The sequence below is a fragment of the Microcoleus sp. B3-D7 genome (assembly GCF_036705305.1).
Classification (GTDB): domain Bacteria; phylum Cyanobacteriota; class Cyanobacteriia; order Cyanobacteriales; family Microcoleaceae; genus Microcoleus.
In genome coordinates this window covers 1-57,671 of record NZ_JAUBUE010000010.1, presented here as the reverse complement: position 1 = coordinate 57,671, position 57,671 = coordinate 1, and the positions used below count along the sequence as shown (strand labels likewise).

Below are 57,671 nucleotides of genomic sequence, written 5' to 3'. Positions count from 1 at the left end.
GTGCACTGCACACCGACTGACTAATTGTTTATTATTAAAAAAAGCCAAACTTTAAATCCGCATCTATCCCTGTACAGATATTTTATTTAAATTTTTGAAAAGTAAATCTATCTTGAGATAGATGATAAAAAACTATCATATTACTAATACTTATTGTTGAGCGATCCCCAGTTAGATAAATTTCGCTCGCACTGCCAATATTGCGCGAGATCAATTCAGAAAAGGCGCAGGCAGAGGCAAGAATAACATACTTTTAGGAATACTTAAGCCTTAAAAAAATTATATCCGCAGAGCGATGCTGAGTTCGCTTAAAGTTGCGAAATTAAAAGTATCAACTGCTACTGAAATATTTTAGAAAGAGGTATTATGGCCGCCCCAATTGAATTCAAGTTATTTGCTCCCTATAACAAAGGAGCTGCCTTGATTGGCTCTTTTTCTAATTGGGAAGAGATTCCGATGGAAAAGGACGAAGAGGGTTATTTCCGCACGCGAGTTGAGTTGGAGGATGGCGTTTATCAATACAAATTTCGCGTTCAGTCGAAAAGCTGGTTTCTGGAAGCGGATCAGTGGGTAGATATAGTCGATCCCTACGCGACTGATATCGACGATCCTACTCAAAACGGCCTTGTTCGGATCAAAGATGGCGATCGGATTGTCGATACCTATGTTTGGAAACACGACGATAAACCGCTACCGGCCGATCGGGAATTAGTGATTTATGAAATGCACGTTGCTGACTTTTCCGGTGGCGAAGCCGATCCCCTCGCCCGCGGCAAGTACAAGCACGTCGTCGAAAAACTCGATTACCTAGTCGAACTCGGCATCAACGCGATCGAACTCATGCCCCTCAAAGAATACCCAGGCGACTACAGTTGGGGCTACAACCCCCGCTACTTCTTCGCTGCCGAGTCCAGCTACGGAACCACAGAAGAACTCAAAAACCTGATAGACGAGTGTCACGGGCGCGGTATTCGCATCATCATGGACGGGATTTACAACCACTCGGAATCATCGAGCCCCCTCACTCAAATCGATCACGATTATTGGTACCACCACGAACCCCGCGATCCCGACAACAATTGGGGCCCAGAATTTAACTACGAATTCTACGACGAAAATTTAGGCACTTTCCCGGCGCGCAGATTTGCTGGCGATACAGTCCGCTTCTGGATTCAAGAATATCATCTCGACGGCATTCGTTTCGACGCGGCCCGACAAATTGCTAACTACGATTTTATGCACTGGGTAGTTCAAGAAGCCAAAAATGCCGCCGGCCCCAAACCGTTTTATACCGTTGCCGAATACATTCCCGACGAGCCCAGCATCACGAATCTAGACGGGCCGATGGACGGCTGCTGGCACGACAGTTTCTATCACTCCATAATTCCACAACTGTGCGGGGACAATTTTGATTTAGAACGGCTCAAAGAGGTAATCGACTGCAAGCGGCAAGGTTACTTGGGTGCTACGAATGTAGTCAATTATTTGAGTAATCACGATCACGATCGCGTTTTTGCCGAATTGGGCGATCGCGGAATTTTGGATGAAGCCGCCTTCAAGCGGGCAAAGTTGGGAACCGTGCTGTTAATGACAGCAGTTGGCGTGCCGCTGATTTGGATGGGCGAAGAATTTGGTGAATACAAAGGCAAAACAATTGAGCAATCTAAAATTGACTGGACGCTGCTAGGAAATGACCTGAATAAAGGTTTGTGGGAATACTATAAAGGCTTGATTCACCTGCGTAAAAATAACCAAGCACTTTACACAGAAAACATTGAATTTTTCCACGAAGACCCCGACTCGAAAGTTTTTGCTTACACTCGCTGGAACGATGAAGGTTCGAGAGTTGTAGTAGTGGCGAATATGTCGGAAAATTATCTGGCAGGTTACAGCGTTCCCCACTTCCCTGCCAACGGAACTTGGCACGAATGGACGGGGAATTATGATATTGAATCTGGCGATCATAATATTATGATTGACTTGCCGGAATACGAAGCGAAAGTGTTTGTTTGGCAGTAAGCTGTTAGGCATTGAAAGCACTCATTCCCCATTCAAAGATATGAGGACTGAAGTTCTTGCTACCAACCCGAAAAAAAATGTTGGTAGTAATACCAATTTAATGTGAATTTGCACATATCTCGATCCCCCTAAATCCCCCTTAAGAAGACCCACTTTGAGCGAAATCTTGTCCCCCCCTCCGGCGGGGGGCTAGGGGGAATCTGATTCTACGGGGCCTCATAAAAAATTGGTATAAGAACTTGAGTTTTTTCTTAATTCCCCCAAAGTCCGAGAACGGATGTCCTGACTACAAACTTATAAGGGTTATTTGACAGGTTCCGAGCCCATTCACAACTCAAAACAGAAACTCTTTTTTGTTCCGCTTCCTGATTGTTAATTTAAATTACTTATTTTCTTCCCAGAGTGATTTTCTAAGCACAATTGGGTTATAGCCGCCGCCGGTATTGGTTTGCTAAAGAAGTAACCCTGACCCATATCGCACTTATGCGAGTGCAAAAACGCCAACTGTTCTGCTGTTTCCACTCCCTCAGCAATCACCTGTAAATTCAGGCCCTGTCCCAAGGCGATCGCCAGTTTCACAATAGTAGCACCGTTGCTGCCGGTCACCAAATCTGCCACGAAGGATTTGTCTATTTTTAAATTATTGAGCGGAAAGTTTTTCAGAGACCATAGCGAAGAATAACCGGTGCCAAAATCGTCCAGAGAAATGTGAATTCCCATGTCCTGCAACTGCTGCAATACCGACACCGTAAAGCTCACATCTGTCATGGCAATGCTCTCGGTAATTTCTATTTCTAAATATTCGGGATTTAACTTAGTTTCTGATAAAATTTCAGCGATGGTTTGTACCGTGTGAGGTTGCAGAAACTGGCGGGCTGATAAATTCACCGCTATCCGCATCGGCGGCAATCCCAGTAACTGCCACGCTCGATTTTGCAAGCAAGCAGTCCGCATCACCCATTCGTCAATTTGGCAGATTAATCCTGTTTCCTCAGCTAAGGGAATAAATCGATCGGGAGAAATCAAACCGCGTTCGGGATGCTCCCAGCGAATCAGAGCTTCCATGCCGACTATTTTGCCAGTATTTAAATTAATTTGCGGTTGATAGTACAGGACAAACTCAGATTTTTTTAGAGCTTTGTAAAGATGATTTTCTAAGTTAAGATCCTCGGATACTTTACTGCCGATCGCCTGCGTGTAAAACTGATAATTATTGCGACCTTTTTGTTTAGCTTTGTACATCGCAGCATCAGCATTTTTCAGCAAAGTTTCTGCATCTTCTCCGTCGTAAGGAGCCAAAGCAATTCCCAAGCTAGCCTTAATATAAAGTTCCAGACCCTCAAAATCAAAAGGGCCGCTTAAACTCTGGATAATTAGCTGGCAAATCTTAGTTGCTTCCTCCGGGCTGTTGATATTGTACAGCAGCACAGTAAATTCATCTCCGCCCCAACGAGCCATCGAATCACCCACGCGCAAACAGTTAGTCAAACGCCGAGATACACTTTGCAGCAACAAATCGCCCACGGGATGACCGAGAGTATCGTTAACATTTTTAAATCTATCTAAATCTAGAAAGATTACCGCCAGCATTTCTCCATTTTGGTGAGCGCTAGCTAAAGCTAAAGACAGCCTTTCATTAAACAGTAATCTATTAGGTAAACCGGTTAATGGGTCGTGAGAAGCTTGGTGTCGGATCATCGCCTCGACGCGCCTCTGCATTGCAGCCATGTACAGGTGAGTTCCTAAAGATTGTGCTAGCTTCTGTTCCTCGCTAGTCCATTTTTGAGCTTCGCCTGTTTTGATTTCTTTCCAAGCTGCAAAGGACTGTCGGGGACGATCGTTCCGGGCGTCCGAACTGCAACGGCCAGCCCACAAAATTTCGGTTTTTATGGGGCTGCGAAAAACGGTGAGACAGCCGATGCACTGTTGGCGGTATTGCAGCGGTACTGCCAAAAATGATCGAATGGAAGCTGCGAATAAATTTGCAGATACAGATTTGAGTTGAGGTTCTTTAGAAATATCGGAAATCGCGTACAAGTGCGGTACGAGAAAACTGGAAATATTGGTGTCAATTGAACTGTAATGCTGGGAATAGAGATTTTCAAACATACCTAATTGGCTGGTATGATTAGCAGTTTGTGCTGGATCGTCTTGGTTTGCCCTCCCCATAATCTGCTGCCAAAATGGGCTGAGTTCAAGGTCGATGTCCGCGGGCTGCTGGCCACAGGTATAAAGCAAAGCAGGTCTATCGCCAAACTCGGCTGCAATGTAGAGTCGCCCTCCTGAACCACGCAAATGCTTGACAGTTTGTTCGAGAACTGCTTTCCGAATTTCGTTTAGTTCCAGAGGAGAATGCAGCAAACTGGTAATTTGGTTGATAACGGCTTCGTCACGCGCTTGCTGTCTAGCTTGACTCAGCAGAAAAGATTGGGCGATCGCAATTGAAAGTTGATCTACAAGCAACTGCACCATTTTCAATTCTCGATCGCTAAACCGTTTCGGTTGGCTGTGATGAGACACCAACAGCCCCCAAAGGTGATTTTGATGCAAAATCGGCACCGTCAGAGAAGAACGTGCCCCCATAGCCTTCAGATATTCAGCGTGACAGGGGTCTACAGGACGATAGCTAATATCTTCAACTGCTAAAGTTTTGCCGGTTTCGGGACAATCTAACCGATTAATTGTTTGATGCTGCAATTCCACATCTACAATCACTCGCTGCCGCGCTTTGAGAAACATTTCCCGAGCACTATTGGGAATGTCGCCTGGTGGAAAGCGCAAACCCAGCATAGAGGGCAATTTGTCGCCGTTGATGGACTCAGCAATAACCTCACCACTACCATCGGCCTCAAAGCGATAAACTTTTACTCGATCGCTCTCTAAAAAGCTGCGGATTTCTAGGGCAGTTGTCGTCAAAATCTCTTGTAGTTCTAAAGAGTTGCGGATGCGATTGGTAATTCGATTGAGTAAAATTTCTTGTTCTAAAGTCGATCGTGACATTTGTCTAAGTTTTGTGCGGGCCATGCCTTTTGATCTCCCGGGCTGTTGACAGCATTTTTGCGAGCCACAGTCTTAACTTGCCCTGTATTATACATTACAACACTTTCGCTCCGTCTTGGGGCTTGACCCAACCCAAGAGTGAGAAACTCGGTTTCTGGGAATATTTCGGCTTTTTCGACAAATTTCGGTGATCGACCGGGTTTTTCACAGCACTTACAAGGCAAGGAAAGAGCGATCTGACAAGTAGTGAGGCCGAAAGTCCGATCGAGTTTGATCGGGACTCAAGTCCTCACTACAAAGCAATTGCAGAGCTACAAAACAAAAGGTATAGAGAAACCGGGTTGACCACCCAGTATTGTGTCCTCTGGAGGGAGAATACTGGTTGGTCAACCCGGCTGGTAAGTATTTATACCTTAAAAGGTATCGTTAAGCCGACTCCCAAATTCCCCGAATTCTGTCCGGCAAAAAGCCAGCTATTTCCTGAATTCGCTCCTCGGACAGCTCATCCTTCGTTGCCGAAAATACAGCGGCGATCGCAGTTTCCGGTTTTACTCCTGAAGGAAGTGAGCCTTCTAGTTCCACCCTCCGTGCAAACAAATTGCCATCGATCCCCGCAGGTGCAGGCGGGCCGGTCAAAGGCTGACGTATCCGGCTGAGCAATCCCACCAGCGGATTGGTATCTTTCCAGAGGTCTGCTATTTCTTGTTGCAGGGTTTTGTCATCCGTAGGCAAAACTTCTTTGTGCAATTCAGATTCCACGTGCTCGATAGCGTCTTTTGTCATCACGTCGCGCATGACCCGGTACACTACTTCGGTAATGTCGCGGGCATCAAAAATATCCTCCAAGTGACCGTTTACCATCACTTTTTCCAAAAACGGCATATCCTTTGAAGCGATAGGAACTGCCGATCCTTCTTGGTGGAGCGAGCTCGGAGGATTCGTCTCCATTTTGTGTAACAGTTTGCGGCCTTTTTCTGTTAACTCAGCTCCTCCATAAGGCTCGTCACTAACCTGAGCTTTGATAAATTCCCTTTGGTTGAGGTAGTCGAAATGACCGCGCAATTCCGCTTCCGCCACCTGGTGACCGACATATTCTTCCGCTGCATTCCTAATTTCCGACTCTCCCCTGCCGTTGCCGCTGCCAATCTTTTTGAGCAAAATGTAAGTCAGGTCGTCTCTGATTGGAATTGTCATTAAAACCTCCTAGGTTAATATCCGGTAAAGCTCATGTAAAAACTGAATTTTTTTACTGGCTTAAATTGTGATCATTACTACTTAAAAACATTGAAGTCTAAAGTAGAGTAATCAAGTATCTCTCAGCAGGTGGAAGTTAGGAAAATTAAGTGTCCGTTAGAATCTTCCTTTAGGTAGATCCCTGTATGGGAACCCATGTTTACTGTGGTTAATATCCTAAAAAGCTGTCGCCACTCTTCAATGCTATTAATCGAGGATGCTTTATTGGTAAGATTTTTCGTATTTCGTGCGTATTTTTACCAAGGCTGACGCACCAAAAGGGCCTCAGTTGGAAATTTGCGCTGAGAGAGGTAGAATTAAGCAGAGGCTATGGGGTTAATTAAAACTGCGGTCGTTTTGCCCGCAGCTCGTAGCGAGATTGTATCGGCTTAGACCAAAAACTGGTCATGGGAGAGCTACAAATACGAGCCAATCTGTTTCAAGTGCCGCAGCGCCACTTGAAGAATGCCTCGGGGACAAATTTTTTGATCGTTTCGACCGGCATTTATGAACTACCTTCAGTGGGACAATAAAGTGGAATCCTCGTCTTTCATTAGCAGTCAACCCCCGGTTGAGAAGCGTCCTTTAGTTTTGGCGGTAGACGACAATCCGGACAACTTAGAACTGCTGACACAAATACTCGATTTATTCGGCTGCGAGTGCGTGGGAGCAGTTGACGGGTACGCAGCTATTTCTGCCGCAGTCGATCGATCTCCCGACTTAATCGTACTCGACATTTGCCTGCCGGATATAGACGGTATGGAAGTAGTAAAGCGCGTCCAACAAAACCCCGAGATCAGACATATTCCGATTGTTGCTGTCACAGCACTAGCAAAACCAGAAGACCGCGCTCGAATTCTCGAAGCAGGCTGCGTGGAATACCTTTCCAAACCTTTTAACATCAAAGATTTAGAAACAGTTATTCGCCAGCACCTCGACTCTCCACTGGTTTTGGTTGAGTTTTAGATTTATAATTAGAATCACGAACTTGAGGTGCAGAGTCCAAAATTGCGATCGTTCCAGTGCGGCCTGTCTCCAAGGTCGCATCGCGGAGCAAATCAGTGACTCCCACGCCCAACACCTTTTGGATTAATTCTTTTAGTGGCAATTCCAGAACTGATTCTAATTGTGTTCGCACCTGCAAAGCCAAATCTTCCTGACCGTTCTGAGCCAGCAGTTTTTCGGGTTGAGTAAGCCCATTTTCGACAACAATTATCAATTTGTTATCCAAAAGATTGCAGAGCGCCTGACTCGTTGGGTGTCCGAGTTGAGAGCGGTACAAAGCTTGAATTCCCTGCGAAAGAGTCCGTTCTAATTTCCCCCGAGTAGGTTCTAAGGTTTCCCCTGTCATATTTTTTATTTAAACCATGATAGATAAAAAATACTGTTAGCAGTTAACAGTTAGCAGTTAAGTTAACAGTTAACTGCTAACTGCTAACTGTTAGAAATAACCGTCGCGTTATCCGACAGTAACTTCATTAGTTTCCACGCCAGTTGCACCCTTAACGCCTTTAGCAATTGTCACCAACTTGTTGACAATTTCCTGACTGGGAACTGTACCTTTGAGAACCACCGTAGTGCCAAGTTGAGCCACATAAACAGTCTCAATATCCGCAACATCAGGATTTGCATCGAAAGCCTGAGCAACCCGTTTAGCTAAACCGCTTTGATCGTATTCTCCGTTCAAGCCCATGCGTTCCGGCGGGATTGTCTGAGCGCTCGCAGCAGGTTGAGCTTGAGCTTGAGATTGAGCTACAGGTGCTTGGTAAGCAGGAGCGTCAACTGTTTCTTGATTTTCAAGTTTTTCTAAACCAAACAATCTTTTTAGCCAGCCCATAGAGTTTGTCCTCCGACAAAGTTTGTGTTAATTGACGTGTTAATTCACGGTTGGCAAGTCGCCCTGTAATTGTTATTCTCAATACCAGGAATTACGATCGCACTCTTGGATGCAGAAACAGAGTTTTTTACAAAAAAGTATCGTTACAGCCATCCACCTAGGTAGAAAAACCCAGTTTGTTGAGTTTGGTGCGCCCATCCTAAATACAATTTACTGTTGTACAACTACGCCGATCATCTGCCTGGAGACATAATTCTCCGGCTCTCAAACAAATACTTGCGCTGACCATTCCGGCAAATCAAACTTAAACCCTTCTTCCCCAACTTCTACTATTTTGTTATACATCCACTCGTGCCAACTTCCCCCAGCCGGAAACTTAGGAATACTGTTACCAGATAGATAAGCAGCCGAAAAATTAGCGACAACTACTGCTCGCGTTACCTCATCGCTCCAGCGGTAGTAAGCCAGCACTTTGGCTTCTGGATTTTAGTGGATAAATTCAATATTTTGGGTATAAAATGCCGCCAAATATTGCCGCCGAATCACGTGTTTGTAGTATTCCAATAACTCATGATTTGGCTAATTTTTTAACAAAGACGATTGCAGTTTATTCGGCTGGTTGGGAGTTTACCGAAGCAATGAGTTTGGGAAGTTCGGCAATGTGTTCTGCTATGTTATAAAATGGCTTGTCGCCGGCGTCTTTTTCGCTTCACGAGTTATCCAGTGTAGGAAATCTCGATTGTCCAACTGTCGCACAGCATCCTAGCGAATCCCGTCGATATGATATTCTTGAATCCAGAAATTAACGACATCGCCGATGAATTTCCAAGCGGGACAAATGCCGAGTTTTGGGTCGAAGTTTTCGTAGTTAAACTCCGGGCCCCAGTAGTTAGCGGGATCTTGGGGATAGTGTTTGTCGCGGTAGTACCAATAATTGCGATCGATTAGCAATAAGGGACATTCTTCATCGCAGTGGTTGTAAATCCCGTCCAGAATCACCCGAATGCCCCGTCCGTGGCACTCGTCAATCAATTGCTTCAAATCTGCGGTTGCACCGTAGCTGGACTCTACGGCAAAGAAATCGCGGACTTTGTAACCCCAGCTATAATCGCCCGGATATTCATTAACTGGCATTAGTTCGATCGCATTTATGCCCAAATCACACAGATAATCTCATTTCTCCCTCACCTGCTGGAATTTACCCCCACTGTCGGAACCATCCGGCCCGGAAAAATCAGCAACGTGCATTTCGTAAACGACTAATTCTTGATTATTGGGGAGTTCTTTGTCGTCGTCCTGCCAAAAATAGGTATCAATAATTCGCGCGCCTGCTTTGATGCGAACTGTACTTGTAGGAGTAGTGCGGTCAATTTCAGTGGCGTAGAGGTCATTGACTTCTACCCATTCGTGCGATTCAAAACAGGGAGTTTGCGACTGAACTCGGAATTTGTATTGATAAATACCGTCTTCTAACTTAATGTTAGTGCGGAAATAACCTTTGTCATCTTTTTCTAAGGGAATTTCCGCCCATTTGGAAAAAGAGCCGAGCAGTGTAGCTGCTTTGTTGTTCGCAGCGAAGAGTTTGAATTCAATTGCAGCGGCCATGAATACTTTGTTTGCAGAACTTATAACTGTGATTAGTATTGATTTTTACCATTTTGCAAATCTGTCGCCATCGTTCTTAAGAGTTAAACCTGTAAGTCTTATGTTGTAAGTTGCTTGGGGGCGCAGCCGGAGGGTTTAGTAGTGCGAGCCCTAGCGATTGAGTAAGGTGCGCCCCTAGGCACCCGGAAACCAGATTTTAATCAAAAATGTAGTTAAAGTAACTAAAAATTATTAAGTGCTATTTATGAAAAATAGTCCGGGCTGTTTTGATTTCGTAGTCTGAAACCCTAGATTTTCCGTTGGTAGCGAACTTGCCTTAGAGCCTTGAACCCTTATTCTACGGTTGGCTATCAAACACTGTCCGAAGTATTGTATGAAAAATAATTTAACTTTTGATAACTAGATAAATCGTGGTGAACATTTAAGATTTGTAACTAAAGAAACATTTTTTAGCGGACAGGAATAATACCGTAGAAAGATGTCATTTTATGCGGAAACAGCGAGGATCAGCGTGTAATTATAAGGCAAGGGAAACCAGAAACATGAATTCTTTATTCAACTGGGTTTTCCTGGGACTTTAAGCCAAGTTTGAGCCGAGAATAGCAATGATTATTTTTGCTTATGTCTTGGTAGCACTTGTTTTATAGTTTTTGAACGGCAAACTTTGTAGAACCAAAATCAGCTTTAACGACTGCTGCTACCTCAGTAATTGGTAATTGGTGAAAATCTCATTCGTCCCTGTTACCCGTTAGATATTCCGAGCAGTAGCTCTAAGGCTCTAAAAGTTTAATGTGGGATGTTGGCAAATTACCGTTACTGTAAAACTCTGGAGTGTTAAAAATGCTAAAACAAATGTGTTGGTTGCCCAGACTCGGAGGCAATGGAGAAAAGATATTGCACTTGCGTACCGATGCCCGTCAGGCGTGGCGCCCTTATACAGCTTTTCCGCAGTTTGCTGTATCCGACTACCGGGAACCGGGCGGTTCTAAGGGATGGGCAACTTATCAGAAGCTGAGAGTTCAAGGGTGGAATTTAATATCGACTGAAGAAGGGCAGCAGTCGATTTTTGGCGAACAGAAAAGTGCTTAAAAAATCTGAAACCGCAGCAATAAAAGAAGAGGTAAAATCCTCTTCTTTTTATTAGTTTTGGAGACAGCAACTGGGCTTTTAACCATCCTAGTTGGTAGAAGGGGTAAGGTGTAAATTGCTCACCCTACATAATTTTAAGAGGTTTGCCAGTTGCAAGTAAATTAGGCGGCCGCCGTTTCTCTCTCGGCTGTAGTTGCTACGTTATGGAGCACCGGCTGGCGAGTTCTCAAGTTAAACCGGTATCCGTGGGGGAGGATGTGCAACTTGGCGCCGCAAATCGCCAAAGCCTCATCCTTCAAAAGTCCATCTAGATTGTCGTGGAGTTTTTCCGACTCGTCGATGACAGTTACAGCGCTTTCGCCAATCACTTCCAACTCGTCACCGTTGACTAAAATAGCTGTATTTTCGTCAATACCAAATCCCAACACCGCAGGTTGCAGCAAGAGTGCCGAAACTAAGCGTCCCAGACGACCTCGCTGGGCGAAATGCTGGTCGATGACCACTCCTGGAAGGAAGCCCATTCCCGGGCCCATTGCTACCACATCAACGCGGGGATTTGTCTCCGAGTCTCCTTCAATAATCATCATGTCTGGCATCATTGCTGCGCCGGCACTGGTGCCGCCAATGATAATCCCTTCAGAGTAGCGTTTGTGCATTGCTGCGTCGAGTTTTGTGTCTTTCAAGCAGCTAATAATCCGCGCTTGATCTCCGCCGGTAAAGAATATGCCAGTGGCTTGTTCGATCGCTTCTAAATAATCTGGATTGTCGGCATCTTCGGGTCTTTGGGTGTCAACAACTCGCACATCTTCAGCGCCGAGTCGCTCAAACACTCGGATATAATTATCTCCTACTTCTCCCGGCAGGCTTGTGGCAGCCGTCATGACAACAATATGAGCTTTAGTGCCTCCGGCGCACCGCAAGAATTCCCGCAGAATTTTGCAGTCCCCCTCTTTGTCTTCGGCGCCACCAATAATTAGCAACTTCCCCTGAACTTCGTTGCTCGCCATATTATCTCCACTTTTAATTTATTAAATTTCACTAAAACACAAAATTCCTTTTTCCGAAAACTGCCCAAAGGTATATATAGATACAAAAAAATCTCCGACTTCTACCCCTCCAGGACGCACACAGCAAGGGTGATGTGGGTGTTTACTAATCCTCGATATCGACAAAACAAACTTACCCCCCCTAACAGGAGATAGGAGGGGTCAAGAAATGAGCTTAAACTACGGGGCCCACGCGCGCGCGGTGATCAATCCGGTTTCTGATCGGATTCTTCGCTAATCCTCCTCTGATTGCTCGTAGAAATCGGGTTGATGAGCGTAAGTCCTCAATTAGTCCGATCGCCGGTTAGTGCGATCGCTCGATCAAATTGCTCAATATGGTACTCGCCCGTTCTAAAGGTAGGTGTCTGGGTTTGCCGTTCCAGACAATCTGATATTCGTTGCTGTTTTGACCATCGCCGTAGCCAGAAATTAGCTTCCGGTGAAATGCTTCCTCAGCTAAGTGGTGAACTTTTTCCCTGAGAGCAGTTTGTGCGATTTTCATAATTTGCTGCCTCTTAAATTTTCTTTCACTGTCATAAACAATTATAACTACCCAGTGTACCTCTCAAAAGTTATAGCTTTTTTTCGGCAGGGGAAAAGAAGTAGTCATTAGTCATAAGTGCTTAGTTATCAATGCTTAGTCATCAATGCTTAGTCAGATGTTGAAGGAAGAAGGAATATTTTCCCACTCTCACCCTCTCCCCCTCTCCCCATTTCCCCTACTCTGCCACTCCCCCTATCGGGCAATACTGAAGGCAGAATTGGTCGGAGTATTTGTCTGACTGCTGGAATATCTATGCCCGCAGGTAGTATCCCATGCACTAACTATAAAGTTACCGTAAAAAATTAGCTCAAAGGAGGTTAGAAAATGCTGCAAGAAAAAAGCACCGAAACAGCCCGCGTTAATGCTCGAAAAACCGATATTTTCGATGTTTTTAACTTCAAACACTATATGGGGCCCAACCCTTATTTAGACACCGCGGCTTTGGTTTTTGATTTAGCGGTAACGGGCGCGAGCGAACCTTTACCGATCGCACATTACCAGAAAATTATTGGCGATCGCTACCCGCAACTACTGCACGAAAATTTCTCGAACCATGCCCAACTTTTCGGCCGTACCGCCTCAGAAGTAGCCAAACTCGACATGGGTTTACACTTCCAACACTGGAACATCAAGCCGTTTTCTCACTTTAACAGAATCAGCATAGAAGCACTTCACGCCCGCACCGCCCGAGCCGTAGTTTACGCAGTTTGGGATTGGTTTGAAGCCATCAATCAAAATCAAGACTTTCCCTTGGAAGCGCAAATGGGCGCGCTGCAAAATATGTTCCGGCAGTCAGTTTACGGAGGTCCGACAGTTTATTCGTTAATGCGAGCGGCATCCCAAAAAGGCATTCCCGCATTTTATTTGTGGGATGAAGGACTAATGCAATATGGGTACGGTAAAAAACTGGTTCGTGGCTCTGCAACTACCTTTGATTCTGACAGCCATTTAGACTCAGATTTTACCACCCGCAAAGACGATTGTAAAGCTTTTCTCGCTACATTAGGATTTCCTGTTCCCAAAGGCGATATCGTCTCCACAGAAAACGGAGCTCTGGCAGTTGCTAAAGAAATTGGCTACCCAGTTGCTATCAAACCAGTAGTCGGTCATAAAGGAATTGGCGTAACAGCAGATGTCCGGGAGGCCGAGGAATTGCAGGCGGCTTTTAAAAGAGCAGTTAAGGCCATTCCCGAAACAGACCCGGTACGAGTAATTGTGGAAAACAGCATCAAAGGATCGGATTTTAGGCTGCTGTGCGTTGACGGCAAATTTGTTTCTGCAACTGAACGCCGGCCGGCTTCGGTAACAGGTGATGGCGACTCAACAATTCGCGAATTGATCCGCCGTGAAAACCGCAAACCAGAACGTTTGGATACGCCAACTTCGGCGATGAGCAAAATTCAGTCCGACGAAGCGATGGAAATGTATCTGGAAGAACAAGGGCTGTCATTGGAGAGTGTGCTAAGTCGCGATCGCACTGTGTTTCTACGCAAAGTCGCTAATCTTTCCGCAGGCGGTGTCAGCATTGACGCTACCCGCACTATTCACCCGGATAACATTGTTTTGGCTCAAGATATCGCCCTACATTTTCGGTTAACTTGTTTGGGGATTGATGTGGTAACAGAAACTCTCGCCAAATCTTGGAAAACAGGTAATTTTGGGATTATCGAGATCAATGCCGCGCCGGGAATTTTTATGCACCTCAACCCCGCTGTCGGCGAAGGCGTTGATGTGCCTTCCCATATTATCGAAACTTTCTTTGACTCCGGAAAATCCGCCAGGATTCCGATTATTACTTTCAACAGAATTTCGGTACACGACCTACAAGAAACTATCGACCATATTCTGTTGCAGCATCCCGATTGGACAATCGGTGCTGTTTGTACCGGTGGACTTTTTGTTAACCGTTCTGAAAAAGTTTTGAATAAGAATTACCATCTGAACTTGCAAAGTTTGCTCCGGAATCCCAAGCTCGATTTGTTAATTGCTGAATATCCCGAAGATATTTTGGAAGCTGAGGGAATGTTTTATCGGGGCAGCAATATGGTGGTGCTGGACAATCCGGGAGAAACTGAGATGATGTTGGTCAGAGAAAGCACTGATGACGATACTGTTGTGGTGAGGGAAGGAAGTAGTATTTCTATTCGCCGCCAGGGATTGATCGAACAGTATACTCTGGGGGATGATGAACCGTTTACACGGGTTTATTTGAAGGAAATAGGGACTGTTTTGTAAGCTGTTCCAAAATTAAGTTGGCTTTGTAGGGTGGGTATTGATTACCCGCCCCACCAGATCAAGGTTTTTTCTCGTTCCCAAGTTCTTCCAGGGCAGGAACTTGGGAGCGCCCAGATGGGAACTGGCTTCGTTACACTTAGTTACAATTGGTTTCAATTCCTCAGTCGTGGATGCACTATTCGTGAAAACCCGGTTTCTTCCCAACTTCTAGTTACCACACCAATATTTTCGGAGAAATTGGGTTTCTCAAGGTAAGTTCTATTTCTGCGATCATAAGTTTTTAGACAATCTCGTTTCTGCGCTGTCCTTCGTGCTATCAAGGAATTTTACAAGTCTTTAAAAAATTGCACTTCGGTAGCAGAAGGTGTGGAAATATGAATTTTGCGAGCAACTGGTTTAATTCGCTGACCGAAAGTTTACTGTCGCATCGTCGTTACATTCCAGCAGCCTTGACTCTTTGCACAGGTACGAGTTTGTCATTGGCAGCCGCAGCAGTCGTGTGGGATTCGGAAAACGAACGAATGCAAGCTGAATTTCATCAGCAAGCCGATCGCCTGAATGTGGCATTGCAGCAAAGCATCAACAAAAATTTAGAATTTCTGTACTCACTTGAAGCATTCTACAGCGCATCTACTAAAGTTACCAGACAAGATTTTAAGCAATTCTCTCAACCTGCACTTGCCCGAAATGCTGCTATACATTCTGTTAACTGGATTCGGCGCGTGCCGGCTGCCCAAAAAGCAGCTTACGAACAAACAATTCGAGCCGAAGGTTTTCCGACATTTCAAATTTACGAGCGAACTCCTGACAAAAAGCAGGTCAAAGCAAAAGGGCGATCGGAATACTTTCCAATTATTTACAGAGAAGCACTAGAAGAAGATAACAAAGTGATCGGTTTTGATGTTGCCTCCAGCCCCGATCGCAAAGCAGCTTTAGAGAAATCGGTGAATACCGGGAAAATAGCGGCTTCCGCGCGGATTAGATTAGTCAGCAACAATCAACCGGGATTGCAAGTATTTCTACCAGTACGCCGCCGCACAAATTCTCCAGATAACTCGGTCAACGGACGCCAAAACCTAATGGGAGTTATTGCGGGTCTGTTTCAGATCACCAGTATGGTCGATTCCTCTTTAGAATCGCTAAATTTAGACAAGATTAATTTTTACCTCTATGACAACTCTGCTATAGAGAAAGAACGCTTTCTGGTGCGCTACGACTCACAAGATAAGCAGTTGATAGATAACCCAAAACACGAAAAGCCAGAGTTAGCTAATTTGCGGGGAAAAATCTGTCAATATCCGAGTGCTTGCACTCGCCTATTTAACGTAGCAGACCGCCAGTGGAAGCTGCTAGTTTTGCCTGGGAAGGGGTACCAGAGTATGAGGACGCATCAGGGTTCGCTGGCAATTGGTGCGATCGGGCTATTGATGACTGGCAGCTTGACGATTTACCTGTTGATGTCTCTAGAACGTACTGCAAAAGTAGAACAGCAAGTGTACGATCGCACAATTCAACTAAAAGAGCGCACCGCTGAACTAGAAACGGCACTAAAAAATTTGCAGGAAGCTCAATTTAAACTAATCCAAACTGAAAAAATGTCAAGCTTGGGGCAGTTGGTGGCGGGAGTTGCCCACGAAATTAACAATCCTGTCAACTTCATCTCTGGCAACCTGAGCCATACAGGCGCATATACTCGAGACTTGCTGGAACTTGTGGAAATATATCAGCAGCAATATCCCAACCCAACGCCCGAAGTGCAAGCGAAACTAAAAGATATTGATTTGGAGTTTATCAGTGAAGACTTGCCTAAAATCCTACAATCTATGAACATGGGAGCTGAACGGATCAGCAATATCGTGCTTTCTCTGCGGAATTTTTCGCGCTTGGATGAAGCTGAAATGAAGTCGGTTGACATTCACCAAGGCATTGACAGCACCTTGATGATTTTGGATAGTCGGCTGAAACCAAAAGCGGATTTTTCTGGTATTAAACTCATCAAAGAATATGGAAATTTGCCCTTAGTGGAGTGCTGGGCGGGACAATTGAATCAGGTATTTATGAATGTTTTGAGCAATGCTATTGATGTTTTATCTGATGCACAACATCAAAAAAAGCTCGAAAAAGACGCCTCGAATTCTGCATTTTTACCTACTATTAGGATTCGCACTGAACTTTTAAGTTCTAATTGTGTATGCGTGCGAATCGCTGACAATGGAACGGGCATGACGGAGAATGTCAAAAAACGTTTGTTTGATCCGTTTTTTACTACCAAACCTGTAGGCAAAGGTCCTGGCTTGGGATTGTCGATCTGCTATCACATAGTGGACAAACATCAAGGTTCGCTGAGGTGCGTATCGGCTCCCGGAGAGGGAACTGAATTCTTGATTGAGGTGCCGGTGCGGCAACAGTCTAAGCAGTCTGTTTCTAAGGTTTCACCTGCGGCAGGTGCCAGTTGGAATTAGCGGGAGAAATCTCGCTTCTAGCTGAGTCTTACTGGGAGCATCTCATATCAATTCCGGTTGCACCGTCCGTGATAGTTGACTGTTGACTGTAGACTGTAGAATGAGGGGTGGAAAAACTCAATGGTTGAGCCTTAAGTGTTGACTCGATTTTATTATTCCGATGCAACCGGAAACGATATCACTTTTGCAGCCAAGTTATAAATTGGAGTTGGGAGGCAGGAGCCAATAGCCAGGAGAAAAGAGTCAGAAGGAGGGAGCCAGAAGAAGTGTTTTTACAAATATGAGATGCTCCATAATTCCTGTTTAGAAAAGGTGAACTATCCGCACTCTACTTGGGAAAGGTGCGAGGTCGCACTCTACTTTTAACGGTTAACAGTCAACAGTCAACTATTATAGTTATTAGCAAGCGCGTGCTAATTGTGGAATATTGCCGAAAACAAATATCTGGGGTTTTACCCGTCGTGACAATTTATAATTGTAGCCAGACCAGATTACCAATTATTAACTACGATGTCTTTACAATCTATTAGCATTCCGCCCACAACGGATCGCAAACCTGTCGCTTTGATTGTCGCTTTGCATGGATGGGGTGCTAATGCTCGGGATTTGACTTCCTTAGCACCCTTTTTCAATTTGCCGGATTATCAGTTTGTATTTCCCGATGCCCCCTTTCCCCATCCCCAGGTAACGAGCGGCAAAGCGTGGTATAACCTTCAAAGCAAAGACGCTCAGGGATTGGTAGAAAGCCGGCAATTGCTGAGGGAATTTTTGCTCTCTTTGGAAAGCAGCACGGGCGTGCCTTTGTCTCGCACTATTTTAGGTGGCTTTTCTCAAGGCGGAGCGATGACTCTAGATGTGGGATTGACTTTGCCCCTAGCTGGTTTAATTTGTCTGAGCGGTTATTTACACCAGATTTCGCCAGTTGCGGGGAGTGTTTTGCCACCTGTTTTAATCGTACACGGTACTCAAGATACTATTGTGCCTGTTAGTGCTGCTGTGCGATCGCGCGAGAGTTTGACGGCTTGGGGAGCTGCGGTGCAGTATCGAGAATTTAAAATGGGACACGAGATTCTGCCGGAAGTTATAGAGGTAATGCGAAGTTTTGTTGTAGAAACTGTGTCGAAATCTGATTAAAGGTTTAGTATATAGTATGGCGGAAGTCTCGGGCAGGGGAAAAAAATGAAAACTTTAACCAAAGCATCGCGCGATATTGCTGTACTTACTTCTCAGGACGTGGCAGAATTGGCTGTCCGTTTGGAAGTTGACGATTATACAGATCCTTTTGAGGGATTGAATGATTGGCATTTGTTGCGATCGCTTGCTTTTCAGCGGCCGGAGCTGGTTGAACCTTATCTCCACCTTCTGGATATGGAAGCCTACGACGAAGCATAGACTGAAAAATCTAGCTCAAAATTTTCGACGGAATTGAGGAAGAAGTTAGCAGCATATTTTGTTGCGGATTAAACAGATGAATTAGGGATTTTAGCCTGTTTTTATCTTAATTTCTTTCTTGATTCTTTTTTATGAAAAAATGACATGAAAGGCAGACGAATTTTAATCGGCGTTAGTGGCGGGATTGCGGCTTACAAAGTTTGCGAAGTAGTTTCAACTTTAGCGAAAGCTGGAGCGGAAGTTAAAGTTATTCTTACTGATGCGGCAGGGGAGTTTGTAACGCCTTTGACTTTTGCTACTCTGTGCCGTCATCCTGCTTTTACTGACAAAGATTTTTGGCAACCAAGTCACGGCCGCCCCCTGCATATTCAACTGGGAGAATGGGCGGAAGTTTTTGTGATTGCTCCTTTGACAGCTAATACTTTGGCTAAGTTGGCGGGGGGTTTTGCTGATAATTTGCTGACTAATACTGTCTTAGCTTCTACTTGCCCTATTTTGCTGGCACCGGCGATGAATACGGATATGTGGGAACAGCCGGCGGTGCAGCGGAATTGGCGTGAAGTGTTGAGTTATCGGCGCTATCATGCTGCGAATCCGGGGGCGGGAATGCTTGCGTGCGATCGCGCGGGTGTCGGCCGCATGGCAGAACCTTATGAGATTTTGCCTCATATTGAATCGCTGTTGTATGCGAAGGGCGATCGAGATTTAGCGGGCATTCGGGTGTTGATCAGTGCGGGAGGAACGCGGGAACACCTCGATCCGGTGCGGTTTATCGGCAATCCTTCCAGTGGCAAAATGGGTATAGCTTTGGCGCAAGCTGCACAGCACCGGGGCGCGACTGTGACGCTGGTACACAGTATAACTGGCGAGTTGCCGCTCTCAGGTTTGCGGGCGATCGCAGTTACCAGTGCACAAGAAATGCGGCAGGCGATGCTGCAATGCTTTCACGATGCGGATTTGACCGTGATGGCTGCAGCGGTAGCGGATGTGAAACCTGCCGAGTACAGTAGTCAGAAATTGCCGAAGCGATCGCTCCCGAATTGTTTACCGTTGGCACCGGTAGCGGATATTGTGGCAGAGTTGGGAATTTTGAAACAGCCGCACCAAAAATTAATCGGGTTTGCAGCACAAACTGGGGATATTGTCAAGCCAGCTTTGGAGAAATTGCGGGCAAAGAAACTAGATGTAATTGCCGCAAACCCGATCGATCGAATAGGTGCAGGTTTCGGCAGCAATACCAATCAAGCCATATTAATTAATGCCGCCGGCAAGCAAGTAGAAATAGCACCTTGCAGCAAGCTAGAAATGGCTCACCGATTGTTAGATTTTGTGAGGGAAGGGTGAGGGCGCGATTTACTTATTAACTGGGATTAATTACTACTGGTTCGGGCGATAATCCTGATTCACCCAAATCCGTAGATTCCGAGTCAGCCGACAACTCAGTATCTGCGACTGTAATTTCTAGTTTAAATCCTAATGCTTCGAGCAATTCTACCAAACTATAGATTTCCGAACCTGCACTTTCAGCCAGCATCTTGTCGAGTTTTTCGTGATGCTGTTTTGCTGACTCCGAAAGAGCATTCATCCTGATTCGAGCCTCAATCACCTTTCGGATGGCATTTCTCAAAAGTGCGGGTTCAGGGTCTTTTTCTGCCAAAATAGCGCCGATAAAACCAGCAGCTTCTTCCAGCTCGTGGAGAGATTCAGTTAGGTACTCGCGGTAGCTATCACTTGTCGGTGCTTTCACATTTTTCATAATCTGTCCAGTATTCTATAGCTTGTCGAATGTTCTATTCTTAGGTGCTTTTATCCCCAGCTATGAGGATTACCGCAATAGTCAAGCCGACTTGTCCGAAGTAGACACGGTAGCCCGGGCCGTAATAAATTCTGAGTTCAAAAACTCATTGTCCCACTGACTTGAAATCTCCGAGATTACCTTGCTCAACTTCGGTCAAGCCTAGATTTGATTCTAACTCTAACATTCGGATCGCGGAGGGCATCAAGCCACTCGGCGAATGGTGCCGTACCCTCTGCTGTAGTGTAACGTCGAATTTCCCTGGGTTGTACTTCCATGATTTTATCGTACTTGATTAACAATTTCTATCGTAAGGGCGATCGACACTGCATTAAGTGGGCAAATCATACTTAAGACAGAGGTATTCGATCCGTTTTAAGCTAAACTTTGTGGCAGGAAACTTTGATTACAACAGGGCATTGTGAATGAATTTTAAATCGATCGCAAAAACCAATCTACTATTCGGCAGCCTGATAATTAGCCTCGGATTGCAATCACTTCCAGCAGCAGCGCAATCAGTCACCGACGCGCAAGTTTCCGCCCTTGTAGAAGCAATGCGACAAGCCGCACCCCCACAAACTGCAAATGACGGAATGTACAGTCAGTGGCAAGTTTTACCTGGCAATATTTCCCGCTGGGCAAAATTCTGTACCAAACAAGATTTAACACCCCAACAATTTGAAGCTGACGCGACAAAAGCCAAATCAATTGTTACCTGTATCGTGGGCGATTTGCTGCGCGACGAATACAAAGCTAGCAGCAACAATGAATTAACCGCTGTACGCCGCGCCGCTTGCTGGTGGATGACTGGGGACTCCGCAGCTTGCAAAAGTGGCGCAACTGCTACTTATGCGGATAAGGTTGTCAGCGTTTACCAGCAGCAGCGGCCTAAAAAGTAAGGTTTTTGCTGCGGGATTTAGATTTTTTTACCGCTGATGCACGCGGATTAACGCAGATGAATGGCGCTGGGTTTCATTCCCCGCCAATTCATCTTCTTTTAAAGTAACTTTTAGTCTAAATCATAGCGAATCCAAATACAATTTCTGCGTTCAGGACTAGCCGAATTTCCCTTGGTTATACTTCCCTGATTTTTGTGAAATATACATATTAACCTGTGCAGGTTTGACTCTGCGACTGAATTACCCATTTTCTGCCTGACTTCTCATCAACTTTTGCACGCTTGCTAAAGCCCGATTTAATTCATAATTTTTTCTTTCTGAATTCTGCAAAAAAGCCTGCTGTTCTTCCTCAATCATTAACACATCCTGCCGCACCAAACCATCTAATAACTTTTGAGCGGCGCCGAAACAACTATCTTTGATAAACCTGCGAAACCACACAGGCAATTTGTGCAGCCGCCAAAACGCATTTAATGAGGTAAAATGAATTAAATAAGCCCGAGTTGCGGTCTCGCTAACGGGACAAACCAAGCAGTAAATCTTAAAGTCGCTCCCCAAAGTTGAAACCCAATGCGGGTAAACATAACTCACCTCTAGCGGTTCCGGGTGCAGTCGGCGCAGAGACTTAAAAAACAACTGAGAAATTGACCATATTTTATCTATTTTGTAATAACTTTGTGCCTGATAGCGAGCAGTTACTTGATGCTCGTTTTCTTCTAAAGTATCTAACACCGGATTTGCCCAAGCTTGCCAATCATCGTGCAAGTGTCCGTGGTACATATCCATCAAGTTTTCAATTAAAAATGAATAGTGTGCCTGACAGTCGATGACTGAAACTGTGGCAATATAATTGAGATGTTCCCACTCTGGCAAATCCAATAAATCTATTTTTTCTGTTTGGGTTTCGTCGCCGGGAAACAGCCAGATAAAACCGTTTTGTTCTTTGACTGGATAGGAACGAATTTTGCAGTTAGGTAGCTTTTGATTTTCTGCTAAATAATCGACTTCGGCGCATTCTCCCCTTGCATTTAACCGCCATCCGTGGTAAGCACATTCGATTAAATCGCCTTTAACTTGGCCGTGGCTGAGTTTAACTTGTCGGTGCGGACATCTATCTTCTAAAGCGTTGATTTTGCCTGAACTGTCGCGGAAAAGTACGATCGCCCGATTCCAGATTTTCGCAGCGACGGGCTGAGTTTGCACCTTGGTGCTGCGGGCGATTGCATACCAGCGATCGAGATTAATGCCCAACTGGCGGATATGAGTTTTTTCTCCCCTTGGAGATACCGATTTTATCGCGTTGTTTTGCATTACAAATGTTCCCAAATTACGCCCATAAAACAACCCAATTTTACAAAATAACAGCCCGGAAAGCAACGACTGTAAATTTTTCTAAATTTCCGTTCTGACAAATACCTATCGCTAGCTAAATGCTTCAACCACCCAGGCGACAGTCTAAATTTTAATAATCTTAAAGCACTGCGAAATCCGTAGATGGAACAGTCGGGCCTAAAATCTCTCGCCGCACCTAATATGTAGCCTAATGTAGCAGGTGTTTCCACTTCTGAAATATTATCTAAAAAAACTATTTTTCCGTGCGGATTTAACATTTTTTTTATTGCATTGAGGGCGGCGGGGAGGTTGGGCAGGTGGTGAAAAGTAGCAGCACTAACTATTAAATCAAATTTGCGCTCCAGCGCTAATTGACTGGCATCCATTTGGATGTATTCGATATTGGGAGCTGAGCGTTTTTTACTGGCGATTGCCAGCATTTTTTCTGACAAATCGACGGCGACAACATTATCGTAATACTGGGCTAATTCAAAAGCAAGAATTCCCGAACCGCAGCCAATATCTAATGCTGCACCTTTGCTGACCGATAGGTTGTTAATAAAAAAATCGTTCTGGTTTTGCAAGGTGGCAGCGAAATCGTATTCTGTTGCAAAAGCATCAAAGGTTACAGATTTATTGCGAATTTTGCGCTTATTATTTAGCATCTATTATTGCTTTATACTCATTCAATAATATTTTAACCGCATATCCACCCCCCTCAACGCAGATATTTTTTTAGTTTGCAAGCTCTGCCTTTTCCCCTCAGCGAAACCACCCCCGCAAACCGTAACTCATCTTAAAAAAAGAACGCAACTTTAGGAAACCTCTAAACCCTTATTGAATCAGTGATTTCCATTTCTTCAAATCTAAAATCTAAAATCTAAAATGGTATGACAGGGGGCGGGTTTCACCGAGGATACCAGCCGATAATTGACGATTTATAAAGCCCGCCCCGCTGGAAACTTTAGATTTTTAACACGCCTTCGGGATTCACCGTCAAGAGCGATCGCCTCTGCAAACCCTCCTGATATAAAATAGCATTAGCTGCCAACAAACCGCTGCTAACCGCCCTTTCCATTAAACCGCACGGAAACGGCATTTTCACCCAATCTCCCGCAAACAACAGATTGGGAACAGCGCAGCAAGTTTCTGGTCGTTCGGCATAACTACCGGGCGGATATCCAGAAAAATTCTTTTGATTTACCAATTCCCGGTGCAGCATATTTGCCTCTTTTAATGCCGGTACAATTTCGTACAATTCTTGCTCAAAAGTAGCCAGTAAAACTTCCTGGTTCTGAAATTCTTTCTCCTTGTAACAATAAGCGTGCAGTTCTACTACACTACCGCCAGTTTTCTGATTCCACTCGATGAACTGATCCTGAATTCGGTGGTAAAGCGTAATGCTGTCAGTCAGTTTGTAGCCGGAAAGCGAACTGAAATTGCTGTGTTCCCAGGGAAATTCGCGATCGAACCAAAAACGGCCCACCGCAAACGGATCGGCTATTTTCAAGCTCTCTATCCGACTCTGGACTTGCGGATTCACCTCACCGCTGGCTAAACTAAACAAATGCTGCATCCCCGGAACATCTGCCGCCAAAACATAGTAATCAGCCTTTAATGTTTCAGCCAAATTTTGCGGCTGCGATTGGTTAACCGCTGCTGCTAACTGTACCTCATCTGCTTTTTCATCTACTACCTTAAATCGAGGCAAATCCCGCTGAGCAGGGCCGCTCACAACTCGCCCTTCGGCATCAAAAACTGCCCCGTGACAAGGACAGTGAAATTGACCGTCGTTTTGTTTCTGAACTGTGCAGCCTTGGTGAGTGCAGCTCAGAGAAATTGCCTCTTTTCCCGACGGTGCGGCGGCAAATACGCTGTCCCCAGCGCCGAAATATTCGGTAGAGTTGCTGTCAGTTAATAGCGCGTTTCGCTTCACCCAAAAAGGTATTTTACTTTGCACGTCTCCAGACTGGTAACTCAGAGAATCAATCTTGCCGTTTTCCCAGCGAATTTCACTAACTGCGACATCTGTCAATATTTTGCCACCTTTGCTTTCAATTGCTCTGGCAATAGGCTGCACCAAACTCGTGCCCATATCTTGCCGCGTACCGTTGAAAGCCAAACCCTCTGGATTTCCAAAAAAGTAAAAGTGGAAAAATTGCATTAATTCTCCCGCGCTCAATTCGTCGGGAGCGTTGAGGCTGGACTTGGCAAAAGGCAGAAAGTACAAGTCATAAAGCCCGCGCGGAAATTCACCTTTTACCCAGTCGGCAACTGATATATTGTCGAGGCGATCGAAACTTTTTTGAGTTTGAAAACCGCCGATTTCTCGAAACACTTGCCAGTGAGCGGGTTTTGTTAGATTGATTCCCCACTTGAGCCGATTGGGAGAAGATATCCCCAAGTCAACTATATTCCAGGGAAAAGCTGAATGGTTGGGACGGAAAACTTCGGGCTTGTATTTTCCGTCTCGAAACACAACGGCGTAGGATTCTAAAGATACAAAATTATCGGTAATTTCTAGTTCTTCTACCACACTTTTGAGGTTGTAGTATTGCGGAAAAAAACCGTGGAAACCGTGTTCCATCATAAAAGTTTCGTTCCCGACTTGTATCGGCCAACTAGCAATTTTGCCGCCTAGTTGGGGCGATTTGTCGAGCAATGTTACGGCGAAACCCCGCTGACTGAGCTCGTAAGCACAGGCGAGCCCTGCCAAGCCTGCCCCTACAACTGCAACGGTTTTGCGGTTATTCAGCATTCGCGGCAAGTCAAGAGAATCTTGCACAAAAACGGTGGGCTCTGGCTTGGAAAATCGAGAGTAGCCCAGCAGCCCGCCGGCGGCACCGACTCCGAGGAATTTCAGGGCGGTTCTTCGAGAAAATGGTTGGGATAGCGGTGAATTGGTTGATTGACTCATCAGCGGTACGCGGTAACGGGCTTTAAACACAAATACGCCATAAGGCATATATCATAGACCGAAATCAGGATATGTGAAGAAATACTAAGACACATCCCCCAATCGGATCGCGATCGCACCGTGGCAAATTCGATCGCACACAATGTATAGTGGAAGCAAGAAGGCTTTAGTTATTTAGGAGAAAAGAATAAAAAAGCGATCGACCGCATAGCGTAAAATTTTCTAAATAATTAAGTGTTTTTATTTATAACTTAGGAGTGTGTGTGATATCTGTCACACTTATTGGCTGGGCAAAAGTGCCATCAATTTTAGAGCTTTTAACCCCAGAACGATCGCGCGCTTCTCCCCCTGGCACGCAAAAAAAATCGAACAACCCGCATTAATTTATCTTTCTCAACTCTTAGCCAGCGGCAATGATCCTAAAAGATTAGGAGATTGGCAAGCAAAATCTCACGTCAAAATCAGCTTCGGCGACTTGTACGAAGTAACCCGAAAGATATCCGATGCCCAACCATTGATGAGTAGAAGTTTAACTAAGTTGGCGCGAAGAAACCTAACTATTTTAAAATAAGTAAATGGAGAGAATATATTTACTGAGGTAACTCAATATATCCGCGATCGATGCAGGGTATTCCTCACTTAATACCAAGACCAAACCCGATTCAACCTGAGAACTGCCGATGTGCGACCAAAAGTCAAACACGCCCGTAGAGGTAATACCGATTAAATGTACCTGGCTGCTATGTAAAAAACAGGACTTACTTGAAGAAACCGGGTTTTTGCGTAAGTCCTGTTTATGCAAAACTTCTGCATAATTTACAAAAATTTACATAAATGGTGAATTTCTTGGTGCGGGGACTCTGTTGGTACTGGTGTACACACCCTACGGCAGAGATTTGCGGTTGGTATTGAATGCTATAATCGTGCCGCGATCGCCAGCACAGTCAAAATTCCCACCCACCTCCCAACTTTTGCCAACTGCTGCCGCCAACGGCGCCCTTAACCGCCCCAAAATCATGCACTATCAATCCCAGCAGCAACGCCAAAAACACACGAGTCAGAAAAAAATTAAAAAAGCTATTTTTTACTGTTTGATAGCAATATTTTTCTGCTGGAGCACGGCGAACCTCGCTACAATTGCCCAAAACACAAACCAGGGCGGGCTTAACGGGCAAGAAATGAGAAACTTGCTCGATCGGGGCAACCTCACCGAAGCCGTAAACCGAATCGAAGAAAATTGGGAAGAAGACTATCAAAAATACTTTGAACAAGACTTTGAGACCCGTGCTAAAACCGCCGAAGCAATATCAAAAACTCTCTCCCGTCTAGCAGTTCAAACCAAGAAAAAACCCGCTTTAATTTATGCTATCCCACGCACCGACCAACTAGAATTAATCTTAATATTGCCCGATCGCCTCCCCATTCTCCGCAGCGTCCCCGAAGCCAAACAAGAGAAACTGCTCTCAGTAGTCAAAGAATTCGGCAGCGAAATCACCAACCCCGTAAAAATCAACACCACCACCTATCTAGAACCAGCCCAACAACTCTACAAATGGATAATTGCACCCCTAGAAACAGATTTGCAAACAGCAAAAATTGAAACCTTGCTGTTCTGCGTCGGCGAAGGTTTGCGAACCGTACCCCTAGCAGCAATGCACGACGGAAAGCAATTTCTGATCCAAAAATACAGCCTCGCCCGCATCCCCGCCTTCAAACTCACAGACAGCAATTACACCGACCTCAGAAACGTGCAAGTTCTAGCAATGGGAGCATCAGATTTCGCAGAAACGGCGAACAAAGAACCGCTGCCAGCAGTTCCATTAGAGCTAGGCGCGATCGCCCGACAGTGGCCCGGTCAATCCTTTCTCAACCAAGACTTCACCATAGTAAACTTGCAATCCCAGCGACTGCAACAAAAATACGGAATTATCCACCTGGCAACCCACGCCGAATTCCGCCCCGGAACCCCAAATAACTCCTACATTCAATTTTGGGACACCCAACTGGGCCTCGATCAAATGAGAGATTTAAAATGGAACAATCCGCCCCTCGAACTATTAGTATTAAGCGCCTGTAGAACCGCCTTGGGAGACAAAGAAGCAGAACTCGGATTTGCAGGTTTAGCACTGCAATCAGGAGCAAAATCAGCCCTCGCCAGCTTGTGGTACGTCAGCGATGCGGGGACTCTCGCCCTGATGACAGAGTTTTACCAGCAGTTAAGAATCCGCAGGCCAAACGACCCTCCAATCATTAAAGCTGAAGCAATGCGGCAAGCACAGATCGCTGCAATAGAAGGCAAAGTGACGATCGAAGGCGGTCAACTGCGAAGTGCGCGAGGCGACATTCCCTTGCCCCCGTCCATCCCCAAACTCGACAGCAAAGATTTATCCCATCCGTATTATTGGGCAGCTTTCAGCATTATCGGCAGTCCTTGGTAAGTGGGCCTCTTGACCGAAACTGGTGATAGGCTATAAAACATAAGTAATTTAATATCTGTAGCTGTCGCTCAACAAACCACCACCAACCTGTGACGAATCAAGCGGGAGCCTTCAAGGGGAAACAACAATGAAAAAATTAGAATTTTTGCTACAGAAAGAGGGCGATCGCGCCTGGTTGCCCCTAGAAACCTCCGACGTGGAAATTCTAGAAGGTAAATACCGTGTGGTTGCTCGCATTCAGCACCCCAACACCGACATCGAAATTCGCGTTACCCATACCTCCTTCGACCAAGGGGCGCAGCGAAAAGTCCAAAGCCGATCGGCCCGCACCAACCCCGAAGGATTAGTCGTGATCATTCCCTACACCAGGCTCAAACCCGGACTGTGGGAACTCTCCTGCTTGCCAGATCCCAAATCAACACCACTAAAACCTTGGCAGTACGGCGTTCAGTTGGAAGTATTGCCCGCAGAATCGGAAACCTCCGAACCCCTACCGCCGATCGACCAAATCGAACCTGCTGCTTCCACCGCAGCCCCACAAATCGCAGCACCGGTCGATGATCGCGCAGCCCCACAAATCGCAGCACCGGTCGATAGCCCCGCACCAACCCAAATCCCAGCAGCCGCTTCAGCACCGCAGCAGACCAAAATCTACCAATTCCCAATTCCCCAAACCCCCCAACCTAAACCGCACGTCAAACTCGAACTCGTCCTCGATCAAGAAACCTTCGTCACCCAACTCGGTCGCCCATTAATCATTTCCGGCAAAATAGACATTCCCCAACCCCCCCAAAAAACCAGAAAAACAGCAACTCTCCTCCCCGAATCCGAAGCGAGAGAACTCAAACAACTCATCGGTTCCGCACAACTGCAAATTTACCTGCGCGACCCCCAAACCTCAAAAATTCTCGCAGAAATCCAGCAGCCGATGCCAGAACAAGTTCCCCCCTGCATCTTTGCCTGCGTCACCTACATCCCAACCGAATGCAAAAGCCGCCTAATTTTAGGAGAAGCAATTCTCAGCAGCGGCAGCGTCACCCTAGCCACCAAACTATTCACAATTACAGCCCGTTTAGAGCACCTTCTAGAGGAAATTAAAGACAATTTCATCGAAGAAAAGCATCAAGCCGAACCCTCCCCAACAGCCTCAAAACAGCCTGGGAGCCCCAAAAATCAATCCTTCCTCAAGCTAGTACAAAAATCTTTAGACCCTCCCTCCCCCGCCGAATCCCCAACCAAGGAAGCCCTACCCCCTCTACTGGCTTCACGTCACACCCCAAGTGCCGGCGGTCTAGAATTGCCCGCATTCGGTAACAAACTGCCCGACAGCAGCCGAGTGCAATTGCTCTCGGAAATCTCCAATTCGCCTCGAACTGCCCCAGAGTCGATCGACCCACAAACCAAAGCCTCAGACATCCCCAATCCCAATCAAACAGCCGAAATCGGAGCGATAGAGCAAAAACCCGAAAACAGTCCCGAATTAGAAACAACAGCCCCAGAAACCCAGCCAACACCCACAAAACACGCATTTCAAACCTTAAAAGTCGAAAGTCGATTTTGGTCGCGACTGAGTTCCCTAGCCAGCAACGGCGAATCCCCCGACTGGCTCAAAGCAACCACCCTGTCACCAACTCCAACAGCCGCCGCCAATAGCAGCGACGAAATTGACGTTGTGGAAGAAAGCAGCCCAACCCAGCAGCAACCCGAAACGAGCGAAACAATTTCCGATCCCAAATCGACTAGCCCAGAAGCCAGAGAATTTGTCGTTTTTGACGAGCCCCCGCAGCCGAAACAAGTTGCTCAAAAAACCGCAACTGTCGCAGCCGAAGTAACTCCCCCAACTCCCTACGTTTTGTCAGAAGACGAGTTAGTACCGATGCCCATTTTGGAATTGCCGCGCGCCGAAATCCTCGCCGGCGGACCAGTAAAAGTGCAAGTGCAACTCCCGGAATTAATGCCCCGGATTTATGTAAAAGTTTGGGTTTACGATCGACAAACCTATCTGATTCTCGACGGGCCGCGCTGGATTACCGAATTTAAACCTAACGGGTTGGGAAGCGTGCGAGCAAGTATCGAGTTAGAGATTCCCTACGGCTGCATGGAAGTCGAATTTGAGGCGATCGCCGTCGAAATGCAAACTCAGCGGGAAAGTCATAAAGTAAGTGTTCACCGCCAAGTTTTACCCCCAGCCGGGCCAACTTTACCTCTGGATGGTTGAAGCGTGAAAGAAGGAAGTTCGGTAACGGATTGAGGCCCATACTTTATTATTTGGGGTGAATAATATGGTAGTGCAGTAACCCGTATTTGCTGGGTTCGGTAAACTCTAAACAGGCTGTTCCGATGGGCGCTAGAGTTTAGTTATTAAATTACGATGTATCAAGATGACATCAATGCCTTCTGAAAATGATGTGTTAGAAACTAAAAAGAAACGCTTTATGGTTTTGAATACTATTTACGATTTGGCTGAACAAGATGAACATCAACCTATCAGCACTTATGAAATCAAAAACAAAACTGAAATACAAGGTGAGAACTTATACCTGATTTTAAAGTTTTTAGTTAAGCAAGGTTTGATTAAAAACATATCTACTCTCGAATCTATGTATGGAGGAGATGCTGTGATCTCAATTACACATAAGGGCTTGTGTGAGTTAGAAAACGCTATCGAAAAACCTGATGAGCCAACTGAAAATTTCCCTGCTCATATTTATAATAGTTATACTACAATTAAAGGTAATAATTATGGTCATAATATAGCAGCAACCATGACTGAATCAAACATCTTCGATCGAAGAAGCGGAAATCACGACGAACAGATTGGGGATAGCTACCAGCAGAGCGGAAACTTCGGCATCGGTCATATGAGCGGTGGCACGATTCAGTCTGGTGCAAAAGTAGCTGGGGTCATCAACGAAGCCCAGCAACGGAACCTCGCTGAAGCTGCTGCTGAAATCCAGCAATTACTCGAACAACTGGAGAAGTCTTACCCAACTAATACTACGATGGGCAAGATGCAAATTGCCACTGAAGCCATTTCGCAAATTGACAGCAATCCAACGCTAGCTGGTCGAATCCTTAGCGCCCTGAAAGCTGGAGGCATTTCGGCATTTGAACAGTTGCTTAACCATCCGGCTGCCAGTTTTGTCATCGGTGCGTTGGAAGATTGGCAGGAAACGAAGAAAAGTTAACCTCAAGATTGTATTGAGGTGGGTTTGGGTTTCATTATTATTTCAAAAATTCTTTCTTCTTGCCTCTTCTATCTTTCGGTGCTAAGAATATGAAAAATGCTGATATTGTTTCAATTACTATCGCCTTTCTCAGTTTAGTAATATCAATTTTGACTGCATATTTTGCTTATTTGAAGCCCTCTCAAGGCAGAATGTTGGTGGGCAGAATTTTTATAATTGCAAATACTTATTTAGATACAGACGTTGGAAGAGAATGGGGCGGATTATCTTTTATATTGCCAATCACCTTCTCCAACTGGAGTCCTAAAGGAAGCTCAATCGAAGAAATAAAATTTTTAATAGAACGTAAAGAAAATCCTACTAAATGTTTTGACATTGCCTGGAGTAGTTTTGTAAAATTCTTAGATGGGGGTAGTCGATGGGAAAGTGACACGATGGCACACCCACTGGCTCTTCAATCTCAATCATCTCTAACTAAATTTGTTAGATTTGATTGGAGTCCTCTTCGAGGAGAAAAAATAGAAATCAGAGAAGGGTCGTACACCTTAAGAATCTATGCGTGGACAAAAGCTCAAGGAAAACCTCAGTTGAGGGAAAAAATTGATTTTTATTTAACAAAAGAAGATGAATCTTTGTATCAAAAAAGTGTGATAAATAATCAAGTTCTTCCTATTTACGTAAATCTGGGTCAATCTAAATCACCTAATCAAGTTACAACGAGACAAGAAAGTTTGTCAAAGTACGAATAAATTTAATAAGTTCTCGATTCAATTGCAATAATGAGTTGCTCATTTATTATGTCAAATCAAAATCAGCCCGCTCCTGAGAATGTTGGTATTAATGTTTCCGGTGGTCAAGCGTATGGATACAACCAGAGCGGAAACTTCGGCATCGGTCACATGAGTGGTGGCACAATTCAGTCCGGTGCGAAAATCGCTGGGGTCATCAACGAAGCCCAGCAACGGAACCTCGCTGAAGCTGCTGCTGAAATCCAGCAATTACTCGAACAACTGGAGAAGTCTTACCCAACTAATACTACGATGGGCAAGATGCAAATTGCCACTGAAGCCATTTCGCAAATTGACAGCAATCCAACGCTAGCTGGTCGAATCCTTAGCGCCCTGAAAGCTGGAGGCATTTCGGCATTTGAACAGTTGCTTAACCATCCGGCTGCCAGTTTTGTCATCGGTGCGTTGGAAGATTGGCAGGAAACTAAGGGAAGTTAATCTCAACGCGCTCTCGCTGGCGGCGCTGAGATTAACTTCCCTTAGCTTATTTAAGCTCCGGAGCAGTTGGTTCGAGTTTTTGCTGAGTAGTTTGTTCTTTCTGCTTCGCCAGCAGACCATCGAAGTCAATTTGCGTTCCGACTCCTGCAATTATTGCCATCAACAAACCGAAGATGACCGCGAAAAACTGCCACCCAAACATAAAGCGTTGGGCATGGTCTACGGCATCAAGCAGGACTTTGATTTTGGGTACTCGCGAAACCTCATTTTGTTTGCCAGGGCTGTGCGATGGCGCTTCATTAATAATTCCAGCCAGTTTGTCGGTGCGGATTGTTCCATTGTTTGCACCCACACCAAAGTTACCACTCTGATGGGTAGAGGTAGAGCTAATTGTGATGTTACCATTAACTCTGCCGGAGACGATCGCACTGCTATCAGCTTGACCGACACGGATTGACTTGTCGGTTGAATGATTGTTTGAACGGTTCTGCATCTTCAATCTTCTCCTGTTAATTAGTTGGATTGGGTGTTGATATTTCCGAGCACATTACCGGAATTTAAAGCTGTGCCTATAGCTTGTTCCACCTCGATCGAGTTATCGTTAATCACATTCCGACTGAAGTCAAAAATCATAGGTTTAGATTCCTGCTCATTGAGAATTTCATACAACTTGATAATAGCCTCATCTATAAATTTTTTTTCACCGATCAAGAATACAGAACTGGAACCAGAATTCATTTCAATCGTAATCCCATACTCTTCTATGACTTGAACTCGATTTATTATATAGTCAGACATTAAGAAAATAAATATTGCCATTGGCAATGGAAATACATTGATATTGATGGGGATAGTTGCAAGACCAATCCCTAAAAATGTCCAGTACCAATTAGGTAGTTTTTTTGTGAAACTTTTGGATTTTTTGCTAACCCGAACGCTGCTGATATTACGGATATAATAAATAGTGTCATTGACAACCAAAACTCTGCCTGCAAACACGAGCTTTGTGTGATTTTGCTCCTCCGAACCAGTTGTCGATTGGGTTGGCATTTTTCAGTCCTTAGTGTTCGCTAAATCTCGAATCTCATAGTAAATCCAGGTTAAATATTCCCTTTATGTTTTAGTCCGCGTAGGCGGAGGCAAGCTTGTGGAGTAGCATTTTCAAACGCCGAGTCCGCTAGAGCGGCAATCCAGTAGAATGATTTTAAATGAAAAATGGTTGTTTCAGCGCTGGAAAATCGACGATTTACTGACTCAAACCTAATGATTTGAGCCAGTAAATCATACCGTTGACGCTGCTACGGGGTTCTTATAGACCCCGTAGCAGCAACTTCTAAGAATTCCCCGAGTTTCTAACCGGGGGAGATATCAACTGCCGAAACTTCTTCTTAAACTTATTCTTATACACGTAGATCGATCGCTGCCAATCCTCAAATTGCAGCGACATTTCGGCCGCCAAACCGGTGCGGTTCCAAACATCCTCCTGACACTTGCGGCGGCAAAAATTCATCGGTTCCGAGTAAACTTTCCCAGTAGATAAACTGGGCTTCGGGCCGCACCAGTGAATCACAGTCGCCTGAGTGCGATCGGCCGCAGGCCCGCTTGACTCCACCGGAAACCGCTTTCTCACAAAATCCTGGTCAAAATCCGGCACCAACAACTGCATATCCACACTCTGCACCCGCAGCCGATTTTCTTGCGCCGCCCGGAAAATCATAAAGTTCAAAAACCCCATTTCTCCGTACTTAAATATCCCCGGATTTGCCGCCGTAAAATCTAAAATTTCTACGTATTCTTCCAAGCTAAAAACGCCGCGTTTTGCAAAAAAAGTACCAGTGCAGAAATAATTTGCTCGATATTTCGACCAGCTAAAACTGGGGAAATGCTTTTCAACGCCCGGAATGTCAAAGAAAAATTTTGAAACATCTGCATCGGAATTTTCCTGACAAGGTTGGTCTACAATAAAATCAAATTCTTGAAAATTAGCCAATTTGAGAACATCGCCCCAGACGATCGTATCGGCATCCAAAACCATAAAATTTGACCAAGGACTTTCCCAGAAAGCAATCATTTTAGTTTTTCCCCAACCAAAACTTCTTTTCCTGAGAACCTCTTCAGACACGGTTGTGCGATCGATCACTCGCACCCCATAGGACTTTTCCAAAGCACTCACAGAAAACGTACCGTCTATCAACAGACAAATCGGCACATCTCCCAGGAAATATCGGATGCTAGCACAGCAACCCTTAGCAAACAGATAATCTTGGTCGCAGCAGGCAATAATAATACCAAAGTCTTCCATAAACCCTCACTATTTTACTAACTTGCCTACCCACAGCTTTTCGGTTTTTTGTTCTGAAAGCAGCTCGATTTTCAAGTTTTGCATTTTCGCCAGCTTAGCACTAAACTTCTGCGATCGCCCGTAGACAAAAACATCGCTAAAACCACTAGGAATATTGGGTATAGTTGGTCTGTCAAACAACTGAGCTCGACGCCGCGCTTCCGGGTCAAGCAACACCAATTGCAGCCGCATTTTCGGTTCTAACAAATGACTCATTGACAGTATATTTCCCAGGCTGACTTCCGAGATATCACTGACAAGCAGCGGCTTTGGAGAACGATCGATCCTGCGAGCAATTTCGGGATTTTCCCGGCCCCATTCCTTAGTCCACCAAGTCTCGGCTTGAGAACTAACGGCATTCGACAGCAAGCCGCCCGTTAACAGTACAACTGTCAAAACTTTCCACATTTGCCGTTTCCAGCTTGGCACGCCCAGCGCGGTAATTTTAGTCGCTAACAGGTAAGCAACAGCGATTTGCATCCCCAAATAAGTCGGAAATAGGTAGCGAGCTTTAGTCGAGCGGATTCCTCCTAATATAACATCCGGCAGCACGAGTGCCAGTGCTGTCACCGCCATCATCGTCACCACAAACAGCCAAACCTGTTTGCTCGTCTCCGAACACAGAAAATAAACTGCATACCCTACGATTGCCACTAAAATTAAAGTAGCTGCCATTAAAGCAATAAGATATATCGATCTAGCACTAGAACTTAGCCCCAAATCAAAAAAAACGCGACCGATATTTCCTGCCCAATTCTTAACTAAAGATAGCCTCTGACTTTCTAGATTTGCCCAACTTGTCGCCCCGGATGCTGCGCTTTTATTTATCAGTAAAATTACCATCCAAGGCAGAAATGCTAGCAACGACACGGCACTTGCGATCGAGTAACTCACTAGCTTTTTATTCAACGTAAAACCTTGAGCTCCAACTAGATAAATTCCGTGTCCGAACGCAACTAATAAGCTAAATAAATGAGTATAAAATCCCAGAATATTTGCTACTGCGTAAATGCTCCAACTCAGCTTTGTTGGCAGCCGCATTGCTCGTAGCAGAGACGCACAAGAAAGCAAAATCAGCGCCGGCCACAAACTGTAGGGACGTGCTTCTTGAGCATAAAGCACGTGCAAGGGAGAAACTGCTAGCAATCCCACGGCTATCCACGCAACTTCCGGCGATGCAAACAATTCTCGGCACAGCCAGTACAGGGCAGGAAACGCTAACAAACTCATCCAAACTGAGAAACTTCTTATCGCCGCAGGAGAATCACCGAATAGTTTTGCCCAACACTTGACTGCCAGAAAATACAGTGGTGGCAGTTGAGGTTCTTCTATGGCCAAACTTTTAACAGTATCGCCAAAATTTTTTGTCCCATTCAGGCGCTGATATTTCATCAAATCTTTGGCTGATACTAACTGACCGCTGCTTATTTCATGAAGAACTTCTGTTTGCGTGTATCCAGAAATCCGCAGGGAAGTAAATGCTTCATCGTACCAATAAAACTTGGTGTCGATGTTGACGAAGCGAAAGAAAAATCCTAATAGCAATAATACCACTACTAACAGCCGCAGTTGTGTTTTCATCCCAATCAGAGATGGTGTAAAAAAATATAGATGGTACGCATCAATTTAACATACCATAGAAAGAGCGAGTGCATTGCCCAATCTATAGGTTGTTCGATCGCCCTCCCATAACTGCCGACATTTACTTGTGTTCTTAGCAAATTAAAACCGTCTTGGATGCAGTCCTTACTCTCATAAACTCGGTTTTTTAACTTCGAGCGATCGCCTAAAAGCAACTATTTGCGTTCCTCAAATTCTGTTGATGCGTCCAGGATGCCCGGAGAATCAATGGATACTTTGGCAGTGGCATAAATTACAGAGAAAATGTGCTTTGAGATCCCGAGGCTGTGCCAAAAAAATAACTGGTTGTCAAACGCAAGACAGCGAGGCCACAAAACTATAATTTCAGCTAACAGAGATTCAGTCGGCTGCGGCTGCCAGACCGCAAAAAAATTGTGTTAAAATAACGGGAAATTAAATCCGCCGACGGCCCGTCTCAAAAAGGGCGATCGCCCTGGCAAGTCCCGACGGCAGCGGGCATCAAAAAACCAAAATTGGTCAAGCCTGAACTTTGGTTTGGATCGGGTAAATCTACCAGCCTTTAGGTCTCAGTTCCCCACTCATGGCGGGAAAATAGCCCCTGCCGGGTCGCGAGGTTTAAAGTGAGGTTAAAAAGCTTGACATTATAGGATATAAAGCTGTATAAGGGATGCGACAAGCAGCCACAATCCTACCTATAACTGTCTGTTAAGTCTGGCATAACCGAGGACTCTGGGCAGTTGTCAGTTAGAGGCAGATTGTGGTCGAACCCGTAGAACCAGTTGTCGATAGCCTACAGAGCAACTTAAGCAAATCTGGCGATCGACAGATGAAATTAGCACGTGATGGTATAATCAACTGTAATGTAATGTGGGCTTGACCTGAATTGATGCCGAGGCGGTATAAGGGCTGGGCCCCTACGTTCAAGCAGAAGTAGACACGCCTACTGTGAATCAACAGTTATGGATAGGTTCTATTTTGGCAGTTATTGTCAACAGGCAAGCAACCACAAAAATTAGCAGTTGGGAATTGCTGCTCGTCGAGTTGAATAGAGTGTGAAGGTGTGAGGAAAATGAACAGAACTTTTTGGAATTTACTGCTAGTATCCCCGGCAATTCTGGGGCTATCATCAGTCATGAGTGCCACTGCGATCGCCGCAGAAGTGACCGCAACCGCTGAAGCCAACCAGCTAGCTACAGCTCAGTCATCTGAGTCAAAAATTGCAGAAATAGTTGGAGAAATAGTTGCAGAACCAGTTGCAGCAGCCCCTGCTGCCCCAGAAAACCTGGCTTTAAACAGCAGCGTCGAAGCGGCCCCAACCCCGGTCGTTAACGAAGCAGACGCTGAAAAACTCGCCTCAATCGAACCCGAAACCAGCGCAGCAGCACTGCCAACAACACTGCAAACAACAGGGAGCGACATCGAGTTAGCAGCCCCAATCGCTCCGGTCAGCGCCCCAGCAGCGACTGAACCTCTAGCAGCAGCAGGCACAGCCGAATCCTCGCCCCAAGCATCAGACTTGGCAGAGCAAATCAGCCAGACAGACGCCCCTGGGAAAATTGAAGTGCCAGCAGTCGCCAGCACCCCAGCCACTAAGGTAGAAATTGCTCAGACACCAGCCGCCGGAATGGGGGGCCCCATCGTCCCTGTTGCTCCCCAAGCGCTGCCGGCCCAACCGTCGGGAACCATGTCCCAGGTGACATCAGTCACTCAGCTCTCCGACGTGCGCCCGACAGATTGGGCATTCCAAGCCCTGCAATCCCTAGTCGAACGCTACAGTTGTATCGTAGGTTATCCCGACGGCACCTACCGCGGCAACCGCGCCCTGACTCGCTACGAATTTGCAGCCGGCGTCAACGCTTGCTTAGACCAGATAACCCAACTCATTGGGTCAACAGGTAACTTGGTTACCCGAGACGACTTAGCCATCTTGCAACGCCTGCAAGAAGAATTTGCAGCCGAACTCGCTACCCTGCGCGGACGAGTAGACGGCCTAGAAGCTCGCACCGCAGAACTCGAAGCTAACCAGTTCTCCACCACAACCAAATTGGCTGGAGAAGCCATTTTTGCTGTCAGCGACACCTTTGTGGGAGATGGTATCCGCCTTGAGGACGATAGAACAGTCACCAACTTCGGCTACCGGGTGCGGTTGAACTTCAATACCAGCTTCACCGGTCGAGACTTGCTCAGAACCCGCTTGCAAGCCCTCAACGTCGCCAACTACTCAGCAGCAACAGCTACGGGCACTAACATGGCTCGCCTAGCTTTTGATGGAGCTGAGAACAGCAATTTCACACTAGACGAGTTGTACTATCGGTTCCCGATGGGTAAAGCTACAGTCTTTGTCGGTCCTAAAGGACTTGACCTAGATGAAATTGCAGACCAGGCTTCTACCTTTGGTAACTCTACGAGTAACGGTTCACTTTCCAGATTTGGAGTTCGCAACCCGGCCGTATTCCGCGGCCCGCAGGGAGCAGGCGCAAGTGTGAGTTTCAACTTGGGCAGCCTCCGAGCTACCGCGGGCTATCTTGCAGGTGACGGCGATGCTCCCAACCCCGCAGACGGCCGGGGCGTTTTCGACGGTTCTTTCAGCGCTCTGGGTCAGATCGGCTTTTTTAGCAGACCGTTTGACTTGGGCTTGACTTACACCCGTAAATACAATCGGGCAGGCGATGTTAACCTCATGGGCGGCGTCGGCAGTTTGTTGGCGAACCGGCCCTTCGATCAATCACCCACCGCATCAGATAACTATGGGGTGCAAGTTAACTTCAAACCCAGCAGTCGCTTTCAGATTGGCGGTTGGTACGGTTATACGAAGGCTGAACAACTGCGGGGCGGCAACAATGACGCTACCATCCAGAATGGTGCTATCACTGTGGCCCTGGGAGATTTTGCCCGACAAGGCAATGTCCTCGGCTTCGTCTTCGGTGTACCGCCAAAAGTTACCGAGAGTGATGTCGCCAGAAACCGCGACACCTCTTATCACTTAGAGGGTTTCTATCGCTTCCAAGTCAATGACTTTATTTCGGTGACACCGGGCGTCTATGTGATTCTGAATCCCGAACACAACGACAGAAACGACGATATCTGGGTCGGACTCCTCCGTACTACCTTTAGTTTCTAAGGTTTCCAGACATCTAGTTACAGCTAAAAGCGGCAGGCGACTGCCGCTTTTAGTTATTGGTCATCAGTCGATCAATTTTAGATTTTAGATTTTAGATTTTAGTCAACACTTAACCGTCATCAGTCATCAGTCAACAGTCAACAGTTCACAAATTATGAATTTTGGCGGCAAATCCCGAATACGGAGGTGTAGCCGTGCAGAAATGTGCTACCGCCGACGGGGCCGATTTCGCCGTTGCAGAAAAAGCCGCTCAAGGGAATGTTTTTGAGGTATCGGCCGAACAGTCGGGAGTCAAAGTTCGATTCGCCGTAAAGCCCTTCACCGCGCCCCAAACAAGAGAACATCAAGGCGCCGGCGCTGGATGTACCACTGTACTCGGCGGCCCGCTGATAGCGATCGAGCAGCATTTCTAGGTCTTCTGCGGAGGTGCGCGCGTCCCGCAGATGAAATTGGATGCGCTGTCCGGGACGGACTCGATCGCCGATCGCAATTGCTCCCACTTTCGGATCTACTCCCAACAGATTGCGGATTAAAAAATCTCCCGGCTCTAATGTCAGTTTGAATTCATCGCTAACTAAGCCTACAAATAACGAGTGCTGGGCTAATTCTCGGTCTTCTTCGCTCAAAGTTTGAACTAACTCTCGCAAAGCCTCTAAGGGCGATCGCTCGATGCCCGCGCTGCCCGTATCGTCGGTTTGTTCTTCCAGCTTCAGCAAAATATTCCGCTCTCCTTCCGTCACCCGATAAGGGTGCCCGATCGGCCTGCAGCCTTGAGCGACGATCGTTTCCAAAACTATATTGCCGCTCAAAGCTACCCCAACCGTCCCTTCTCGGTAAAGCTGATAGTCGCAAAACAGCGCCGCGCCTCGGCCCGCACCGTCCCCGCCGGCGAGCCCCCCTACCTTCGCCGCACCTGGATAGGCATAATCTAGCCCTTGCAGCAAATCGTTAATTTTTGCGGAAAAGGGGTCTGCCAAGATGATGAACTGCGGTTCTTCCTGAGCCGGCACGCCCAAGAGCTCCACCCAAGTATCCGGGGGACTGTCTAAGTCGGGCAGTTCTTCTGCACCGACGTGAAAAGTTCTGACATTCACTCCCGGCAAACGGGCCAGACTGAGGCTGACTGCCGGAGCTCCCTCGACTTCTTCGGTGAGGCCGCCCCGGTTCGTGCCGATGACTCCTCCCCCGCCGCAGCCCAGGATCGCGGGTACTGGCAGCAGTTCTCGGAGTAAAGGCATCAGCCGAGAATACTCGCTGGCAAAGGCAGACGAGATAAATATCAGCGCTAAATCAGCCGGGCCTTCTAGGTCGCGATCTGCTTGTTCTATAACTTCTTTGAGGGCGGATTCCAAAGAGGGACGGGTTGATAAAGCGCTGACCCATTGCATTTGGTTTTGGGTGTACATAAGGCAAACTTCTCTATAAAACTATCTCTATACATTAGGCTAACTGGAACTGGCCACTGGGGGGACGCTATTGTTGGGCGATCGATTCCCCATCGATTGCCGTTCTTGTGTTAACATAAGTTAACATGAGTGTCCCATTAATCTGTTTAGTGTTAAATGCCGTATTCAGCTAAATCTTAAAAGATAAAGCTCAATACAGTTTGACACACCAACCTCGTGTAATGTTTTCATCAAAAGTAAGGTCAGCTCGACCTACATTGATGCCTGTGGACTCTTCCCCCGCCGACGGGGTAGAGTAAAGCAGGAAGTAGAGACGGCTGCTGCGATCGCACTTATGGATGGTTTGTCTCTGGGCTGCTGCAACAGCAGCGCATCTCAAGCTATTATTAGCTGGGGTCGCCAGACCGAAACAGCAAATCCAACCCAAACTAACATCCAAAAAGAAAACCTTTCTTACTTAATAAGGTCAACGACCCAGGTCTAAAGACACGCTCGCTTCGAGCCTAAGACTTAAACCACAGTTGACCCGCCTAAGACTTTAGAAGTCTAGGTTTTTTGAGTTATGACACCAAGTGGCTGCTTAGCTAGTCCCTTGCTCTGTCGTTAACGGTTAAACATCTTTATTTGGGTTAAGGACGTGCCGTTAGCCGAACAAGCTCACTAAACAAAGGCGCGTGCTAACATTACCTAGAAATAGGTCGGGGACAACCATATTCTCCTACACTTTCCTACCAACAAGTTTTATGACAACAACACCCGCAGGCAACATCCAAGAAAAAATTGAAGAAGAACTAGAAAGCGCTCGTACCGTCTGTGACCTCAAGGGCGCCACTTCCGGGGAATGCGCGGCGGCGTGGGACGCAGTTGAAGAACTGCAAGCAGAAGCTTCCCACCAAAAGCAAGTCAAACCTAAGAATTCTTTTGAAAAATTTTGCGACGACAATCCTGACGCTGCTGAGTGCCGCATCTACGAGGAATAAACGAGCCATTTAGCTCTAAGCCTTGCCTCCCGCGCCGAAATCTAACTTTTGGCGCGGGAGAATTTTATTTGAGGGGTTGAGCCTTGAAATAATGGTGAGATTTGCCCTCTATCCCAATACGCTTCAAATCCGCCAGCTTCCCCCTCGCCCCCCAAGGGGGACAAGAATTTGCTGTTGCGTCCCCCTTCGGGGGCGAGGATGGGAAGGAGATATCTCAGGAATAAACAGTTTTAACTCAAGCGTATTGCCGTCTATCGTGTCTCAAGTACCCTTCAAAGCGCGCCAAGTACCTTAGAAAAGGTAGCAGTAACTAAAACATTAAGACGGTGTTCTGATTGCTGATTTTTTAGCATTTTTGTAGTAAAATTTGTGACAAATAAGTGAGTATATTTTCCCAAAGATGTTGAGTCTTTTATTGGCAGCCACCGGGCCTTGGTTTCAACCGCTAGTCTGGATGGATTACCGGTTGTCTGTGTTATTAACAATTTCGATCCCGCTGGTAGTGCTGATTTGGGCTGTTGTGGCAAAAGCTGAGGCGATCGTCCGTTTGTCGATTATTTATTGGCGGGTGGCGAGTTTGCTGGCAATTACACTTTACCTGATGATGGCTGCCCTGCCTGTGAGCTTTGTATCCTCGGTGATTGGGAGGGCCTTAATTCCTGCTAGTCTGTGGTTTTGGGAGGATTTAAACGAAGAAATTGCCGATCGACCGCAGTCGCCCCTGAAACTGGCTTTTACAGCTTGGCGGTGGGCGATTACTGTTTACAGCGGTTTGGGCGCTCTAGCTCAACTTCCCTTCTTAAGCTGTGCTTTTAAATCTCAAATTGAGGTAATTGACGAACCTTTTTGCCGCATTTGGTTAGACCCACCTTGGCTCTATAAACAAATGTTTCACCCTACAGCAACCCCTCAATTTTTGGGATTGTTGGGTCTGATAGGTTTAGTCATCTATGTAATTTACTTGTCATACTTTGTGCTTATTAGACTAGGAAAACAGGGGAGGTCAGCTACCGGAAATTAAGTTGAGTTTAAGTTAGTATTTCCCTCCTAAATTGCACCTAAATTATTCAACAAAACACTCAAAAATTCCAAGTAAAAAAACCGGGCGCATATACGAAAGAATCTAACTAACAGCAGAGTAGCTGACGTGACGCCGCCCAAAAACGGATACAAGCCGCCGACTCCTGTCGTGGAGATATAAAAATTTTAGACTAAGGTTCAAGCTTCCAGATTGATCTGTGGAGTAAATCTAAAATCTAAAATCTAAAATCTAAAATCGACTGACAGCAATGTTATTGGGAAAGACTGTGATGGATAGCAAACAAGCCTACTTACAGTGCTTAGAAAGGCTGATTTGGGCGCTCGATCGCCTGGAAGCAAAAGTCGAACCAAGTGAACTCGCTCGGATTGCCGAACTAATTGTTCAGCCGATGATGGGGCCCTGGCGGTTTTTTCACACTCCCGAACATATTTTTGATGTGGGGGGAAAGGAAGATGCGATCGAGGTTTTGGCAGCTTTATTTCACGATACCGTCTACGTGCAAGTCGATCGCAGCATTAACTTTAACGTCAGCTACTACATCACTCCTGTTGCAAAGGAGGTTAACAAACAGCTACAAATTCGAGATCAATCTGAACTGCCAGCGGATGCTATCTTCGAGATGGTAATGCTGGTATTCAATTTTGTACCGGGCGAAGTCCTCAATCCTTTCGCTGGACAAAACGAATTTCTCAGCGCTGTCGTAGCAGCAAAAGCTCTAGAACCATTTCTCAAACGCGAGCAATTGCTTCAAATTGCAGGCTGCATTGAAGCAACAATTCCGTTTCGCGCCGCCGATGCAGGATTAACGGTAAGCCAGCGTCTTTATGACCGCTTGCAAGCAATAAATAGCCGCTTTCACCTCAGTTTGACTGATGAGGAAATGCGGGAAACCGTCAAAAAAGCTGTGCGAATCTCTAACCGGGATGTGATGAGTTTTGCTCACCATAGTTCAGCCCATTTTTTGGCAAATACTTGGAATTTACTGCCGGAAACCAATCACAATCTCATCTGCTGCGGTTTTTACACGGTTCGCGACTACCGAGTTGCTTTGCTCAAGATGGAAGGTTTTCTGAATTATCTCAAGCCAGAAATAATTTTCCGACAGTTTGAGGGATATCCAGACGATCGCACCTATCAGCGGTGGGAAACTACCGCTAAGTACAATCTCGAAATTGCGAAGCTTTATTTGGGGTGCAAACTGTCTGCCCTAGCCCTACTAGAAGCTCTTTCTTCGGATTTGGGGATTGAGGTTTCTCTGGCGATGATGATGGGAGGAATTCCCGCTCAAGCTCCTAACTGCGTGCGCCTGGAAAGCTTTTTTCCAGAAATAGAGAAACCTTACCAACCTAAAATTGGTTTAGAAGCGGAAGTATTGAATTTATTAGAAAATGGGCGGGCTAAAAGCACTTCTAATACCGATTTGGAGAGTTCGCCCCTGACAACATTTGTGGTAAAAATTGTTGGCTTTGACGAAATGCGCTATCAGTGCGATCGAGCTAAGGAATTTTTTGGAGAAAATCTAAACGCCGACGACTTTATTTCCGACTTTAACCCTATAGTTACAGAAATTGTCATTGATTCAATTCTCAAGTTGTTTGACAGCCGGAAATCTACTATTTACCGATACTATGATATCACTTCTCAGTTAAAGTCGCAACCCCAGAGAAATTTTCCCAATCGCCCTTTTCGCTCACATGGTTAACTAGCTTTAAATACAGTATTTTTGCCTCCTCTATATAAAAAACTATTACTCCGCTTGTATAAGAGTGCAGCGATTACACCGTGACAGGATTGATTGCCTCGCTTTCTCTACGTCAATCTGCCTATCCATCCCGACACCAACAGCCGTACAGGTAAGTGGGTATACGGGATTAAACCGCATAATGTAACACTATGTAAACAGATTTAAGTCAGCCAGTAGAGAGCCTTTGGAGACTTTGCCCTCGTTTACATAGGGGCGTTTTTTGGCGGCGACTTACTTATGGTGTGGGGCTGGTGCCAAAGATGCTAAAAGTTGATAAAAAATGGAAATTCGCTGCTGTTTGCCTTTGACAATTACTTTGTACAAGACGGATTGGATAGCGGGCTGTCACTCATCTGAGCTACCCCAGATAAGCGTCACTATAAAAAGCGACTGTTAAAGCACTTCCCCCCACAGCTACAACTGGGGAATAGCAAGTTCAAACGGCTTGCAAACCACTAATCCCCAATCAAACCATGCAAACCACAAATTCAATTTACGCTCAATTGCCTCTTTGCTCTTCACTGCCCACACTGAAACGAAATAATAGCACCACTGCCAATCAAAACGTGCGCTACCTCCAACAATCCTTAGTTAAAAACGGATATCCCGTCGCAACTGATGGATTCTTCGGCCCAAAAACCGAACAAGCAGTCATCAAATTTCAAAAGGAAAATAAGATTGCTGTTGATGGCATTGTCGGCCCTCAAACTTGGAGTCTATTAGGCGCTTGTTATACAGGTGAACCCGGATGTTAAATCCAAGTTAACTAATCCTAGGCGCACCGGTAGCAAGAAACTGGGTTTTTTCACAGCAATACTTCCTTTACGCCCCCAGAAACGCTAAAAAATCTGGTGATTGAGCGAAGGCGAAACCTCGTTTATGCCCGTCAAAAATGCCTTCAGGACTATTAATTAACATCTTTTCCCCGCTGCCCTGCTTTTAAACAACTTGCAAACAACCAATGGAGACTCAAACTATGCAAACCACAAACGCAATTCACATGGAATTACCTCCCTGCCGTTATTTTCCCCTACTGAAACGCAACGATGGCGTCACCCAAAATGAGGACGTTCGCTACCTCCAGCGGCTCTTGCACACCAGCGGATTTTCTGTAAATACTGATGGAGGATTTGGCCCGAAAACCGAACAAGCAGTCATCAATTTTCAAAAGCAACAAAAAATCGTTGCGGATGGCATTGTCGGCCCCAAAACTTGGAATAAATTAGGAGTTTGTATAACTATATTTTAAAGTTGGTGCAAGCATCTTTTAAAGAGATTAGGGCGGGCAGTGCGCGCCCTATTTCTCCGTCGAAGTTTCCACTCCGCACCACCCCTCCGGGGCTCCGTACATTCGATACTTGCGAGCTCGTTTGAAATACAGCATTGCTACCCGATCGTCCGGATTGATTTGTAAAATGTTTTGAAATACTTTTTGGGCGGCAACAAATTTTTGCTCGTAGTAAAAATTGAGAGCTGCTTGAAAAATCTCCGCAGTTTGCTGCTTAAGTACAATGCTTTCCTCTGTTTCTGTCTCGTAAATTTCAAAAACCGACACAGCATTTGTCTTTCCTTTCACCATTACTCGATCGACAAATCTGTACTTATATTTTTCTGGATCGTCTAGGCGATCGATAATTGCACCGCTAACTAGAATGCCCGCGCCGTAAACTTTAGTCAATCCTTCCAAACGAGATGCGAGATTCACCGCATCAGCAATCACTGTACTTTCCATCCGTTCTCGCTCGCCAATTGTACCCAACATCAAATTGCCCGCGTGTAAACCGACGCCGATCGCGATCGGACACAAACCATTTTTTTCTCGCTGCTGGTTGTAGATATTCACTTCTTTTTGCATATCAATTGCTGCTCGTACACCATCATCAGGAGATGTAGGAAACAGTGCCATAACTGCATCACCAATGTACTTGTCAATAAACCCGTTATTTTTCCTGATTGCAGGGCTAACCCTTCCTAAGTAAGTGTTAATAAAGGCAAAATTTTCAGGCGGTGTCATATTTTCGGAAAGTGCCGTAAACGAGCGAATATCAGCAAACAGCACGGTCATATTTCTTTCCTGATTTTCGCCTAATTTTACTTCAATAATACTCGGCTTTTCCAGCAAGCTTAGAAAATCGTGCGGCACAAACCTGCCGTAGGCTGCATTCAGTTTGGATAGGCGAATTTGCGTGTTAATTCTCGCCAACAATTCCTTTTTAATAAAAGGTTTAGTTACATAATCATTTGCTTCTAAGTTAAAAGCTTCTACCAAGTCAGTAGTTTGATTTTTAGCCGTCAGCATCAGAATCGGCATTTCTAAAGGGGAGTATTTTTTGCGAACTTCTCGACAGACTTCATAACCAGTCATCTGCGGCATCATTACGTCGAGTAAAATTAAGTCGGGCTTAAATCCTGATTCAATTAGATTTACAGCTTCTAAGCCGTTGCTCGCTTGAGTAATCTCGTAGTTTTCTATAGAAAGACTGTTAATGATGACCTGAATATTAATAGGTTCATCATCGACTACCAAAACTTTTATTTTTTCAGTTTCTAGCAAGTCGCTCTTGTCTGATATCGGAGAATTGATTAGAGATGATTGGCTGGCCAATTCAGGAATGATACAAATGGGAAAATTCTCGCTTAAACGCGGCTGCCTGCTGCTAACATCCGGCGGACTCTCAGATACGGGCAAAGTAAAGATGAATTGGGAACCGACACCTACAGTTGAAGATACCCAAATTTTACCTCCGTGTAATTCCACTAATTGCTGGGCAACCGTTAACCCTAAACCAGTGCCACCATATTCTCTAGCAGTGGAACCGTCAGCTTGTTCAAAGGATTCAAAAATTTGCTCTAATTTATCTTCGGGGATGCCAATGCCAGTATCGGATACAGTAATGGCTAACTGGGAATTAAGGGGTGATTGTGCCTTGCCAGTTACCAATTCTGCAGAAATTTCTACTGTGCCACTTTCGGTAAACTTAATCGCATTGCCGATTAAGTTGTAAAGTATTTGCTGCAACCGATTCTCGTCGGCTGCTATTGGCGGCAATTCAGGAGCGACTGAGTTAATCAACTGCAAGTTTTTTTTGCCTACTAATGGCTGAGACAAAGTGAGAATAACAGAGACTATTTCTCGAAGACCGACGGACTTAATTTGTAGTTCTATCTTTTTGTGTTTGAGCTGAGAAAAGTCCAGAATATCGTTAATTAAAGAAGACAATCTTTTGCCAGAGGATGTAATCAAGGCTAAGTTAAAATTTGTTGAGTCTGGCAGTTGTCCCGTAGCACCGTCTATTAAAGATTCTGCAATCCCAATAATGCCGTTGAGGGGAGTGCGGAGTTCGTGGGAAGTATTGGCTAAGAATTCGTCTTTCAGTTTGTCTAGTCGCTGCAATTCGATATTTTTAGTTTCTAAGGCAGTAAAAGATGCTTGCAGTTGTGCTGCCATGCTGTTAAAGGCAGCGGCAAGTACGCCCAACTCGTCGGAGCGATCGAGCTTTACAGTTTGGTCAAATTGTCCTTCAGATAAAGCTATTGCTGCATTTTTTAATTTTATAAGAGGTTTGATAATCCAGCCAGAAGTGAGAAGTCCTAACACAGTTGCCATGCCCAAAGCTGCCAAGCATAGCAAAACTGTAGTTCGGTTGCCCGCATGAATTTGTTCCATAAAGTCGGCTTCGGGAACGACGACGACAATTAGTAAATCTAAACCCTTGCCGTCTTGGAAGGGTAGAACTTTTAAAAATTGCTGTTTCCCGTTTATCTCAAAATGGATTTGCTGCAATTTGGTAATTTGGTAGAAGTTTTGAAAGTGACTTTCTAAATATTTAGCTGTAGTTTGCGTTACTGCATCGCTGCTTTCTGTAACTTTAAACAGTTCTTTTTGACCGTTTTGGGTGCGGAAAGGTTTTTCCGGTGTGGAAGTTGCCAGCAGCGTGCCGTTTCTTTCGATAATAAAAGTTTGACCAGATTGGCCTATTTTGAGGCTGTTTAAAAATTGACCGATACTGTCGAGACGCAAAGCAGCAATTAATACTCCTTCTAGCTGTTTCTGGCTGTTGTAAACTGGTTGCAGCGCGCTGAGAATCAATGTGGGTTCTAGTAAGGATACATAAACTGAACTCCAAGTGGGTTTGGCTTCTAGAGCTGCATAGGTGTAGGAAGGGTGCTGTCGGATGTCGAAGTTTTTGACGTAGGCTGCTACTGTCGTGCGATCGCCCCTATCATTAGTATTGTAAGAATAAAAATCAAAACCTCTAGATTGACCCGATGCGTTAATCAATAAAGTGCCGTTAGACATCTTTTCGCCGGTGCGATATTCTCCATCTTGATTAGCGATCGATGTAAAATTGATATAAGGATATAATTGCACTTGTCGCCACAGATACTTTTCCCAAGCGGACAAGTCTTTCATGTTCACAAAACCCAGTTTTACCGCATCCAGCTTGCTTTGATTGATTTGGTGCGGAGTTTCCAGATAAGTTCTCAAATTTTGCTCGATGCGATTGCTCACCTCGCCCATCAACTGATCCGCAAGGTCATTTACTGCTCTTTGAGAGTTCCTAAATGATAAGTATCCTACAATACCCACCGCTGCAAATACTTGCAAGACAAACGGAACTATGAGTACGGTTTGCAGCGTTGCTTTTCTTGAAAGTTTTGCCACTAAGTGCTTGAGAGAAAGAGTGGACATAACATTAATTTAGGTGGGAAAACCCAGTTAATACTTGGAGCGAAGGCTGAGCGCTGGTAAAGATTATAAACCATTTTGTACTTAAACACAACTTACGCAAGGAAGACCCGATCTAGTTTCTACAATCCTTAATCTTATAGCAAATTATTAAAAGTCAAAGCGAACCATACGGACACGGCATTTCCGTGTCCTACTCCCCGCGCCGGACAAGGCATTGCCCTATCCCTACCGATGTTCACATACAATATATCTGTATCACTACTTTTCATCCAAAGCTTCTATCCCCGACCATCCTTCAGGCACTCCATACATTCCATTCTTTAGAGAGCGCTGGCAGTAAATTGCTGCTAACCTATCTTGAGGATTTCTTTCGCAAATCTTACTGAATAATTTTTGCGCTTCAGTAAAATTTTGCTCGAAATAAAGCTCCAGACATTTTTGAAATTCAGCAGCAGTTTTCTGTTTTAGTTCAATGCTTTGTTCTGTTTCTGCATCATAAATTTCCAACACGGAGACGGCAGATTTTTTGCCTTTTACTGTGACTTGATCGACAAATCGGCACATATATTTTTCTCGATCGCCCAAACGCTCTATAATTGAGTCACTAACTATAATTCCCGCCTCGTCAACAGTTATTTATTAGCTTTGAGTGGCAACTTACCAGAGCTGATATCAAGCAAAAAACTAGAATAAATAGCAGCGTATCTCCCAAGCTAAAGGCCGTTTAATAAAATTTTGACTAAGAAATGATAATTGCAACCTAGTCTTCTTGTGGTTCATAAAATATCGGACAAGTAGGTTTGGCAGCAGGAAAGTTTTTCCGAGGTTTTTTACAAAATTTATATGATGTCTGCTTACTTCCTGCTGTAAAAAAAAGGTATACTTAACAATAAAAATTTAGCTGGATGTCCCTGAAGTTAGCCACAAAATTAAGCTATATTATAGCAGATTTCAGGAAAGCGAGATTTGCTATGGCTGACTCTATTGCTCGTCGTTTGGAACAATACACGCTAAAACGATCGCACGAAGTTTTAATCGTCAAGGCCCAAATTGACGGCGAATTCGATGAAATTGCTATTTTTAAAGGCTTTTCTAGCTCTTTGACGCGATCGACCGCTTTCGATCCAGACGTTCCTGTTTTGCGGGAGGAAGCCAAAATTGTCAGTGTCGATCGCGTGGAGAGCCCCTACAATCCAAATAACCCCCGCTATCTTCAGCAGGGGTTATCTTGGGAAACAATGCAATCTCTATTGTCCGAGGCGGGAGTTTAGCAAAACATTAGGGACACAACGCGAGAAAAACAGTAGGGACACAACATTGTTGTGTCCCTACTACAAAAGCCGTGTTCCTATCCTTAGCGCTAGAGCGTGCCGCCGGCAGCTTGGAAACGAGCTCTCGCGCGTTTGATTGCTTGCTTAGCTTTAATTTGCTCTTGGTCAGTGCCACTAGCGGACTTTTCCAAACGAGCTACTGCTTCGGTGTAAGCAGTACGAGCAGCTTCTTTATCAATGGTTTCGCCTTTTTCAGCGCCGTTGACAAGAATAGTAACTTTGTTTTCTTGGATTTCTGCAAAGCCACCCATCAGAGCAATAGACACCCATTCCTTACCGGGACGGACGCGCATCACTCCGGTATCCAAAGCTGTCAACATTGGAGCGTGACCGCTCAAGATACCTAGTTGGCCTGTGGTGCTCGGCAGAATTACTTCTTCAGCATTAGAATCCCAAACAGTTTTGTCTGGGGCCACTACGCGCACAGTTAATGTCATAAATTGTCAGTTGTCGGTTGTCAGTTGTCAGTTGTCAGTTGTCAGTTGTCAGTTGTCAGTTGCCAGTTATCAGTTGTCAGTTGTTACCAATAACAAATAACTAATAACTAATAACTAATAACGACTGACTACTGACTACTGACTCATGACTAAAATTACTTGGCGTCAGCTTTCATTTTTTCAGCTTTGGCGATCGCCTCGTTGATATCGCCCACCAAATAGAAAGCTTGTTCAGGTAATTCATCAAGTTCGCCAGCCAAAATCATCTGGAAGCCCTTAATGGTGTCTGCCAGCTTGACGTACTTGCCGGGGGAACCGGTGAACACTTCAGCCACAAAGAACGGTTGAGACAAGAACCGTTCAATTTTGCGAGCGCGAGAAACGGTCAAGCGGTCATCTTCTGACAGCTCATCCAAGCCCAAAATTGCAATAATGTCTTGCAATTCCTTATAGCGTTGCAGAGTAGACTGCACCTGACGAGCAACACCATAGTGCTCTTCGCCGACAACGCTAACTTGCAACATCGTAGACGTAGAATCCAGCGGGTCAACCGCAGGATAAATCCCCTTCGCAGCCAAACCGCGAGACAACACAGTTGTAGCGTCCAAGTGAGCAAAAGTCGTAGCCGGTGCGGGGTCAGTCAAGTCATCCGCAGGTACGTACACAGCTTGAACCGAAGTAATCGAACCTTCGGTAGTCGAAGTAATCCGTTCTTGCAAGTCGCCCATGTCTGTACCGAGAGTCGGCTGATATCCCACAGCCGAAGGCATCCGACCCAACAGAGCCGATACCTCAGAACCCGCTTGCACAAACCGGAAGATATTGTCAATGAACAGCAGCACGTCTTGCTTGCTGACATCACGGAAGTATTCGGCCATCGCCAGAGCCGACAGGCCCACGCGCATCCGAGCACCAGGCGGCTCGTTCATTTGACCGTAAACCAGAGCAATTTTTGACTTGCTGCGGTCTTCTTCGTCAATAACCCCCGACTCGATCATTTCTTTGTAGAGGTCATTACCTTCGCGGGTGCGCTCGCCCACACCACCGAACACGGACACGCCACCGTGAGCCTTGGCGATGTTGTTCACGAGTTCCATCATAATCACGGTTTTGCCGACGCCTGCGCCGCCGAACAAACCGATTTTGCCACCGCGACGGTAGGGCGCGAGCAGGTCAATCACCTTGATCCCAGTTTCAAACACCGAAGGCTTGGTTTCCAGTTCGGTGAAAGCAGGCGGGTTGCGGTGGATGGGCATACTTTCGGAAGTATTGACCGGGCCGAGGTTGTCTACGGGTTGACCGATGACGTTAAAAATCCGGCCGAGAGTTGGGATTCCGACGGGAACTTGGATCGCTTCCCCGGTATCTACTACTTCCATTCCACGCACCAAGCCGTCGGTGGTACTCATGGAAACGGCGCGCACTTGGCTGTCTCCGAGCAGTTGTTGAACTTCGCAGGTAACGGCAACGTCTTGACCTGCTTCGTTTTTGCCGGAAATTGTGAGAGCGTTATAGATTTGGGGCAGTTTGCCGCCTGGGAATTTTACGTCTACAACTGGCCCGATGATTTGGGTGATGTAGCCTACGTTCGTTTTTTCTGCGGTGGATACCATGAATAGTGCCTTTGTTAGGATGCTATTTTTCCCGTTATGGAAAAAGTCTTAACATTTAGAAATGCTATTTCTCAGAGTACCACTGAACAGACGCACTATTTAGATTTGTATGGGGCTGGTTAATAGTCATTTTTATGGTTGCTGCCCTCGCTTTTTTTTCCTGCGAGCCGCAGCCAAAGCCCCGATACCCAGGATAGTCCCGAACACTGTGACTGGTTCGGGGACTGGTTCGGGGACTGGTTCGGGGACTAACTCAGCCGACACGGTGAAGTCTTTGAAGTCAAGCTCGGTTCCTGGTTTGGCATCGTCGAAGGAGATTTGTGTGCCATTAGCCAGTTGGGCCTTTGTGAGCGATGAAAATTGCTCTGGGCCTTTACCGCCGTTGATGCTTGCAAATGAGTCGCTGGAATTGTAGTTGAGCATAAAGTCACCAAACACAGCAAGCTGACATCCCGCCACCAGACATTCCTCTCTTCGGAACTGGGTGCCGGCGGCCCACCAGTTGGGGCTGTTCATGAAGGTACTCGACGAGACGTATTGCTCGAAAGGTCTGCCGCTACCTGTGTCGCTCCACAGCAGCAGGGCATAAATTTGATCCTGCAAAAATGTGAAGGTTTGGGTGATGGAGCCGTTTTCGGAGGTGACTGCGTTCCCGAAGGTTGCTTCCCAGTTGTTGGCAGAGCCGTTATCTGAGGGTTGAGTCTCGTAAAACAGTCTGGCGATGTTGGTGTAGCCATTGTTTTGTGGGTCAGCTTGGGCCACCCACAAGCTTGACTGGTAAGGGCTGACAGAGTTGTTGAATCTAAAGTTGATCTTTGTATCTTGATCGAACTGGATGCCGCCAGTGCCAAACATGAAAGCTCGGACGGGCGGGCAGATGCTGAGCAACATTGTGGTTACCAAGCTGGCGACTGTAAAAGATGTTTTTTTGACTAGCGTTAAGGTAGTCATAACCCTGATTCCTCCTGTATTGTTAGGTAGTAAGGCGGAAAATGCCCTAAATGCCATGTTGCCGTGATGCGAATAGACGATCGCGAGCCTGCGATATTTAGGGCGATCGTCAAACCTAAAGAAGAGGCTCCACACCAGTGAATCTACATACAGATCTCACTTAAGGGTGTTTTGGAGTAAATGAGTGCTTCTTCTAAGAGTTTTCACTGACACCAGACTCGCATAGTTTAATCTGTCAGAGCAAGATTTTCATCCTGCCTAGACTTCCAACCTACTACATTTACTTGGTTTCGGTAACAGTCTAAAGTTGAGTGCAAGACTTGCAAATATTGGCTTTCATCAAAAATACATAAAAATTTTAATCGAGCTTTATAAAGTTTTGGTAAAGTTCATCCCAAAAATATAAAGTTTTTGAGAGAAAGTCTGCTGTTCGGTTCGTTGTCCTGAAAGCGGGCTGCAAGCTGCTCTGCCTATGCAGAAAGAAGCGGAGGCGACCGCGAGTAGGGAGTTGATCGAGTTTTTTGCCACTCTAAGCAAGCTGTATAACAGGCGATCGGAACTTACGTAGTTTTGACTAAAATTCCAAGTTTTTTAAACCCCTAACCCTCGCATTCCGCGCCATATTTTCCCCCACAGTCCCGGACGCATCAACCCGGTTTTTAAAGATAATTGCGTCAGGGAAGCTGTGAAAGTCGCAACAATAAACCAAGTTTCATTTCCCGCGCCTGACTTCTAGTAAAAAAACAGTTTTTAGGTAAATCATAGTAATTAAAAACATACATTTTCTTGTCACATCCTAATTGTTCGGCAAGTAAAAATAGGCTGCTCCTATTGACATGAGTAATTTTTATGAGTAAAAATAGGATAAATAAATAAATACGATCGCACTTTCAGCACAATCTTTAAACACAATGACAGCCAACAGACTACATTTGCTCGGATGGTTATTCATTGTTAGCTGGCTGAGTGCAGTGGCGGGTTCTGCCAACGCGCAACCCATAGCCCCGGCACCAGACGGCACTCACACAGTTGTTACTCCCAGCGGCAACCGCTACGACATTTCCGGGGGGTCCTTCAACGGAGATGGGGCTAATCTTTTTCATAGTTTTACTCAGTTTGGCCTCAGCGAAGGTCAAACGGCTAACTTTCTCACTAATCCCAATATTCAAAATATTTTGGGAAGGATTACTGGGGGTAATCCTTCTTTAATAAATGGCTTAATTCAAGTGACGGGCGGGAATTCCAATTTATTTTTGATGAATCCTGCCGGCATAATTTTGGGGCCGAATGCCAGTCTCAACGTGCCGGGATCTTTTAATGCTACTACGGCGACAGGGATTGGTTTTGGGAACAATCAGTGGTTTAGCGCGATCGGCAATAACAATTGGGCAACATTAATCGGGGCACCGAATAGTTTTGCGTTTACAAATTTGCCAGGAGGAAGCATTGTTAATGCAGGCAATCTGACGGTGACACCAGGTCAAAGTTTAAGTTTGATTGGCGGTACGGTGGTCAATAATGGTCAGCTAACTGCGCCTAGCGGCAATATTCTCATCAGCGCCGTACCGGGTAACAACTTGGTGCGAATTAGTCAAGCTGGAAATTTATTGAGTTTGGATATTCAGCCGACAGCCAATCAAAGTTCGCTGCCGAATAATTGGACGCAGCCAGTGTTATCTTTGCCGGAGTTGCTGACTGGACAAGGTGTGGCACAGGCGACGGGTTTGACGGTAAATCCCAATGGCGAAGTTGTGTTGACAGGGAATGTTGCTGTGCCGGTAACTGCGGGAACTGCGATCGCCTCTGGCACTCTCAATGTCTCTGGCAACACTGGCGGTACTGTAAATATTTTAGGTGACAAAGTAGGAGTTATTGCAGGCAATATCGATGCTTCTGGGATTAACGGTGGCGGTAATGTACTGATTGGCGGAGATTATCAGGGTTTGGGGACTGTGCCCAATGCTTCGCGAACTTTTGTCAGCAGCGACTCGACAATTAATGCTGATGCTATTAGTAACGGGAATGGCGGGCGAGTGATAGTTTGGGCGGATGAAACTACTCGCTTTAATGGGAATATTACGGCGAGAGGTGGCTTGTTTTCTGGGAATGGCGGGTTTGTGGAAGTTTCGGGAAAGCAATCGCTGGATTTTCAAGGATTAGTTGATTTGCGATCGACCTTTGGGATTGCTGGCACCTTATTATTAGATCCTACTGATATTACTATTAGTACAGATGTGGATTCTGTAGGCGACAGTTTCTCAGCGGGAGTATTTACGCCCTCTGCTGCCACTTCTACAATTAATAATGGGACGCTGCAAAATCAGCTACTTTTGGGAAATGTCACTATTTCTACTGCGTCGGCTTCTTCGAGTCTCGGTGATATTACAGTTAGTGCTCCCGTTGCTTGGAATAATAATAATTCTCTGACGCTGCAAGCGAATAATAATATTACTGTTAATCAACCTATTACTAATTATTCGGGAAATGGCGCGCTCGCGTTAAATGCTGGTAATGCAATATCAGTCAATGCCACACTTGTTACTACGGGCGGAAATATTAGCCTCACCAGTACCAATGGTATCAACACCGCTGCTGCAGATATTTATTCCTCTGCTATCTCAGCAGGAAATTCAGGAGCAATCTCCCTCTCCACTACTGGTGGTGGTAACATTACCACTAAATCGCTGGTTTCCAATAATTTCGTTGCTGGAAGTAATCCAGGGAATATAACCGTCACAGTTACTGGAGGTCCGGGCGCGATCGACACCACTGCTGGAGAGCTGGATTCCCAATCCTCTTCAGGAAATGGAGGTGCGATCTCCCTCTCAACGACTGGTGGTAACATTACCATTGACAAGCTGCTTTCCATTTCAGGCGGTGCAGGTAGGGGAGGGGATATCACCCTCACAGTTACTGGAGGTCCGGGCGCGATCGACACCACTGGTAATTTTCTGCAATCGAGTTCAACTTTTGGACAGGGAGGAGCGATCACCCTCTCAACTGCTGGGGGTAACATTACCACTAGAGACCTGGGTTCCAATCCCATAGGTGCAGGTACGGGGGGGGATATCAGCCTCAGAGTCACTGGAGGTACGGGTGCGATCGACATCAGTGCTGGATTTTTGGATTCCTCTTCTAAGGTAGGAAATGCAGGAGCGATCACCCTCTCAACTGCTGGCGGTAACATTACCACTAACAAGCTGGCTTCCTTTTCACGCAGTGCAGGTAGCGGAGGGGATATCACCCTCACAGTTACTGGAGGTCTGGGCGCGATCGACACCACTGGTGATGTTCTGCAATCGAGTTCAACTTTTGGACAGGGAGGAGCGATCACCCTCTCAACTGCTGGGGGTAACATTACCACTAAAGATCTAAATGCCAGTCCCCTAGATAGAGGTAGGGGGGGGAATATCACCCTCAGAGTCACTGGAGGTACGGGTGCGATCGACACCACTGCTGGAGATGTGTCTTCAAATTCTGTGGGAGGAAATGGAGGAGGGATCGCCCTCTCAACTGCTGGCGGTAACATTACTACTAGAAATCTCAATTCCTCTTCTGTGGAAGGAAATGGAGGAGTGATCGACCTTTCAACTGCTGGCGGTAACATTACCACTGGTTCTCTGAATTCGCGTTCATTATATGCAGGTACCTCCGGGAATATCAACCTCTCTGTTACCAAAGGAACAGGTGCGATCGACACAACTGCTGGAAGTCTCAATTCCTCTTCTTTGCTAGGAGGATATGGAGGAGCGATCGCCCTCTTTACTGCTGGTGGCAACATTACTACTGGAGGTCTAGTTTCCAATTCAGTAGAGGCAGGTACCGCAGGGAACGTCACCCTCAACTCTGGTACAGGAAATACTATTCTTAGCGGTAATATAAATACCTCAAGTGACTCCGGTAGCGGTGGCAATATTACCTTCCAATCACCCGTTATCCTTAGTCAACCAACTATTACTCTAACAACATCAGGAACTACCAGCAGCGGCAATGTCGCCTTTAATAGGAATCTCGATGGCACTACAGCAAACACTAAAAGTTTATTGGTAAATGCAGGTGCCGGTAATATTACACTTAATGGTGCAGTTGGCAATACCACAGCCTTAGGAAATATTACTGCTAACTCTACAGGAACAACCGCATTTAATCAAAC

At 45.7% G+C, this 57,671-nt stretch carries 46 protein-coding genes; 22 read left to right on the top strand and 24 right to left on the bottom strand.

The window, feature by feature from the left end; genetic code table 11:
• The first annotated feature begins 366 nt into the window (after positions 1–366).
• Positions 367–2,019 (top strand): alpha-amylase family glycosyl hydrolase, encoded by a 1,653-nt coding sequence (locus QUB25_RS10050; RefSeq protein ID WP_333183093.1) that lies wholly within the window; start codon positions 367–369, stop codon positions 2,017–2,019.
• 372 nt (positions 2,020–2,391) lie between these two features.
• Here the strand turns inward: QUB25_RS10050 and QUB25_RS10045 are convergent, their stop codons facing one another.
• Positions 2,392–5,043 (bottom strand): EAL domain-containing protein, encoded by a 2,652-nt coding sequence (locus tag QUB25_RS10045; RefSeq protein ID WP_445251941.1) that lies wholly within the window; start codon positions 5,041–5,043, stop codon positions 2,392–2,394.
• Positions 5,044–5,445: 402 nt separating this feature from the next.
• Positions 5,446–6,213: a DUF2267 domain-containing protein gene (locus tag QUB25_RS10040; RefSeq protein ID WP_333042021.1), complete on the bottom strand. Its 768-nt coding sequence runs from the start codon at positions 6,211–6,213 to the stop codon at positions 5,446–5,448.
• Positions 6,214–6,759: 546 nt separating this feature from the next.
• Between QUB25_RS10040 and QUB25_RS10035 the strand changes: the two genes are divergently transcribed.
• Positions 6,760–7,218 carry a response regulator gene (locus QUB25_RS10035; RefSeq protein WP_333183089.1) on the top strand — a complete coding sequence of 153 codons (459 nt, stop codon included), beginning with the start codon at positions 6,760–6,762 and terminating at the stop codon, positions 7,216–7,218.
• On the opposite strand, the gene QUB25_RS10030 is transcribed toward QUB25_RS10035, so the two are convergent.
• The 5 genes from QUB25_RS10030 to QUB25_RS10010 all read right to left on the bottom strand — a co-directional run bounded on the left by QUB25_RS10030 (position 7,172) and on the right by QUB25_RS10010 (position 9,694).
• The gene (locus QUB25_RS10030) at positions 7,172–7,603 is read right to left on the bottom strand and encodes a DUF2294 domain-containing protein (RefSeq protein ID WP_333183088.1); all 432 of its coding nucleotides are present in this window, start codon (positions 7,601–7,603) and stop codon (positions 7,172–7,174) included. The genes QUB25_RS10035 and QUB25_RS10030 overlap by 47 nt on opposite strands.
• Positions 7,604–7,711: 108 nt before the next feature.
• Positions 7,712–8,089, bottom strand: coding sequence for a BON domain-containing protein (locus tag QUB25_RS10025; protein WP_333042016.1), 378 nt, complete (start codon positions 8,087–8,089; stop codon positions 7,712–7,714).
• A 264-nt stretch (positions 8,090–8,353) separates the two neighbouring features.
• On the bottom strand, positions 8,354–8,560 hold the full coding sequence (locus QUB25_RS10020; RefSeq protein ID WP_333183086.1) for a hypothetical protein: 207 nt from the start codon (positions 8,558–8,560) through the stop codon (positions 8,354–8,356).
• A 291-nt stretch (positions 8,561–8,851) separates the two neighbouring features.
• On the bottom strand, positions 8,852–9,256 hold the full coding sequence (locus tag QUB25_RS10015; protein ID WP_333183229.1) for an alpha-amylase family glycosyl hydrolase: 405 nt from the start codon (positions 9,254–9,256) through the stop codon (positions 8,852–8,854).
• 6 nt (positions 9,257–9,262) lie between these two features.
• Complete coding sequence (locus QUB25_RS10010; RefSeq protein ID WP_333183085.1) at positions 9,263–9,694, bottom strand: hypothetical protein; 432 nt, start codon at positions 9,692–9,694, stop codon at positions 9,263–9,265.
• An 840-nt stretch (positions 9,695–10,534) separates the two neighbouring features.
• Between QUB25_RS10010 and QUB25_RS10005 the strand changes: the two genes are divergently transcribed.
• Entirely contained in the window at positions 10,535–10,783 is a 249-nt protein-coding gene (locus QUB25_RS10005) for a hypothetical protein (RefSeq protein WP_333064000.1), read from the top strand.
• A gap of 161 nt (positions 10,784–10,944) precedes the next feature.
• On the opposite strand, the gene QUB25_RS10000 is transcribed toward QUB25_RS10005, so the two are convergent.
• Both QUB25_RS10000 and QUB25_RS09995 read right to left on the bottom strand, forming a co-directional pair.
• Entirely contained in the window at positions 10,945–11,790 is an 846-nt protein-coding gene (locus QUB25_RS10000; protein WP_333064001.1) for a cyanophycinase, read from the bottom strand.
• A 343-nt stretch (positions 11,791–12,133) separates the two neighbouring features.
• The gene (locus QUB25_RS09995; RefSeq protein WP_015175364.1) at positions 12,134–12,331 is read right to left on the bottom strand and encodes a hypothetical protein; all 198 of its coding nucleotides are present in this window, start codon (positions 12,329–12,331) and stop codon (positions 12,134–12,136) included.
• Positions 12,332–12,697: 366 nt separating this feature from the next.
• Here QUB25_RS09995 and QUB25_RS09990 point away from each other — a divergent pair, with 366 nt between their 5' ends.
• The 5 genes from QUB25_RS09990 (at position 12,698) to coaBC (ending at position 19,806) form a co-directional block, all read left to right on the top strand.
• Positions 12,698–14,608 carry an ATP-binding protein gene (locus QUB25_RS09990; protein WP_333064002.1) on the top strand — a complete coding sequence of 637 codons (1,911 nt, stop codon included), beginning with the start codon at positions 12,698–12,700 and terminating at the stop codon, positions 14,606–14,608.
• Between the two features lie 374 nt (positions 14,609–14,982).
• Positions 14,983–17,070, top strand: coding sequence for a CHASE domain-containing protein (locus QUB25_RS09985; protein WP_333183082.1), 2,088 nt, complete (start codon positions 14,983–14,985; stop codon positions 17,068–17,070).
• A 510-nt stretch (positions 17,071–17,580) separates the two neighbouring features.
• Entirely contained in the window at positions 17,581–18,204 is a 624-nt protein-coding gene (locus QUB25_RS09980) for an alpha/beta hydrolase (RefSeq protein WP_333043033.1), read from the top strand.
• Between the two features lie 45 nt (positions 18,205–18,249).
• Complete coding sequence (gene isiD / locus QUB25_RS09975; protein WP_006632739.1) at positions 18,250–18,462, top strand: protein IsiD; 213 nt, start codon at positions 18,250–18,252, stop codon at positions 18,460–18,462.
• Positions 18,463–18,606: 144 nt separating this feature from the next.
• On the top strand, positions 18,607–19,806 hold the full coding sequence (coaBC, locus tag QUB25_RS09970) for a bifunctional phosphopantothenoylcysteine decarboxylase/phosphopantothenate--cysteine ligase CoaBC (protein WP_333183080.1): 1,200 nt from the start codon (positions 18,607–18,609) through the stop codon (positions 19,804–19,806).
• Positions 19,807–19,822: 16 nt separating this feature from the next.
• Here coaBC and QUB25_RS09965 read toward each other — a convergent pair whose 3' ends face one another.
• Positions 19,823–20,218: a transcriptional regulator gene (locus QUB25_RS09965; RefSeq protein ID WP_333043036.1), complete on the bottom strand. Its 396-nt coding sequence runs from the start codon at positions 20,216–20,218 to the stop codon at positions 19,823–19,825.
• A gap of 464 nt (positions 20,219–20,682) precedes the next feature.
• On the opposite strand from QUB25_RS09965, the gene QUB25_RS09955 reads away from it, so the two are divergent.
• A complete protein-coding gene (locus QUB25_RS09955) occupies positions 20,683–21,156 on the top strand; it encodes a hypothetical protein (protein ID WP_333043037.1) in 474 nt (157 codons plus the stop codon).
• A gap of 240 nt (positions 21,157–21,396) precedes the next feature.
• On the opposite strand, the gene QUB25_RS09950 is transcribed toward QUB25_RS09955, so the two are convergent.
• The 3 genes from QUB25_RS09950 to QUB25_RS09940 form a co-directional block, all read right to left on the bottom strand.
• On the bottom strand, positions 21,397–22,467 hold the full coding sequence (locus tag QUB25_RS09950) for an aromatic ring-hydroxylating dioxygenase subunit alpha (protein WP_333183078.1): 1,071 nt from the start codon (positions 22,465–22,467) through the stop codon (positions 21,397–21,399).
• Positions 22,467–23,153 (bottom strand): class I SAM-dependent methyltransferase, encoded by a 687-nt coding sequence (locus QUB25_RS09945; protein ID WP_333183076.1) that lies wholly within the window; start codon positions 23,151–23,153, stop codon positions 22,467–22,469. Before QUB25_RS09945 ends, QUB25_RS09950 begins: the two co-directional genes overlap by 1 nt.
• 299 nt (positions 23,154–23,452) lie before the next feature.
• Positions 23,453–25,405 (bottom strand): FAD-dependent oxidoreductase, encoded by a 1,953-nt coding sequence (locus tag QUB25_RS09940; RefSeq protein ID WP_333183227.1) that lies wholly within the window; start codon positions 25,403–25,405, stop codon positions 23,453–23,455.
• A gap of 872 nt (positions 25,406–26,277) precedes the next feature.
• Between QUB25_RS09940 and QUB25_RS09935 the strand changes: the two genes are divergently transcribed.
• The 5 genes from QUB25_RS09935 (at position 26,278) to QUB25_RS09915 (ending at position 32,257) form a co-directional block, all read left to right on the top strand.
• The gene (locus tag QUB25_RS09935; RefSeq protein WP_333183225.1) at positions 26,278–27,843 is read left to right on the top strand and encodes a CHAT domain-containing protein; all 1,566 of its coding nucleotides are present in this window, start codon (positions 26,278–26,280) and stop codon (positions 27,841–27,843) included.
• 127 nt (positions 27,844–27,970) lie between these two features.
• Positions 27,971–30,061, top strand: a complete 2,091-nt coding sequence (locus tag QUB25_RS09930) for a hypothetical protein (protein WP_333183074.1) — start codon at positions 27,971–27,973, stop codon at positions 30,059–30,061.
• Positions 30,062–30,233: 172 nt separating this feature from the next.
• A complete protein-coding gene (locus QUB25_RS09925; RefSeq protein ID WP_333183073.1) occupies positions 30,234–31,031 on the top strand; it encodes a PadR family transcriptional regulator in 798 nt (265 codons plus the stop codon).
• A gap of 89 nt (positions 31,032–31,120) precedes the next feature.
• A complete protein-coding gene (locus QUB25_RS09920) occupies positions 31,121–31,780 on the top strand; it encodes a hypothetical protein (RefSeq protein ID WP_333183072.1) in 660 nt (219 codons plus the stop codon).
• 48 nt (positions 31,781–31,828) lie between these two features.
• Entirely contained in the window at positions 31,829–32,257 is a 429-nt protein-coding gene (locus tag QUB25_RS09915; RefSeq protein WP_333183070.1) for a hypothetical protein, read from the top strand.
• Between the two features lie 46 nt (positions 32,258–32,303).
• Here the strand turns inward: QUB25_RS09915 and QUB25_RS09910 are convergent, their stop codons facing one another.
• The 4 genes from QUB25_RS09910 to QUB25_RS09895 all read right to left on the bottom strand — a co-directional run bounded on the left by QUB25_RS09910 (position 32,304) and on the right by QUB25_RS09895 (position 36,179).
• A complete protein-coding gene (locus tag QUB25_RS09910) occupies positions 32,304–32,750 on the bottom strand; it encodes a hypothetical protein (protein WP_333064016.1) in 447 nt (148 codons plus the stop codon).
• 20 nt (positions 32,751–32,770) lie between these two features.
• Positions 32,771–33,307 (bottom strand): hypothetical protein, encoded by a 537-nt coding sequence (locus tag QUB25_RS09905; protein WP_333183068.1) that lies wholly within the window; start codon positions 33,305–33,307, stop codon positions 32,771–32,773.
• 283 nt (positions 33,308–33,590) lie between these two features.
• A complete protein-coding gene (locus QUB25_RS09900) occupies positions 33,591–34,559 on the bottom strand; it encodes a hypothetical protein (RefSeq protein WP_333063497.1) in 969 nt (322 codons plus the stop codon).
• A 9-nt stretch (positions 34,560–34,568) separates the two neighbouring features.
• The gene (locus tag QUB25_RS09895) at positions 34,569–36,179 is read right to left on the bottom strand and encodes a glycosyltransferase family 39 protein (RefSeq protein ID WP_333183066.1); all 1,611 of its coding nucleotides are present in this window, start codon (positions 36,177–36,179) and stop codon (positions 34,569–34,571) included.
• 1,090 nt (positions 36,180–37,269) lie between these two features.
• Between QUB25_RS09895 and QUB25_RS09890 the strand changes: the two genes are divergently transcribed.
• A complete protein-coding gene (locus tag QUB25_RS09890; protein ID WP_333183063.1) occupies positions 37,270–39,321 on the top strand; it encodes an iron uptake porin in 2,052 nt (683 codons plus the stop codon).
• A 152-nt stretch (positions 39,322–39,473) separates the two neighbouring features.
• Here QUB25_RS09890 and QUB25_RS09885 read toward each other — a convergent pair whose 3' ends face one another.
• Positions 39,474–40,727, bottom strand: coding sequence for an FIST N-terminal domain-containing protein (locus QUB25_RS09885; protein ID WP_333183062.1), 1,254 nt, complete (start codon positions 40,725–40,727; stop codon positions 39,474–39,476).
• Between the two features lie 190 nt (positions 40,728–40,917).
• Positions 40,918–41,166 carry a hypothetical protein gene (locus QUB25_RS09880; protein ID WP_333041277.1) on the bottom strand — a complete coding sequence of 83 codons (249 nt, stop codon included), beginning with the start codon at positions 41,164–41,166 and terminating at the stop codon, positions 40,918–40,920.
• A 304-nt stretch (positions 41,167–41,470) separates the two neighbouring features.
• Here QUB25_RS09880 and QUB25_RS09875 point away from each other — a divergent pair, with 304 nt between their 5' ends.
• From QUB25_RS09875 to QUB25_RS09855, 5 genes are all read left to right on the top strand, one after another.
• Positions 41,471–41,707, top strand: coding sequence for a Calvin cycle protein CP12 (locus tag QUB25_RS09875; RefSeq protein WP_190662788.1), 237 nt, complete (start codon positions 41,471–41,473; stop codon positions 41,705–41,707).
• A gap of 400 nt (positions 41,708–42,107) precedes the next feature.
• Positions 42,108–42,728, top strand: coding sequence for a DUF3177 family protein (locus QUB25_RS09870; RefSeq protein ID WP_333063502.1), 621 nt, complete (start codon positions 42,108–42,110; stop codon positions 42,726–42,728).
• Between the two features lie 268 nt (positions 42,729–42,996).
• Complete coding sequence (locus tag QUB25_RS09865) at positions 42,997–44,451, top strand: hypothetical protein (RefSeq protein WP_333183060.1); 1,455 nt, start codon at positions 42,997–42,999, stop codon at positions 44,449–44,451.
• A 515-nt stretch (positions 44,452–44,966) separates the two neighbouring features.
• On the top strand, positions 44,967–45,248 hold the full coding sequence (locus tag QUB25_RS09860; protein WP_190663498.1) for a peptidoglycan-binding domain-containing protein: 282 nt from the start codon (positions 44,967–44,969) through the stop codon (positions 45,246–45,248).
• Positions 45,249–45,469: 221 nt separating this feature from the next.
• Positions 45,470–45,742, top strand: coding sequence for a peptidoglycan-binding domain-containing protein (locus tag QUB25_RS09855; RefSeq protein ID WP_333183058.1), 273 nt, complete (start codon positions 45,470–45,472; stop codon positions 45,740–45,742).
• A gap of 48 nt (positions 45,743–45,790) precedes the next feature.
• Here the strand turns inward: QUB25_RS09855 and QUB25_RS09850 are convergent, their stop codons facing one another.
• Positions 45,791–49,186 carry an ATP-binding protein gene (locus QUB25_RS09850; protein ID WP_333183056.1) on the bottom strand — a complete coding sequence of 1,132 codons (3,396 nt, stop codon included), beginning with the start codon at positions 49,184–49,186 and terminating at the stop codon, positions 45,791–45,793.
• A 258-nt stretch (positions 49,187–49,444) separates the two neighbouring features.
• The gene (locus QUB25_RS09845) at positions 49,445–49,750 is read right to left on the bottom strand and encodes a hypothetical protein (protein WP_333183054.1); all 306 of its coding nucleotides are present in this window, start codon (positions 49,748–49,750) and stop codon (positions 49,445–49,447) included.
• 407 nt (positions 49,751–50,157) lie between these two features.
• Between QUB25_RS09845 and QUB25_RS09840 the strand changes: the two genes are divergently transcribed.
• Positions 50,158–50,457 carry a DUF7734 family protein gene (locus tag QUB25_RS09840; RefSeq protein WP_333183052.1) on the top strand — a complete coding sequence of 100 codons (300 nt, stop codon included), beginning with the start codon at positions 50,158–50,160 and terminating at the stop codon, positions 50,455–50,457.
• A gap of 89 nt (positions 50,458–50,546) precedes the next feature.
• Here the strand turns inward: QUB25_RS09840 and atpC are convergent, their stop codons facing one another.
• From atpC to QUB25_RS09825, 3 genes are all read right to left on the bottom strand, one after another.
• The gene (gene atpC, locus QUB25_RS09835; protein ID WP_190663502.1) at positions 50,547–50,954 is read right to left on the bottom strand and encodes an ATP synthase F1 subunit epsilon; all 408 of its coding nucleotides are present in this window, start codon (positions 50,952–50,954) and stop codon (positions 50,547–50,549) included.
• 155 nt (positions 50,955–51,109) lie between these two features.
• Positions 51,110–52,567, bottom strand: coding sequence for a F0F1 ATP synthase subunit beta (gene atpD, locus QUB25_RS09830; RefSeq protein ID WP_006635884.1), 1,458 nt, complete (start codon positions 52,565–52,567; stop codon positions 51,110–51,112).
• Positions 52,568–52,699: 132 nt separating this feature from the next.
• Positions 52,700–53,518, bottom strand: coding sequence for a PEP-CTERM sorting domain-containing protein (locus tag QUB25_RS09825; protein ID WP_333183050.1), 819 nt, complete (start codon positions 53,516–53,518; stop codon positions 52,700–52,702).
• 911 nt (positions 53,519–54,429) lie between these two features.
• Between QUB25_RS09825 and QUB25_RS09820 the strand changes: the two genes are divergently transcribed.
• Positions 54,430–57,671: two-partner secretion domain-containing protein (locus tag QUB25_RS09820; protein WP_333183049.1), on the top strand; the 3,242-nt coding region annotated here is incomplete at its 3' end.

Bases quoted from the DNA above. Each gene is read 5' to 3' on its own strand.
- QUB25_RS10050 (WP_333183093.1), top strand. From the start codon at position 367: ATGGCCGCCCCAATTGAATTCAAGTTATTTGCTCCCTATAACAAAGGA.
- QUB25_RS10045 (WP_445251941.1), bottom strand. From the start codon at position 5,043: ATGGCCCGCACAAAACTTAGACAAATGTCACGATCGACTTTAGAACAA.
- QUB25_RS10040 (WP_333042021.1), bottom strand. From the start codon at position 6,213: ATGACAATTCCAATCAGAGACGACCTGACTTACATTTTGCTCAAAAAG.
- QUB25_RS10035 (WP_333183089.1), top strand. From the start codon at position 6,760: ATGAACTACCTTCAGTGGGACAATAAAGTGGAATCCTCGTCTTTCATT.
- QUB25_RS10030 (WP_333183088.1), bottom strand. From the start codon at position 7,603: ATGACAGGGGAAACCTTAGAACCTACTCGGGGGAAATTAGAACGGACT.
- QUB25_RS10025 (WP_333042016.1), bottom strand. From the start codon at position 8,089: ATGGGCTGGCTAAAAAGATTGTTTGGTTTAGAAAAACTTGAAAATCAA.
- QUB25_RS10010 (WP_333183085.1), bottom strand. From the start codon at position 9,694: ATGGCCGCTGCAATTGAATTCAAACTCTTCGCTGCGAACAACAAAGCA.
- QUB25_RS10005 (WP_333064000.1), top strand. From the start codon at position 10,535: ATGCTAAAACAAATGTGTTGGTTGCCCAGACTCGGAGGCAATGGAGAA.
- QUB25_RS10000 (WP_333064001.1), bottom strand. From the start codon at position 11,790: ATGGCGAGCAACGAAGTTCAGGGGAAGTTGCTAATTATTGGTGGCGCC.
- QUB25_RS09995 (WP_015175364.1), bottom strand. From the start codon at position 12,331: ATGAAAATCGCACAAACTGCTCTCAGGGAAAAAGTTCACCACTTAGCT.
- QUB25_RS09990 (WP_333064002.1), top strand. From the start codon at position 12,698: ATGCTGCAAGAAAAAAGCACCGAAACAGCCCGCGTTAATGCTCGAAAA.
- QUB25_RS09985 (WP_333183082.1), top strand. From the start codon at position 14,983: ATGAATTTTGCGAGCAACTGGTTTAATTCGCTGACCGAAAGTTTACTG.
- QUB25_RS09980 (WP_333043033.1), top strand. From the start codon at position 17,581: ATGTCTTTACAATCTATTAGCATTCCGCCCACAACGGATCGCAAACCT.
- isiD (WP_006632739.1), top strand. From the start codon at position 18,250: ATGAAAACTTTAACCAAAGCATCGCGCGATATTGCTGTACTTACTTCT.
- coaBC (WP_333183080.1), top strand. From the start codon at position 18,607: ATGAAAGGCAGACGAATTTTAATCGGCGTTAGTGGCGGGATTGCGGCT.
- QUB25_RS09965 (WP_333043036.1), bottom strand. From the start codon at position 20,218: ATGAAAAATGTGAAAGCACCGACAAGTGATAGCTACCGCGAGTACCTA.
- QUB25_RS09955 (WP_333043037.1), top strand. From the start codon at position 20,683: ATGAATTTTAAATCGATCGCAAAAACCAATCTACTATTCGGCAGCCTG.
- QUB25_RS09950 (WP_333183078.1), bottom strand. From the start codon at position 22,467: ATGCAAAACAACGCGATAAAATCGGTATCTCCAAGGGGAGAAAAAACT.
- QUB25_RS09945 (WP_333183076.1), bottom strand. From the start codon at position 23,153: ATGCTAAATAATAAGCGCAAAATTCGCAATAAATCTGTAACCTTTGAT.
- QUB25_RS09940 (WP_333183227.1), bottom strand. From the start codon at position 25,405: ATGAGTCAATCAACCAATTCACCGCTATCCCAACCATTTTCTCGAAGA.
- QUB25_RS09930 (WP_333183074.1), top strand. From the start codon at position 27,971: ATGAAAAAATTAGAATTTTTGCTACAGAAAGAGGGCGATCGCGCCTGG.
- QUB25_RS09925 (WP_333183073.1), top strand. From the start codon at position 30,234: ATGCCTTCTGAAAATGATGTGTTAGAAACTAAAAAGAAACGCTTTATG.
- QUB25_RS09920 (WP_333183072.1), top strand. From the start codon at position 31,121: ATGAAAAATGCTGATATTGTTTCAATTACTATCGCCTTTCTCAGTTTA.
- QUB25_RS09915 (WP_333183070.1), top strand. From the start codon at position 31,829: ATGTCAAATCAAAATCAGCCCGCTCCTGAGAATGTTGGTATTAATGTT.
- QUB25_RS09910 (WP_333064016.1), bottom strand. From the start codon at position 32,750: ATGCAGAACCGTTCAAACAATCATTCAACCGACAAGTCAATCCGTGTC.
- QUB25_RS09905 (WP_333183068.1), bottom strand. From the start codon at position 33,307: ATGCCAACCCAATCGACAACTGGTTCGGAGGAGCAAAATCACACAAAG.
- QUB25_RS09900 (WP_333063497.1), bottom strand. From the start codon at position 34,559: ATGGAAGACTTTGGTATTATTATTGCCTGCTGCGACCAAGATTATCTG.
- QUB25_RS09895 (WP_333183066.1), bottom strand. From the start codon at position 36,179: ATGAAAACACAACTGCGGCTGTTAGTAGTGGTATTATTGCTATTAGGA.
- QUB25_RS09890 (WP_333183063.1), top strand. From the start codon at position 37,270: ATGAACAGAACTTTTTGGAATTTACTGCTAGTATCCCCGGCAATTCTG.
- QUB25_RS09885 (WP_333183062.1), bottom strand. From the start codon at position 40,727: ATGTACACCCAAAACCAAATGCAATGGGTCAGCGCTTTATCAACCCGT.
- QUB25_RS09875 (WP_190662788.1), top strand. From the start codon at position 41,471: ATGACAACAACACCCGCAGGCAACATCCAAGAAAAAATTGAAGAAGAA.
- QUB25_RS09870 (WP_333063502.1), top strand. From the start codon at position 42,108: ATGTTGAGTCTTTTATTGGCAGCCACCGGGCCTTGGTTTCAACCGCTA.
- QUB25_RS09865 (WP_333183060.1), top strand. From the start codon at position 42,997: ATGTTATTGGGAAAGACTGTGATGGATAGCAAACAAGCCTACTTACAG.
- QUB25_RS09860 (WP_190663498.1), top strand. From the start codon at position 44,967: ATGCAAACCACAAATTCAATTTACGCTCAATTGCCTCTTTGCTCTTCA.
- QUB25_RS09855 (WP_333183058.1), top strand. From the start codon at position 45,470: ATGCAAACCACAAACGCAATTCACATGGAATTACCTCCCTGCCGTTAT.
- QUB25_RS09850 (WP_333183056.1), bottom strand. From the start codon at position 49,186: ATGTCCACTCTTTCTCTCAAGCACTTAGTGGCAAAACTTTCAAGAAAA.
- QUB25_RS09845 (WP_333183054.1), bottom strand. From the start codon at position 49,750: ATGTGCCGATTTGTCGATCAAGTCACAGTAAAAGGCAAAAAATCTGCC.
- QUB25_RS09840 (WP_333183052.1), top strand. From the start codon at position 50,158: ATGGCTGACTCTATTGCTCGTCGTTTGGAACAATACACGCTAAAACGA.
- atpC (WP_190663502.1), bottom strand. From the start codon at position 50,954: ATGACATTAACTGTGCGCGTAGTGGCCCCAGACAAAACTGTTTGGGAT.
- atpD (WP_006635884.1), bottom strand. From the start codon at position 52,567: ATGGTATCCACCGCAGAAAAAACGAACGTAGGCTACATCACCCAAATC.
- QUB25_RS09825 (WP_333183050.1), bottom strand. From the start codon at position 53,518: ATGACTACCTTAACGCTAGTCAAAAAAACATCTTTTACAGTCGCCAGC.